Raw genomic sequence first — 57,671 nt, forward strand, 5'->3', positions numbered from 1 at the left:
CTGATATTGTTAACAAGTTTTGTTGAGGGAGAGATGACCAAGCCAGTTTTGGCGGTTTTGATTCAAGCGAGTCGGATTGCTTATTACAGGTAATTGTCAATATTGGCTAGATCGCTTGAATAACGCAATTCCCTACTTTTATCATGGCTCTAAAATTCGCTTCTTTTCGGAAATTTGTAAAGCATTATTTTAAATTTTTGTTGTTTTTTTGTTCTTTCTTGTAATGGATTGTTGTGAAATTGATTATAAAAATAGGATTTGGGCATAGTGTTGTGTATTGATTTTTTGTTCGTTCGATAGCATTATCTCCCGCGCTGAGTGAATGTGTTTGCTATTTATTCGGATATATATGCCAGGAACAGGGATTGTTACCAACAACTATAAAGCAGGGAAGTATCAGGTGATAGTGATAGAGCAAGGCTTTGCTCTGAACTCTTGAAGAGGTTCTCGTGACAGACTTAATCAACTTATTGAATGACCTGCTTTGGGGGTCAATCCTTGTTTATTTATTGGTGGGAGTCGGGATTTATTTTACCGTCCGGCTTGAGTTTATCCAGATTCGTCATTTCCGCCATATGTTCAGTGTGCTGAAAAATAGCCGTAAGGCCGATAATGCAGGTATTTCGTCTTTTCAGGCATTGTGTACCAGTCTCGCGGCCAGAGTCGGAACAGGAAATATGGCTGGCGTGGCTGTCGCACTGACTGCCGGTGGACCGGGAGCAATTTTCTGGATGTGGATGACAGCTATGGTCGGTATGGCGACTTCCTTTGCGGAAAGCTCGCTGGCTCAGCTGTATAAAACCAAAGACCGGGATGGTAATTATCGTGGCGGACCGGCCTATTACATGGAAAAAGGTCTGGGAATGCGCTGGATGGGCGTGTTGTTCTCGATTTTCCTGATGATTGCATTCGGCTTGGTTTTCAATGCCGTGCAAGCCAACTCGATTACCAATGCGCTGAATACCGCTTTTGGTTATGAGCCGGAGTATATTGGTTCCGGAATCGTGATTTTATCCGCGTTCGTTATTTTTGGTGGTATTCGGAAAATTGCCCGGACAGCCGAATTGATCGTTCCACTGATGGCCATTGCTTATCTGGCAATTGCGATTTTCATTCTGCTGACGAACATTGAAAAGCTTCCGGCAGTATTCAGCCTGATTTTCAAAAGTGCTTTTGGTTTTCAGGAAGCCGCCGCTGGAGGTCTGGGTTATATGGTTGCTCAGGGAATGATCAATGGCGTCAAACGGGGATTGTTCTCAAATGAAGCCGGTATGGGATCTGCGCCGAATGCAGCAGCAACAGCCACACCATATCCGCCACACCCTGCATCTCAGGGGTATGTGCAGATGTTGGGTGTCTTTATCGATACGATTGTGATCTGTTCTGCCACTGTAGCCATTATTCTGATGTCCGGTGAATATGTTCCTCATGGTGAAATTACCGGAATTGAATTAACGCAGCGTGCACTGGATTCTCAGGTCGGTGGGTGGGGCAGTATTTTTGTTGCCTTTGCAATCTTCTTTTTTGCTTTCACATCGATTATTGCCAACTATTCGTATGCAGAGACCAATCTGGTTTTCCTTGAGCATAATAACAAAAAAGGATTGGCTATCTTCCGCATTGTGTTCTTAGGGATGGTTATGTTCGGCTCTTTAGCAACACTGCCGACAGTCTGGGCAATGGCTGACGTCTCTATGGGATTAATGGCGATTGTGAACCTGATTGCGATTCTGTTGCTGTCGGGAATTGTGATTAAACTGGCCAAAGATTATAACCGTCAGCTGAAAGCCGGGAAAATACCGACATTTGATGTGAATGATTATCCCGAACTTCAGTCCCAACTGGAAGAAGGTATCTGGGAACAATCTAAAGACTAATTATTGGTTTTGCCGATAACATATATTGAGAGAGCCATGCAGACAATGCATGGCTTTTTTTGTAGGCTATGCGTATGTCATGTCAATGCTACAAATAAACTGATTATCCGCAGACCAAAATTAATGGCATTGGTATAACCTCAGGACGCAGGAGTTGGTGTATTTTATGAGTTACTGTTGTGTCAGAGAATGATAATAAATCCGAAAAAATCAGCCAAGAAAGGAACAGCGCATGTTAATTGTCGTTTCACCCGCCAAAACACTGGACTATGAATCCCCTTTAGTTACCGACAAACATACGATGCCTGAATTGCTGGAACATTCAGAAGATTTAATCAACGTTTGCCGTCAGTTGACGCCTGCCGATATCGCATCTCTGATGAAAGTGAGCGATAAGATTGCAGGTCTGAATGTAGCCCGCTTTGCTCAGTGGAGTAATACATTCTCTTTTGAGAATGCCCGTCAGGCCATTCTTGCGTTTAAAGGTGATGTCTATACAGGGCTTGATGCTGAAAGCTTATCTGATGATGATTTGGACTACGCACAGCAGCACCTGCGGATGTTATCCGGACTTTATGGTGTGTTGAAACCTCTGGATCTGATGCAGCCTTACCGGCTGGAAATGGGCACGAAGCTGGCAAATCCAAGAGGGAGCAACTTATATCAGTTCTGGGGCAATGTGATTACTGAGACTCTGAATCAGGCGATTGAGGCTCAGGGAGATAATATTCTGGTGAATCTGGCATCGAATGAATATTTCAAAGCTGTTCAGGTCAAAATGCTTGATGCTCAGGTGATTACTCCGGTATTTAAAGATTGTAAAAACGGGCAGTATAAGGTGATTAGTTTCTACGCCAAAAAAGCCAGAGGAATGATGGCTCGCTATATCATTGAGAACCGGATTGATTCTGTTGAAGGTCTGTTGGCTTTCGATGTCGCCGGTTATTATTATGAGGCCGGAGAATCGACACCGACTGAATTGGTTTTCAAACGGGAAGAACAGTAAATTTCTTCGGAGGAAGGGGGGGTATGTTACGCTGGTTGAAACGTTGTCTGGTCCGTTACGATAACTGGTGCCGGCGTATGGGATTAACGCCGGAGCAAAAAAGGAGTTGTGTGCCTTACCGGAGTGAGATGACAGATGCAAAGCAAAAGCATGGAAAAGATAGTTAAGCCGCGCTTGTTCGATACTCACTGCCATTTTGATTTTCAGCCGTTTCAGTCTGATACTGCGTTGTCCTGGCAGCAGACTTATGATGCCGGTGTAACCCGGCTCCTGATTCCTTCTGTTGGTATGAATAACTGGGATGCGGTGAAAAAACTGACCACCATGGCACCTCAGCAGCTATTTTATGCACTCGGTTTTCACCCTTATTTTTTAACGACTGATACTGGTTTTATGACTGGCACCGGTTCAATGACTGACGGCGGCGCTATGAATCTCCGGGAGCGGATTTCCTGTCTGGAAGCTTATCTGGCTGAGCACGACGAAAATTGTGTGGCGATTGGTGAATGCGGACTGGATGCGATTGTCGATGTGCCGCTCTCTTCTCAGGAAGAAATATTCATAGCGCAGTTGAGTGTAGCCAGAGATGCCGGGTTACCGGTTATTCTGCACAGCAGAAAGACTCAGGCACGTCTGTTACAACTTCTCAAACAGCATAAATTTACTCAGGGTGGAGTTCTTCATGCTTTCTCAGGAAGTGAGCAACAGGCTCAGGCATTTATTCAACTGGGATTTAAAATCGGGGTCGGTGGCGTGATTACTTACCCTCGGGCAGCAAAAACACGCCGGACTGTGGCCCGGTTACCTCTCGATGCTTTAGTGCTGGAAACTGATGCGCCGGATATGCCGCTGTATGGGTTGCAGGGGCAGGATAACCATCCGAAGTATTTGCCGCTGGTTCTGCAGGAACTGGCTCAGTTGAGAGCATGTAGTATCACAGATATTGCTGAAACGTTATGGTTTAACAGCCATCAGATCTTTGGCCTTCATTGTTCCTGAAAAAGCTCTTCCGGCAAGCCGGAAGAGCCTGGTCAGAAATAAAACGCTATTCGCGTTCTTTGGTATAAGGAACGCCAATGGCTTTTGGTGCAATCGCTTTGCCGATAAATCCGGCAAGCAGGAAGACTGTCAGCAGGTAAGGCAGGGCTTCGATGGCCTGAACCGGGATTGGGAAATCTCCGATGCTGACACCCTGAAGGCGAATTGCCAGTGCATCGAGGAAACCGAACAGCAGACAAGCGCTCATTGCCGTCATTGGACGCCATTTGCCGAAGATTAACGCAGCCAGCGCCATATAGCCCTTACCGGCACTCATATTCGGAATAAACTGGGCCGTTTGTCCGACAGAAAGGTAAACACCGCCCAGACCGACGAGGATGCCACACAGAACCATTGCACCATAACGCATCCCAACGACCGAGATTCCTGCTGTATCAACCGCAGCCGGTGCTTCTCCGACTGCTCTCAAACGTAAGCCGAATTTAGTTTTGAACAGAACATACCACGACAGTGGAACAATCACGAACGCCATATATTCAATGATGGAATGACCACTGAGCAGCTCTGAGTAAAGCAATCCGATGACCGGGGTGTTGGCAAGTGCATCGGCACCCGGCAGATGGATTGGTGCAAAACGGGCAGCACCGCTCAGAGCTGGTGTCTGGCCGCCTTGGTGGAACCAGTAACGTCCGAGGGTGATTGTCAGGCCGGTTGCTAAGATGTTGATTGCCATACCACTGACGACCTGATCGCCTTTATGTGTGATAGAAGCAAAACCATGTAGCAGGGCAAGCAGAACGGATATCGCCACACCGGCAAGAAGCCCCAGCCAGGCCGAACCGGTTACATGAGCAACGGCAGCTCCGGCAAACGCTGAGGACAGCAGTTTTCCTTCCAGAGCAATATTCACCACCCCTGAGCGTTCACTGAACATCCCTGCCAGTGAAGCCAGAATCAGGGGCGTCGCCACACGAATGGTGGCATCAAGCATCAGGATTATCGTTTCAAACATCATTACGCTCCCTGTTTTTGTGTGCTGAACAGACGCAGATAAGTTCGTTCAAGTGTGGGTCTGAACATGTGTTCTAATGCTCCGGAGAACAGAATCACCAGCCCTTGCAAAACAACGACAATATTGCGGTCTACGCCGTATTCAAAGCTCAGTTCCGCTCCACCCTGATACAGGAAACCGAACAGTAGACTGGCAAGCAGCACACCAACCGGATGGTTACGTCCCATCAGGGCAACTGCGATTCCGGTAAAGCCAAAGCCTTCGACAAAATTGAGCTTAATCTGGTGAAGTTCACCCTGTAGAACATTAATGCCAAAAAATCCGGCCAGCATGCCTGAAATCAGCATAGTGATGACAATCACTTTGACATAGCTGATACCAGCATAAGCTGCTGCCGAAGCATTAGATCCGATAGCACGAATTTCATATCCCCAGCGGGTGTGCCAGATAAACAGCCAGACCAGCACACAGCACAATAATGCAAAAATGAAACTGAGATTTAAGGGACTGGAAGCCATCTGAATACCGAATACAGCCAGAATGTCATGCATCTTCGGTAACCAGCTTCCGGCTGCGAAGACCCGGCTTTCTGTTGCCATGGTATTCTCCGGTTTGAGAATATCCACCAGCAAATAAGCCATCAGAGAGGCTGCGATAAAGTTGAACATGATTGTTGTAATAACAATATGTGAACCTCTTTTGGCCTGCAGATAGGCAGGAATAAATGCCCAGGCGGCACCAAATAGTCCTCCGGCCAGGACGGCACACGGAAATACAATATACCAGGGTGCATATTCTCCCAGAGTCAGGCAGATCAGTCCGACACCTAAACCACCGATATAAGCCTGACCTTCGACACCGATATTAAATAGTCCGGCATGATAGGCGACGGCGACGGCTAATCCGGTGAAGACAAAGCCCGTGGTGTAATAAAGTGTATAGCCGATACCTTCGGCATAGCCGAATGCTCCGGTCCACATGACTTTAATCGCATCAAGTGGATTGATTTCAATATAAATAAATAACAGGGCTGAGACTAAAAATGCGACCATGACATTGATCGCCGGGAGAAGTCCAATCGTCACCCAGGCAGGAACTTTGACCTGACTCATGCATTGTCTCCTTGATTTGCAGGGTTGCCGATATGATCAGGAACGATATTGGCCATCATCAGCCCCAGTGTTTTTTCATCGGCCTGATCTGCACTGATTTCTCCAACGATAGCGCCATCGAAGACCACAATGATTCTGTCAGCCAGAGTCAGAATTTCATCAAGTTCAACCGAGACCAGAAGAACCGCTTTTCCTGCATCCCGGCAGGCAATGATCTGCTGGTGAATATATTCGATTGCTCCAATATCAACCCCGCGAGTCGGCTGACCGATCAGCAACACATCCGGGTTTTCTTCCATTTCCCGGGCAATCACCAGTTTTTGCTGGTTTCCGCCGGAAAAGTTGGCCGTTTTCAGGTTGATATCATTCGGGCGAACATCCCACTTCTTCATGCTTTCCTGACAGATTTGAGCAATCGCCTGTTTATTCTGGAGTAACCCTTTGTTGTATTTAGGCAGGTGATGATAACCAAGGATATAGGCTTCCTGTGCCTCAAATTTATTGATCAAGCCCTGTTTATGGCGATCTTCGGGAATATGGCCGACACCCATAGCCCGAATTTGTTGAGGATCAGCTGGATTATCTGCGTCGATGGTATGACCGTTTAAGGATATCTGACCTTCGGTTGGGGTTAGCATACCGGAAAGAAGTCCCAGAATTTCTGACTGACCATTGCCTGAAACCCCGGCGATTCCGACCAATTCCCCTTCACGAACAGAAAAACTGATATCTTTTACTCGCTTCACACCGGAGCTGTCGATATAACTGAGTTTTTCTACGCGGATCAGCTCTTTTTTCGGTTGAGCTGCTTCTTTATCAACTTTTAATCTGACTTTTCGTCCGACCATAAGCTCGGCAAGCTCTTCTTTATTAGTTGCCGCTGTTGCGACATGGGCAACCATCTGTCCCTGACGCATAACGGAAACATTATCTGTAATTGCCAGAACTTCCCGGAGTTTGTGGGTAATGATGATAACGGTTGTTCCCTGACTACGCAGTTTATCCAGAATCGCGAATAAGTGATCGGCTTCCTGAGGCGTTAAAACACCGGTCGGCTCATCAAGAATCAGAATCCTGGCATCCCGGTAGAGAGCTTTGAGGATCTCGACCCGTTGCTGGAGACCGACCGGAAGCTCTCCCACGATCGCATCAAGAGGAACTTCCAGTCCGTAATCCTGTTCGATCCGGTGTAGTTTTTCTCTGGCTGACGACAGGCTTTCTTCAAGTTTCCAGCCTTGTTCCGCTCCGAGAATGATGTTTTCCAGTACGGTAAATGTATCCACCAGCATAAAATGTTGGTGAACCATTCCGATTCCCGCCCGAATTGCATCTTGTGAGTTGGTGGGGACGTATTCCTGATGGTTAACCTGCATGTGACCGGCATCAGGGTGATAGAAACCGTAGATAATGCTCATCAATGTTGATTTTCCCGCGCCGTTTTCACCAATGATTCCGTGAATGGTTCCTGCGGGGACTTGCAAATCAATGGCTCGGTTGGCATGCACCGCTCCGAATCGTTTATCGATCTTTTGGAGTTCGATGGCATAAGTTTGAGATCGAGTCACGTAAAATATTCCTGCAACTTAAATAACAATAACATCTGAATTGTGGCTGCTCATATCACGATACATTGTCTGATTAGAATTATTATTGATTAGAATAACAGGGCGTGTTGACCTTTCATGATGGTTTTTGCAGCAATTTGTCGTGCATTTAGCCAAGGCAGGTCATGTGAAGTGTAGCGATCTACATGAACTATGACCTAACGCTGGATAAATGGGCGACAAATGCTGCCCAAAGGGTTCATCTGAACGAGTCTTGCTCTTTGTTGCGGGTCATTTACTTAGAATGGCTAAGTAGCATGCCCCGCGCCGCGATCAATACCCGTTCAGATTGAACAAAATTCAATCATGAAAGGTCAACACGCCCTAGTACGCCGCTGATTTTGCAGCGGCGTGATTGATATGAAGCAGTAATCCTGAGTCCTAGTACTTACATGTGTTGTCTGACATATAGTCATGAACTTTGATTTTTCCTGAAATGATGTCGGCTTTCAGTGTGTCCATATATGACTTCATTTCTTCGGTGATCAGAGACTGGTTGTACTGATCCAAAGCCCAGTCGACAGAATTTTCTTTCAGGCCTAGGGATTTGATGCCTGGTTTCCAGTCTCCGGCCATTTCTTCCTGCCAGCTTTCTTTCGCTGCTTTTCCGACCAGTTTCACCATCGATGTCAGCATGGTTCCTGGCTGAAGGTGGTTTTGGTTCGAATCTACCCCAATGGCAAACTTTCCTGCATCTTTTGCTGCCTGATAGACACCAAGACCTGTTCCGCCAGCTGCCGCATAGATAACATCAGCACCCTGTGAAAACTGTGATTTTGCCAGTTCTGAACCTTTGGCCGGATCAGCAAAAGCAGCTGGTGTAGAGCCGGTCATATTTTGCAGAACTGTAATCTTAGGATTGGCGTACTTGGCACCTTGCTCGTAACCACATTCAAACTTGCGGATCAGTGGAATATCCATGCCTCCGACAAAACCAACCACGCCAGTCTTTGATGCTTTGGCTGCTAATGCACCGACAAGAAATGAACCTTCCTGTTCTTTAAAGACGATTGACTGGACATTGGGCTTATCGACAACCATATCTAAGATGGTGAAATGAATTTGGGGAAACTCGGTTGCGACTTTTTCTACTGCTGAAGCCATATTGAAACCCACGGCAACAATTGGGCTGAATCCCCGACTGGCAAGGCGACGTAATCCTTGTTCGCGCTGTGCTTCATTCTGAGGTTCAAATTCACGAACCTTTAGTCCTTCTGCTTCCATGGCTTTGACGCCATTTTGATAGACAGCTTCATTAAATGATTTATCGAATTTTCCGGCAGTATCGTAAATGACTGCTGGTTTGGCTTCTGCCAGAACATTGAATGAACACATTGCTAATGTTAGTGCAGACAGTTTAAGAATGGACTTTTTCACACTTAAATCCCTATATTGAAATGCCACTGTTTACCTGCCTTCAAAGTAAATGTATTCATTGAAGGCATTTATTTATAGATAGACAGTTAGTCAGTCTATCGGTTTGCTGAGAAAAAAAAATCGACTATCTCACATAGATCACATTTTTTTTAACTTTTAATGTGATGCAGGATTATTAATGTTTAATTTTTGTTAAATGTAACATTTTTTATGACAAATGTTGCTATTTTTTGTGATCTGCTCTGATTATTTATGTAATGCAATAGGTTTTGTTTCATGTTGGTGCAATAACCATGCAGTAAATGTCTCACTTCAAGTTTCTGATATTCTTATATAATGTAATTCTTGATATGCCACAAAAGTCTTATATGGTTTATCTGGTACGGTCGCTTTTGCTTCCTGATTCTATTTTTTTGGTGCAACGAATAAGCATCTGCAAATTGTAGTATGACTCAAATATTGCCGTATGAGTTTTGTATGTTTGATGTTTTATCTTTGTTAATTTGGGGTATCAGTCTGGTTGTTTTTGTGATTGGTATCAATAATTGTGGTGAATGAAATTTCTTTTGCGGATAAATGCGTGACATGTAATTGCTTTTGATAGGTTGCTCCGTATAATCCGCCCCGAAGACTCTTCCTCCACTCAAACGAATAATTCACAAATAAGGATTCATAAACTATGGGTTTGTTTATGAGCTTAGTAGGGATGGTTGTTCTGCTCGGAATCGCCTTCCTGCTTTCAGATAACCGTAAAGCAATCAATTTCAGAACGGTTGGCGGTGCTTTTGCTGTCCAATTTTTATTAGGTGGTTTTGTTCTCTATGTTCCATGGGGCCGGGATATTCTGGCCGGTTTGTCCGCTGGAGTTCAGAACGTAATTAACTATGGAAAGGATGGCATAGGATTCCTGTTCGGCAACTTAGTCAATTTCTCTGTTGATGGCCTTGGCTTTATCTTTGCCTTTCAGGTACTTCCTGCTGTTGTTTTCTTCTGTTCTCTGATCGCTGTCCTGTACTACATCGGTGTGATGCCGGTAGCGATTAAAATTATCGGTGGTGCTTTGCAAAAAGCTTTGGGAACATCCCGTGCCGAATCGATGTCTGCTGCTGCCAATATTTTTGTCGGTCAGACTGAAGCCCCGCTGGTTGTCCGGCCTTATGTCCCTAAAATGACGCAGTCTGAGTTGTTTGCCATCATGTGTGGTGGTCTGGCATCTATTGCAGGAAGTGTGCTGGCCGGATATGCGGCAATGGGAGTTCGTTTAGAGTTTCTGGTCGCCGCGTCATTTATGGCCGCTCCTGGTGGATTACTGTTTGCGAAAATTATGAAGCCGGAAACTGATACGCCGGATAGCCATGAAATGACCGATTTTGATGCGGGTGATGATAAGCCGTCTAACCTGATCGATGCTGCGGCAGGTGGTGCATCAACCGGGATGCAACTGGCTCTGAATATTGGTGCTATGTTACTGGCATTCATCGGCTTGATTGCATTAGTGAACGGAATGCTCGGTGGTATTGGCGGCTGGTTTGGGATGCCGGAGCTTTCGCTGGATCTTATCCTTGGCTGGGTGTTCTCACCATTGGCTTTTGTGATTGGTGTTCCCTGGGCTGAAGCAACAACAGCCGGTTCATTTATCGGTCAGAAGATCGTGTTGAATGAGTTTGTGGCTTATTCTAACCTTGTACCTTACATCGGTGATCAGGCCCAGGTCGTAGCGGCAACGGGTCAGGTGATGTCGGAGAAGACAACTGCAATTATCTCTTTTGCTCTATGTGGATTTGCTAACCTTTCTTCAATCGCAATTCTGTTGGGTGGTTTGGGCGGTATTGCTCCGAATCGTCGTCATGATATTGCCCGGATGGGGATTAAAGCGGTAATTGCCGGTACGTTATCGAATCTGATGGCTGCCACGATAGCTGGTTTCTTCCTGTCTTTTTAATACGACAGGTTAATTACAGCATATGAATATGCCTCAGGGTGAATACCTTGGGGCATTTTTATTCATAGCTGAACAAATGAATGGGAAAAGAATGAGATCCAAACCGATTGCGTGATCGGCAGAGTCTCTATTCTCCTGTATCCCTGACTTGATGGTGGGATAAAATTATCAGATTCCTGCCTGAAATGGCTGATTAAAAAACGGAGTGATATATGAATGAATTACAGTCTGCCGCTGTTCGGGCGTTAACCCTGATGGATTTAACGACCCTGAATGACGATGACACGGAAGAGAAAGTGATTTCACTGTGCCGGAATGCAAACACGCCTTTCGGGACAACGGCTGCCATTTGTATTTATCCTCGCTTTATTCCTATTGCAAGAAAAGCACTCCGGGAGCAGGGAACACCTGACATCAGGATTGCGACTGTGACTAATTTTCCTCATGGGCGGGATGATATTGACATTGCGCTGGCAGAAACCCGAGCGGCAGTTGCCTATGGTGCAGACGAGGTAGATGTAGTTTTCCCTTACCGGGCTTTAATCGATGGGAATGAGCAGGTTGGCTTTGAGCTGGTGAAACAGTGTAAGGTTGCCTGTGGAGATATCTTACTTAAAGTGATTATTGAAACCGGTGAATTGAAAACTGAAACTCTGATAAAGAAAGCTTCTGAAATTGCGATTCGTGCCGGGGCTGATTTTATTAAGACGTCGACCGGAAAAGTTGCAGAAAATGCGACTCCTGAATATGCCAGAATGATGCTGGAAGTGATCCGGGATCTGCATGTTGCGGACAAAGTGGGTTTTAAACCAGCCGGAGGGGTGAAAACTGCACAGGAAGCCGCACATTATCTGTCGATTGCCGATGAAATTCTGGGTGACCAGTGGGTTGATCGCAGACATTATCGCTTTGGTGCATCCAGTCTGCTGAATCATCTGCTGGCTACATTAGAAGGGACGGAAGTTTCTCAGAGTTCAGAATCATATTAATCAGAGCTGTCTGGTTGTTATAAAGGAGAAAGAAGATGGCTACGCCACACATTAATGCTGAAATGGGAGATTTTGCCGATGTCGTATTGATGCCGGGAGATCCGCTCAGAGCAAAATATATTGCCGAAACATTTTTAGACGATGTTGTTCAGGTCTGTGATGTCAGAAATATGTTCGGTTATACCGGAACGTATAAAGGACGGAAAATCTCGGTGATGGGGCATGGCATGGGGATTCCATCCTGTTCTATCTATGTAACAGAGTTGATTAAAGATTTCGGTGTCAAAAAAGTGATTCGGGTCGGAAGCTGTGGTGCGGTCAGTCAGAATGTTCATATCCGTGATGTTGTCATCGGTATGGGGGCTTGCACGGATTCAAAAGTTAATCGTATCCGTTTCAAAAACCATGACTTTGCTGCAATTGCTGATTATCAGATGGTGAAAGCGGCTGAAGAAGCAGCTAAAGCTCGTGGGATTGATGTGAAAGTTGGTAATCTTTTCTCTGCGGAACTGTTTTATACGCCGGATCCGGAAATGTTTGATGTGATGGATAAATACGGTATCGTCGGTGTGGAGATGGAAGCTGCTGGTATTTATGGTGTTGCCGCCGAATATGGTGCGAAGGCGTTGACGATTTGTACGGTATCGGATCATATCAAGACCGGTGAGCAGACGACATCCCAGGAGCGTCAGACCACATTTAACGAAATGATTGAGATTGCGCTGGAATCGGTTTTGATCGGTGATGCGCAGTAGGGTGACTTTTCATTGATTTTACAGGGTGATGGAATTCACCCTGTATTTTTCAGTAGCAGGTTTTCCCCTTTGCGGGAACGTCTTTTACGGCGTAACAACAGTGTCAGCAGAATGCCACTGGTAAAACTTGCCAGAATCATCAGATACATATAACGATCACTTTTCCGATAATGGTGATCGGATATGGCGGTAACTTTTCCTGTTTCGAAAGTTATCCGAATGAAGCCGATAACATTGTTGTCATGTAATACCGGCTCAACCAGTTGCTGTCTGCCAATACTTGCTGTTTTCAGCGGTGTATCCAGCCCCAGAACATCTCTGACACTGAGTGCCGAATCACTGGCGGCAATCTGCACGCCTTCCGCATCATAAATTGTGGCATCAAACACCAGCCGATCCCGGGCCAGCTGATTGGTCAGAGATTTCAGTTTTTCTTCATCCTGCTCAACCAGAAAGTCACTTGCAGTTAACGAAGCCTGAGAAATCAGCAACTTCGTCAGTGTTTCCAACTGGTTCGCCTGAATCCGTTCATTACCTTTACTGATCATGACACTGTTTTCCGCGGTAAAGAAAAACATCAGTGCAACACTAAGTACTGCAATGATGCGCAAAACCACGCGTAGCGAGAACAGAGAACCACCCATCGTATTTTAACCACAAGAAATTGTATCTGGAGCCATATTGATACTTGCGTTTTTAAATTGCAATAGGGTAACGTCGGGTTACTTTCATTACAGGTGAATTTCATGAACTCGCAAAAGACATTGTTAATTACAAAAAATACTGCAGTGGCTGAGCATTTGCACAAACGCATACAGCAAAATATTCAGACGGACTGGCTCTTATATGGCGTATCACTTTCGTCTGATTTTTTTACCCGTCTCGATGAGTTAACCGGCATGTTTAATCCGGTGAGCCGGATTTGGCGTGTTGGTGACTATGATGTCGCATTGATGGGAGGACATTTAACTGAATCTCATGAGAAAGCCCTTCAGCAGTTGAAAGTTGATTATGCCAGAATTGATGATCTGCCTGATTTGAGCCAACCCGGATTATTGTTGATGGATATGGATTCGACTGCTATTCAGATCGAATGCATTGATGAAATTGCCAAGCTCGCAGGTGTTGGTCAGGAAGTTTCAGAAGTGACTGAACGGGCGATGCAGGGAGAGCTCGATTTCGAGCAAAGTCTTCGTCAGCGTGTCTCAAAGTTAACCGGAGCTGATGAATCTATTCTGGAACAGGTCCGGGTGAACCTTCCTTTCATGCCTGAATTGCAGGAACTGATCAATGCGCTGAAAGAGCGGGGATGGCGGACTGCAGTTGCATCCGGTGGATTTACCTATTTTTCCGATTATCTGAAAGAGGCATTAGCGCTGGATTATACCCAGTCTAATACGTTGGAGATCATCGATGGTCGGTTGACCGGAAAGGTGCTGGGAGAGGTTGTTTCAGCACAGATAAAAGCAGATATTCTGCACAAACTGGCAACAGAATACGGTATTGCAAGAGCAAATACCGTGGCTGTCGGTGATGGTGCCAACGACTTGATCATGATGGATGCCGCGGGGCTGGGAATTGCTTTTCACGCGAAACCTAAAGTTGTGGCTCAGGCCCGGTCAGCAATTCGCTATGCGCAACTGGGTGGAATCCTCTGCATTTTGTCTGCAAGTCTGATGCTGGAGTCCTGAATAATTAGCAAGATATGGCCGGATTCCGTATCTTGCTGTTTTCTTCGGTTGTGAGCTAGGGACTATTGATTTCCAGTCGGATCAGAACTTCTTCGGTAATATCGAAGAATTCACCGTACCCCACAATCGATGCAATAGACTTTTCGATGCTTTTGGCATGGTGCAGACTGATGAGTGACAATTCGTCCAGATCCGAACGCAGCAGGGTAGCAAGCGGATGAAAAACAGGAATAGCACAATACCTGAGTACATAAATATCTCCCATGACCAGCGAATCCTGAATAAATGAAATCCTTTCTTTGACTGTTGTGAAGTCGGACAGTAAGCGAGTTTCGATTGACTGTATCCGGTTGCCGAATTTTCTGACGGAAAGATAGATATCAAAATATTGAGGCCCGGCACCATCCACATGTTTCATCGGTTGAGCAATCAGTGTGTTACTGTGACCTTTGAAAAAAGGATCAAGAGACATATAGCCTTCTTCATGTCCTAATTTTGCCAGCAAGATCAGATAGGGTTCCAGCGGCGTTTTGACACCGATCGCACTGGTTTTCAGGTAGGCGCCCTGGCGTTCGACAAAAATAGGTGCGCAGACGACTTTATCCAGCAGAATATGATGTAATCCTTCCAGAAGTTCCAGAGTTGGCAGCACTTCATTACTTTCGATCAGCTTATCCCGGTTGCTCTCTATTAATCTGCTGAAGAAACGAATGATTTTGACGGTATGACTGTCCTCCTGAATGGCCAGTTGAACCACCTGGCCATTTGGCGTGATTCGGGCAACCTGATAAGGCACGTGATCCAGAGGCAGCTTCTTGTTATAGAGCTTCAGTTCAAGATAGTCGATATTGACCAGATCTCCGACTTTCAGAACAACCGGCGTGTCGAGCGTAATACTGACGCCCCGTCTGGATAGATCCAGCGTTTTTCCACTAATAGGCACATCTTGCTGAGCCAGCTGGATTTTTATCGGAGAATTCAGCCGGTAACGAGGTTCTTTCCTCTGTGTCCGGGCATCAAAGAAAATAGAAATAGGGTAACCGCTTACTTTTCTGGGATGGCGGAAGATATTTAACTCACTGCTGGGCATCTTCGGTTTATCGACCAGAAGGTAATCGTGTGCTGTTTCCGGATTGCTGATTTCTTGCAGAATACCGCAGTGGGTCAGAGAAGAAAGATGCTTTGTCAGCTCTGGTGACTCTGTAGCAAGACTTTCACGCTCCTGATCGGAGAGCTCAAACATTGAAATCCGAAAAGCCCGCCATGAAGCCTTTTTCGCGCCGATGTGCCAGAATAATTTTCGTTGTTCCGGTGTTCCTTCGGACTTCATCATGGAAAAGAACAGGCTTTTGTCCTGATAATCGTGTTTAAAGGTATAAAGGGTATTGCTGCTTTCGCTTACTCCCGGTTTGGCAAGTATTTCCATTCGATGCGGATTAAACAGGTTGCCGAGTGACTGTTGATTTCTTTCATCATGCCAGTAGTGCCAGATGTCATGATTACTTTCGGTCAAAAGAACGACTTTCAGTTCATTCCCCTGAAAGAAAACCGGTAGCTGGCAGGCATGTTTCAGAAATGTATGCTCGTAGGCGCGGGTTCTGGCCCGCATGATTTTATCCTGATTATCGTGACGTATTTTCTGGGTTTCATTGAACAAGTGTTCCTGAATGACCTGATCGATAACCTGAGTCTCGGTCAGTTTTCTCAGGCGGAGGAATTTCACTGAATCATTGTCGAGGGATTCATCAACACCAAGGATTCGGTATTTGATCGGTTGCTGAAGATCTTCAAGATGTGTATGTTTCTGTTCCAGTTCAGTAAAACGGATATGAATGGTTTCTCCTAATTTATAGTCGAAAGCGGCAGGAACTTTAACTTTTGCACCGGAAGGTGAAATATCGAGAGTAATCGATGCAACCGGCTGGCCACCTGACAGGGTGATTTCAACCTGAGATGTAATCTTCAAACGGTTTTCACGACGTTTCAGGTCATAACCTAAATTGATCGTTTCGACTTCAAAAGGGCTGCCTGAATCCGTAATATTGGGCTGTTTGGTAATGTTTCTTTCTTTCATTACCCGGAAGTTGTTACGGGTGTTATAAAGCGCTTCCCATACACCTTCGGTATAGCCACCAAATTTTTTGACATGCTTGTAATAGTCATTAAATGCCACATCATCCAGCCAGTGATGCAGACCATCGAGTATATATTCCCGGCATTCGCCCTGAACCCGGCCTCTTAGGTCGACAGTTTTTGTACAGGGGCTCATCACCCGGTTCAATTCCATTTTGACGAGTAATTTTGCGGATGGCGGCTGACCTTCTGTCATCTGTGACAGAATTTTCTCAAAATCATCTGAGTTATAAGCTGGAATTAATTTTTCCGCGATAGATCTAATTTCTGTTTTTTGCATAATTATTTATGATGTCCACGCTCTGAAATAATTATCGGCTTTTTTCATCAATCTTTTAGTGAGTTGTTTGTTATATTTCGGAATAGGCCAAATTTAAACTGTATACTGAATCACATTCAATAGTCGAGTCGAGGGGATATGGCGAAGACAAAAAGAGCATATGTTTGTAACGATTGTGGGGCTGATTTCCCTCGCTGGCAAGGGCAATGTAACGCATGTGGCGCCTGGAACACCATTACGGAAGTTCGTTTGGCTGCTTCACCTCAGGTTTCCAGAAATGAGAGGTTGAGCGGTTATGCCGGAGCAATCTCTGAGGCTAAAGTACAGACACTGGCTGAAATTGATCTTCAGGAAGTTCCTCGTTTTACCAGCGGATTCAGAGAATTTGACCGGGTGCTGGGCGGCGGTGTTGTTCCCGGAGCTGCCATCCTGATCGGCGGTAATCCCGGTGCCGGCAAATCGACACTATTATTACAGGTGATGTGTTATCTCGCCAATGGTATGCCAACATTGTATGTGACCGGAGAAGAGTCGCTTCAGCAGGTTGCGATGCGCGCATCCCGGCTGGGGTTGCCGAAAGAACAGTTGAAGATGTTGTCTGAAACCAGTGTGGATAGAATATGTCAGATTGCTGAGCAGGAGCAGCCGAAGATTATGGTGATTGACTCCATTCAGGTGATGCATGTTGCTGATGTTCAGTCTTCCCCGGGAAGTGTTGCTCAGGTTCGGGAGTCTGCAACGGCTCTGACCCGATATGCAAAACAGAATAATGTCGCAGTGTTTATTGTTGGCCATGTAACCAAAGACGGCACATTAGCCGGACCGAAAGTGCTTGAACATATTATTGACTGTTCCGTATTACTGGATGGTGGTTCCGACAGTCGTTTCAGAACTCTGAGAAGTAACAAAAACCGTTTTGGTGCCGTGAATGAGCTGGGAGTTTTTGCCATGACGGGGCAAGGGATGAGAGAGGTCAGCAATCCGTCTGCTATATTCTTATCCAGAGGCGAAGAAGAGACTTCCGGCAGTTCGGTGATGGTTGTCTGGGAAGGCACCCGGCCACTGCTGGTAGAAATTCAGGCGCTGGTCGATTATTCACAACTGGCTAATCCGCGTCGGGTTGCTGTCGGGCTGGAACAGAATCGTCTTTCTTTACTACTGGCTGTTTTACACAAACACGGAGGACTGATGATGGCTGATCAGGACGTATTTGTGAATGTGGTTGGTGGCGTGAAAGTTACGGAGACCAGTGCTGATCTGGCATTGGTGATGGCTTTATTGTCGAGTTTCCGGGATCGGGTTTTACCGAAAGATGTTGTGGTATTCGGTGAAGTGGGTCTGGCCGGGGAAATCCGTCCGGTACCGAGTGGGCAGGAACGGTTGAACGAAGCGTTTAAGCATGGTTTCAGGAAAGCGATTATTCCAAGCGCCAATATGCCGAAAGGAGGCATTGAAGGTATGCAGATTCACGCCGTGAAAAAACTGGCCGATGCAATTCAGGCATTTGATGAGCTGTAAGAGAATATGTATTGTTCGCCCGGGCGAATGACCGGGAATTATGCTTGAAATTTCTCCCGGAAACCGGGCAGGAAAATATTTTTCACCAAACTGCGAGCGGGGCTATCAGTCTTGACAGATTATGATATACTCTGCGCGCAATTTATACCTTATTAACAGAGTAAGACAATGACTGATTTATCTAAATACAGAAACATTGGTATTTTTGCTCACGTAGACGCGGGTAAAACTACCTCTACAGAGCGTATCTTAAAGCTAACTGGTAAAATCCACCGTACTGGTGAAGTTCACGATGGCGCTGCAACAACTGACTTCATGGAGCAGGAAGCTGAACGTGGTATCACTATCCAGTCAGCAGCAACAACCTGTTTCTGGAACGACCACCGCCTGAACATCATCGATACTCCGGGACACGTTGACTTCACTGTTGAAGTATATCGTTCTCTGAAAGTTCTTGATGGTGGTGTTGGTGTATTCTGTGGTTCAGGTGGTGTTGAGCCTCAGTCAGAAACAAACTGGCGCTATGCGAACGATTCCGGTGTTGCCCGTTTGATCTTCGTGAACAAACTGGACCGTATGGGTGCAGACTTCTACCGTGTTGTTGAGCAGGTGAAAAACGTCCTGGCTGCAAACCCACTGGTTATGACACTGCCTATCGGTATCGAAGATGATTTCAAAGGTGTTATCGACCTGCTGAATCAAAAAGCACTGATCTGGGATGAGTCTGGTCAGCCAGAAAACTACACCGTTGAAGAAATTCCTGCTGAGTATGCAGAAAAAGCTGCTGAATACCGTGAAATGTTGATTGAAACTGCGGTTGAGCAAGACGATGACCTGATGATGGCTTACATGGAAGGTGAAGAACCTTCGATTGAAGACCTGAAACGTTGTATCCGTAAAGGGACTCGTGATCTGGTATTCTTCCCAACTTTCTGTGGTTCTGCATTCAAGAACAAAGGTATGCAGCCAATGTTGGATGGTGTTGTTGACTATCTGCCAGCACCAACAGAAGTTATTCCTCAGGATCTGACTGACGAAGCAACTGGCGAACCAACTGGTGAAGTCGCGAAGGTTGATCCAAGTGAGCCGCTACGTGCGCTTGCATTTAAGATCATGGACGACCGTTTCGGTGCTCTGACCTTTATCCGTATCTACTCTGGTGTGATGAATAAGGGTGATACTATTCTGAACTCTGCAACAGGTAAAACTGAGCGTATCGGCCGTATGGTTGAGATGCATGCAAACGAGCGGAATGAAATCACATCAGCACAGGCTGGTGATATCATCGCCGTTGTAGGGATGAAGAATGTACAGACTGGTCACACGCTTTGTGATCCGAAGAACCCTTGTACGCTTGAGCCAATGATCTTCCCGACTCCGGTTATCGAAATCGCAGTTAAGCCTAAAGATAAAGGTTCAACTGAGAAAATGGGTATTGCAATCGGTAAAATGGTTGCAGAAGATCCATCATTCCAGGTTGAAACTGATGAAGATTCAGGTGAAACAATCCTGAAAGGTATGGGTGAACTTCACCTGGATATCAAAGTTGATATCCTGAAGCGGACTTACGGTGTTGAACTTGAAGTTGGTAAACCTCAGGTAGCTTACCGTGAAACAATCACTCAGCCTGTTGAAGACAGCTATACGCACAAGAAACAGTCTGGTGGTTCTGGTCAGTTCGGTAAGATCGATTACCGTATCAAACCAGGTGAGCCAAACTCTGGCTTCAAGTTCTCTTCTACAGTTGTCGGCGGTAACGTACCTAAAGAATTCTGGCCTGCAATTGAAAAAGGTTTTGCGGGTATGATGGCTGAAGGTGTTCTGGCTGGATTCCCAACGCTTGACGTTGAAGTAGAACTGTTTGACGGTTCTTACCACGCAGTTGACTCATCTGCCATCGCATTTGAAATTGCTGCAAAAGGTGCATTCCGTCAGTCAATGCCAAAAGCTGGCCCTCAACTTCTTGAACCAATCATGAAAGTTGACGTCTTCTCTCCAGAAGATAACGTTGGTGATGTTATCGGTGACCTGAACCGTCGTCGCGGCATGATCAAGGATCAGGAAGCTGGTGCAACTGGTGTTCGCATTAAAGCAGACGTTCCTCTGTCAGAAATGTTCGGTTACATTGGCCATCTGCGTACAATTACTTCTGGTCGTGGTCAGTTCTCTATGGAATTTGCTCACTACTCAGCATGTCCTGCAAACGTTGCAGAACAGGTAATTGCTGAAGAGAAAGCGAAGAAAGCTGCGAAGTAATTCGTTTCGTTTTCTGAACCTTGAGATGAAGCTCCGTTGTATGACGGAGCTTTTTTTATACCCGCTCGATAATATCAAGCTCGTCTAAACCGGAGAGTGTGAATAAAGCGATCTGTTCTTGTATCCAGGCAATAAACACTTTGACTTTTTTTCTTTGCAGATAACTCTCAGGCGCACAGATGTAGTAGCTATAGCGGGAACGGATTGCCTGACTGCCAATCCGAATCAGTTTATTCTCCTGAATATAGCGATGAGCCAGCGAGTGTTTCATCAAAGCCACGCCCTGTACAGCTAATGCACCTTCAAGGACAAACAGTGAGCCTTCATACTGGAGTGTCGGGCGGCCGGTTGGGGCGTTTAATGATTTCAGCCACAGTTCCCAGCTCATATCAGGAATCATGTCTTCAATTAAATCAACCCGGTGTAAGTCATTGACTGACTCAATTCTGTGTTGCTTTTGATAAAGCGGATGACAAACCGGATAGAGCACTTCATCCATCAGCTTGATACTGGTGAGATTTTCATAACTCCCCTGACCATAGCGGATACAGAGATCAACCGAGTCATCCTGAAACGTCACCAGTGCATCTTTCGGATCGATAAGTAACATAATGTCAGGATGCTTTTCTCTGAATTCCTGAAGCTTAGGTACAAGCCAATGCTGGGCAAAAGCCGGGTGGGTAGAAATCGAGAGTTGATTGGGAGTTGGATCCTGAGTTAACTGCTGTATACCGGCATAGAGTTCTGAAAATCCTTTCTGGGCGTACTTATATAATATTTGGCCTTCAGCGGTGAGGTGAACTTTCCGGTGTTGACGGATAAATAACTCGCACTTTAACCACTCTTCCAACTGGCGTATCTGCTGACTGATTGCAGCTGCGCTGACAAAGAGTTGCTCGGATGCAATTTTGAAGCTTCCTGCTTTGGCTGCCATGTAAAAATAATAGACGGATTGTAAAGGAGGTAGGCGGCTTTTCACTTAAGTTTTCCTTAACTGATTGTCAGATTTTATCGTTTGTACCCTAGCTGATTTTCGACAATTATTAACCACGGAAAGACCACATATCAAGGATAAACTATGAACGAGATTGTCAACAAACTTCAGCCGCCTGTGATTGATACTTATCGTTTTTGGGTTAAGAATATCTACTCTTTGATAAAGCAATGGCGGCAGAATGCCAAAACACGTCGGCAACTGTCTGAGCTGCCGGAGCACCTGTTGGAAGATATCGGTGTGACACCTGAAGAGGCACATAAGGAATCCCAAAAATACTTCTGGGACTGAATTATTGCCGTACTGAGGTTTTTATACCGCATTTCCGAAAATCATCCGCTTGTTAACCATACGGATGATTTTCGGTGATTAACTCCTCCCAGACAACAAACTTATCTTTTGGCCAGTGCAACCCCAACTGATGGTACTTTTTCTCAAGCAAATGCCTTTTGATTTTAAGAGTCGGTGTCAGGATTCCGTTTTCAATATTCCATACCTCTTTCACCATCAACACGCCCTTAATCTGTTCATGGGACTGTAGTTCCTGATTCACTTCTTCAACGATTCGTCTGGCCGAACGTTCATAGCGGGCTTTATCGAAGTGTGGGATATTATGTGGAACCACTAAGAGAATCGGGCCGGGAAGTCCTAAACCGATCAGGCAAAGCATTTCTACCCGGCTGGCGTGATAGAGTTTTTTCTCGATTGGTACCGGAGAAACAAATTTGCCTTTTGCTGTTTTGAACGTGTCGTTTTTTCTGCCAAGTAAGGTCAGATAACCTTCAGGATCAAGCCTGCCGATATCTCCTGTTTTAAGCCAGCCGTCTTCGGTCAGAACTTCGCGGGTTGCCTGTTCATTCTTATAGTAACCACTAAATACTCCTTTACCGTGAACCCATACTTCTCCTTCATCAGCGATTTTGAGTGTGATTCCCGGACCTGCCTGACCGACGGTGCCTATTTTCGATTTCTTATAGGGGTAATTCAGGGTGGAATAAGCGAAGGATTCAGTCATTCCCCAGGCCTCGGTAATCTTCAGACCCAGATGATCATACCAGTCTAATAAGTCAGGAGAGACCGGAGCGGAGCCGCAACCGAGAACTCTGGCTTTATTCAGTCCCAATGCATGGGCAACTTTATTACGGACGATATTGCGAACCAGCGGGATCTTCAACAGTAGATCGAGTCGTTTCTGGGGAAGTGTATCCAGAATGCGCTGCTGGAACAGTGTCCACAGCCGGGGGACTGAAATGAAAAGAGTCGGACGGTGCATTCTGACGTCTTCGATGAAAGTATCCAATGACTCAGGAAAGGCCGTTTGTGCACCGGATACAATGGATGAACCAAAAATGTAGACCCGTTCAGTAATATGAGAAAGCGGCAGGTATGAGAATAGCCGGTCATGGCTATTGATACCGATAAAATGACTTAGTTGATTGACTGACCAGCTAAAGCCACCATAACTGAGCATGGCTCCTTTTGGGGTGCCGGATGTTCCGGATGTGTAGACTATCGACATCAGTGATTCATCATTATGCTCGGGTTTTTGGTCTGTCGGCTGATGATCATGGATGAGTTGGTTATACTGATACTGGCAGTGAGGCGCACTATCATAGGGAAGTGAAATACTGATCAACTGAGATTTCTGCGCCAGTATTTCCAGTACGGATGTTGCATCATCCAGCTTACCGATAAATGCCGCTTTACACTCGCTATGCGTGATGCAGTAGTCAATCGTATCGGCATTGGCTGTCGGAAAAACAGGAACACTGACAAATCCTCCCAACATGATCGCCAGATCACAGATAAACCATTCGGCACAATTTTTCGAAACAATGGCAATGCGATCTTCGGGCTTCAGTCCGAGATCATTCAAAGCACTGACCAGCCTCAGGGCGTGATCTGCAACCTGAGCAAATGTGTATGTTTCAAAACGTCGGTGCCTGATCTGTTTCAGATAGACGGCATTGGGACGTGACTCTGCCCACTTGAGTAAATATTCATAAGGCGGCTTCAGTGTACAGCCATCAGTATGAGTTTGACTTTGTTGGTTGAGCATAAGATATATCCATATCAGACTTTGTCATTTGGCTGCTCTTATATCCGGAGAGAATCATCGGACACAGGGCTTTCATTATTGGTATATGTCTTATCTTTATTTATAGCCAGCCACAGAGCTACTGCTTTAATGAATTTCAAAGTTTTGATTGAGTTAGCTTTACTTTAAGATAATTTTAATAAATCTGTTTGTTATATAAATTATTTTTGTGATGTGTAACATGTCTCTGCGGGATGAATCGAACCTTTTTTTCCCCCTGCATCAGGTAACGGAGAATGAACGGAATGCTGTATCCGCTTTTATTGGGGAATATCACTGGGATCAGGTTCCGGATATTTCTCTATGACTTCTTTTAAGAATTCCTGATGGTTTCTCAGGGCATTGACACAATGTTTATCCAGTTTCCTTTCTGCAACCATTTTTTCCAGTTCAAGCAGAGCGAGAGGAACAGATCGAGCCTGTTTGTAAGGGCGATGGCTGGTCAGAGCGTCGAAAATATTGGCTACAGTGATAATCCGTGCCGGAACGGGAATATCATTATCTTTCAGACCGAAGGGGTAACCGCTGCCGTCCATCAGCTCATGATGGTAGGCAATGATCTCTTTCAGTGTTTGGATACAGGCATTATGCAGACATTTGGTTTGTGTTAAGACCGATTCCATAATCTCGATGCCTTTCTCGATATGTCCAACGACCTGTTTTCTTTCCATCACTGCTAATCCATCGGGTTTTAGCAGTAAGTGATGTGGCAGTGACAGCTTACCGATATCATGCAGACGGGAGAATAGAGTGATGTGGTCGATCTGTTCGTCATCAAGCTGATATGTCTGAGCCACTCCCCGGGCAATGACTTTGGTGAAGTGATACATTCTTTCCTGATGATCCCGGGTCTGAGCCAGATGTTTAGGGCTTTGTCTGAGAATGAAACTGGTCATATCAAGAATTTTATGGATGGTTTCATATTCAGTTGAAATCGCCCGCCGTATTGTTTCTATATGTTTAGAAAGTTGCTGGCAAAGTTGTTCGTTGAAGACATATCCTTCCTCTGTATTGATAAAAATAAAACCAATAAATTCATCATCGTAATACACAGGTGAGGCGAGTGATGCGCCAAAACGCTGCTCTCTCAGCCATTGACTGTGAGGGTTATGGGTTTCGAGTGAAGAAGAGAGATCATTAATATAACGGTCACACTGTTGTTCGGCGCAGTCTTTCAGTCTTGGAAGTTTACCAAGTGGATATTCATAGTGAAGCAGGACTTCACCATGTGGTGTGCTATCAGCATAGGTTTTCAGGTTATCCGATAATGGCTCATAAAGAGCAAATGAAATTCGGGCGATTTGGGGAAATTGTTCACGAATACGCTCATGGATTTCAACAAACTGTTCACTCAGGCTTCTTTGATGTGAAGTCTGTTGAACATCGTTGTGGCGGAGGTTATTCATGTGTGTACCCTTACTGCTATTTTGTACCTACTTCTTTATTTAAGTTTAGAAGATCAACTCATAAAAATAGCAGTAATCGGAAGAAAAAATTTAATTTTTCCTTCCGCAAGTCTCGTTTTTTCAGCTTAGGACGTTGTCAGCTTTTGTACCGAGTCACGCCGAACCAGAGTGGGAGAAAAACGTAGAGGTTCTGATTCTGGCTGTTCTCCTTTTGCCAGACTCAGAGCCAGCTGAGCCGCCTTTTCACCCATGAGCTGAATCGGATAAAGAACAGTGGTTAGTTTGGGTCTGACATACCTAGAGATAAAAGCATCGTCAAAGCCAACAATCGAGACCTGATCCGGTGACATCAGTCCATTTTCTTCCAGTACAGAAATTGCCCCTGCTGCCATGTTATCGTTATAGGCGACGAGAGCTGTAATATCCAGTGATTTCAGCAGCAGGTTTGTCGTTGCGATTTCTCCACCATCAGTATTCGGTTCTGCCTGCTCAATATAACTGGCTGGCAGAACGATACCGTGATCATTGAGTGCCGCTTTATATCCGGCAATTCGTTGTTCGGTATCTTCAATCAGATGTGAGGAACTGATACAGGCGATATTTCTGTGACCGTTTTTGATCAGATATTCTGTCGCCATATAAGCACCTTTAAAATTGTCCAGAGAGATGCAGCGGTCTGCTATTTCCGGTATATAGCGATTAATCAGAACCATTGATTTTACTTCGCGGGCATAGCCGATGAGTTCTTCATCCGAAAGTGCTTTGGCATGAATGACCAGTGCATCACATCGGCTGTTTATCAGGAGCTCCATCGCTTTTCGTTCGTGTTCGGCATGATGATATCCGTGACCGATAAGAACCTGTTTACCATTTTTGTGGGCAACTTTATCAACGGCTTTGACCAGCGTCCCAAAGAATGGGTCGGATACGTCATTAACCAAGACGCCGATGATGTTAGTACTTTGACTGACCAGTGCTCGTGCCGCTGCATTCGGGCGATAACCTAATTTTTGCATTGCGGCTTTGACCGCTGCAATGGATGACTGACTGGCTTTAGGAGACTGATTAACCACGCGTGAAACTGTTGCGACGGATACTCCGGCTTCACGTGCAACATCTTTTATGGTTGCCATTGAATTCCTCTACATCATTCAGCTAAAAATGGAGCGGTGAAGTCATGACATCACTCACGATTCGTTGAGATGGCCCATTTGTCTTCAGATCTTGTAAATGTGGCCATGTTCCTGCAAACGTCTGAATTCTAGCATGAACATGCAGGCATAAACATGTCACGGGATACAAAACTTTAGTTATAGAGGTGTCAAATCTAAATGAAACAGGCCTCAGAGAAAGAGGCCTGCGAGGGTCAGGTGAATACTTGCCCGAGTATCTGATCGACTTTATCCCGGTGTTCCGGGAGGATTCCGGCATAGTTAACATATCTTGGTTGATGGCGGTCATTCTCTCTGGGGTGTTCCCATCCGATTGTATGCTGAACAAAGAGATGGGCAAATGCTTCCGAGATTTCAAGACATCCGGTCAGAACCGTATCAACATAGGTTTGCAGAATCGGACTCTTATGAGTGGGAGGCATCGGAGCATCTTTCACATAGACCCAGATTTCATCGTTTGCCGAGAAAGACAGTTCAGTCTGAATTGCTGTTGATTCCAGTTGAATCCGATGATATCCACGCTCACGTTGATCAAACTGAGAGAGTTCATCAGCAGAGACATTAAGCAGAACACCATTGACAAGGCCGTCTCCTCGCTGGGCAACGAGTGGAGATGCCTGATAGCTGTCATCCACGGTTCCCCAGGAACGGATTAACCCTTCAACAACCGCAGGGCAGGCATTTCCTGTTTGTCCGGTGAGCTGCCTTGAAGATGAATTCATCAGGCTGCCATAACCAAAAATATAAATTGTCACAAATCCTCCGGGATAAAGGGCGGTTTATGCCGCCCTGAAGTTACTGAGATACGCCGTTACTTCAGATGTCATCCGGGATTTTTCTTCCGCAGATATAAAGCTGGCCTCAATTGCATTAAGCGTAAATTGTGCCAGCTCAGAGTGACTCATTGGATGTGCATTGGCAACGGCCATGAAGTTGTCCGTCATGTAACCACCAAAATAGGCCGGATCATCTGAATTGATAGTGACGCAGAGTCCTTTTCTCAAGAGCTCGACAATGTTGTGCTGCTGCATATTGTCAAACACACAGAGTTTGATATTCGACAGCGGACAGACCGTAAGCGGCATTCGTGTTTCGGCGAGTTGCTGCACCAGTTTTTCATCTTCGACGCAGCGAACGCCATGATCAACCCGCTGTACTCCGAGCAGGTTCAGAGCGTCATCAATATTGCTTGCCGGGCCTTCTTCACCTGCATGAGCTACCGGGATAAAGCCTGCATCGCGGGCCATTTGAAAGACCCGGGTAAATTTTTCCGGCGGATGGCCTTTCTCTGAAGAATCGAGACCGACGCCAATAATTTTATCCTTGTAAGGCAATGCCTGTTGCAGAGTTTCGATCGCATCGGCTTCACTCAAATGGCGCAGGAAACACATGATCAGATGGCTGGAAATACCCAGTTCCTGTTTTGCTTTGGTCAGTGCCCCGGATATTCCATTGATGATCGTTTCGAATGCAATCCCACGTGCTGTATGAGTTTGTGGATCAAAAAATATCTCGGTGTGAATCACATGATCGGCCTGACAACGGAGCAGATACGCCCAGGTCAAATCAAAGAAATCCTGTTCGTGGATCAGAACATCGGCGCCCTGATAATAGATATCAAGGAAGGATTGCAGATTCGTGAACTGATAGGCAGCCCGGACTTCTTCCGGTGTATTGAATGGGATATTGACCTGATTTCGTTTCGCCAGTTCAAACATCAGTTCTGGTTCAAGTGTGCCTTCAATATGTAGATGTAACTCTACCTTGGGTAACTTCTGGATAAAGTCTTGCATATTTGCCTCTGTGACAATCAGGTAAATTCAATTGTTATACCAATCTTAGTAATTATCTGCTCATTTAATTACTTTGATTGGTATTGATTTTTTTGTGTCATGCTATTGAGTATGCATGATCTCGTATTGAGTGTGTATTTTCTGGGGCGCTATGATATCAGTGAATGACCGGATACTGAAAACAGATGTTATGGAAAATCAGTGGGATTGAGAAAACAGAGGGATGTTATCTTCTCTCTAATGATTGCTGACTATCTGATTTCTATAGAAAAGGCTGGCGTTATTCCATGCCAGCCCTGCGAGGTAGAATTCAGAAGAGATTAGTTGTTGCTGTGCAGTTCATCATTCAGTTCAACTGCTGATTTGTTTGCCAGACATTCAACCTGACCGGTCAGCGAGTTCCGTCTGAACAGAAGATCGGATACGCCAGCCAGATCCCGGCCTTTCACGATTTCAACTTCATTTCCGTCTTTATCCAGCATCCGGACTTTGGTTCCGGCAGTGATGTACAGACCGGACTCGACAGTACAGCGATCGCCCAGCGGGAAGCCCAGACCAGCGTTCGCGCCCAGCAATGAATTCTCACCAATAGAGACAATGACTTTTCCGCCACCAGATAAGGTTCCCATGATGGAAGCACCACCGCCGATATCTGAACCGTTTCCGACCACGACACCAGCTGAAATCCGGCCTTCAACCATGCTGACGCCGGTTGTTCCGGCATTGAAGTTAATGAATCCTTCATGCATTACGGTTGTTCCTTCGCCGACATGAGCTCCGAGACGAACACGGGAAGTATCGGCAATACGCACACCTGCGGGTACAACGTAATCAACCATCTTCGGAAATTTGTCAACGCAGTCAACGCTGAGCGTGCGCCCAGCCAGACGAGCTTCCATCTGACGTTCTGCCAGTTCTGGTAAATCGATTGGACCTTCGTTGGTCCAGGCAATATTGTGAAGCAGGCCAAAGATGCCATCCAGAACTGTGCCGTGTGGTTGCACCAGACGATGGGAGATCAACTGAAGTTTCAGAAAACCTTCAGCAACTGTCTGTGGCTTGTCATCATTTGCCAGAATGACGCAAACCAGTGGCTGAGCAGATGACGCGGCTTTTGCTGCGAAGTCTGCACTGGCTGTTTCACTTCCGGCCTGAAAAGCCTGAACCAGTTCACCGGCCTGTGCTGCGGTTACTTCAAGCGTTTCATTACCGCCCTGATAGCCGATAGTCGCTGCCAATTGTGCAACCAGGTCATCGTTTGGGTTAAGGATTGGTGTCGGGAAATACGCTTCAATAATCTTTCCGTCACGGTTTTTGGTTGCAGTGCCTAGGGCCAGTGCAAAATAAGCCATTATTTATCTCCATCGGTAAATTGCGTTTCTGTTGCCGGGCTAAAATACGGCATCGAAATCAGATGTGATTCATCATAAAGAGCCGCTAAACAGGATGAAAGTTCTCAGTGGCAGAAAGTCTGCCAACCGATATGTGTTGTCTTTTTAGCGATATATCATCCCATAAAGAAGGGCTTTGTTATGCGGCCTGATCATCAGATTCTACAGTGGTTTCTTTGGCCGATGGTTTTTTCTCTGCTTTCGGTTTGGCGGGTGTCGGTCTGCGTTTCGCGCCTAAAGCGTACAACACTTCTTCTTTGTTCTGTGCCAGATACATAGCCAGTTCTTCCTGCTTCTCTTCATCTTCCAGCAGCTCACTTTTTCCCAGTAAGGTAAATAGTTCATCTGCCATATCGAGCATTTTGTCATAAGCATCTGCCTCGGCTTTAGAGGTAAAAGTCATTTTTTCTTCTCCATTCCGCTCGACCACGTACTTGACGATTACAGCCATGGTAATTCCTCTGTCTTTTGGGTGAATGATTTAAATAAAGTACTGTTGTTTTATACAGTAAAAGGATGGGTAAGTCCATCACTGAGACGGCCATTCAAAGCAAAACTGAATAAAGCATTTCAACAGCGGATTCTGATATTTTTCTTTATGGACCAGTAACCAGAACCGGCGTCGCATATCTAAGGGTACAGGCAACTGAACTACTCTGCCATCCTGTAAAGCAGCTTTTGCTGCCAGTTGGGAAAGACAGCCAAACCCTAATCCGGCTGACACACTGTTAATCAGTGATTCAGTGGTATTGAGCTCGAAAGATTCATGCCATCGTTCCAGACGCGGTGCTACCGTTCTGAGAAAAAACTCTCTGGAACCCGAACCGGCTTCGCGTAGCAGCCAGTTACTGTTTTCAAACTCAGATAACTGAACTTTGGATTTTTTTGTCAGCGGATGTCCGGGAGAACAGATAATACACATTTCGTCCTGACTGAACTGTTTGGATACCAGAGCCGGATGCAATGTTTTTCCTTCTATCAGGGCAATGTCCAGTTCGTAATCTACCAGCTTCTGACAGATCTGAGCTGAATTAGAAATAAACAGTGTCTGTGTGCTGTGTTGATAGCGTTGGCGGAACTGGCTGAGGAGGTAAGGTGCAACCTGGTTGCCGATGGTATCACTGGCTCCGATGCGTAACTGGCCGTGGAGTCGGTTTTCATGATCAAACAACTGATCGATGTTATTGGCCCGGTTTAGCAGTTCATCGGCTAATGGCAGGAGTTTCCGTCCTTCCTGATTGAGTACCAGACGATGATTTACCCGGTCAAACAAAGCATGGCCCAGTTGTTTCTCCAGTTCGGAGAGTGCCATGCTGACGGCTGCTTTTGACAGGCACAATTCTTCCGATGCCTCCGTAAGCGTACTGTTGCGAGTGACCATGGTGAAAATGTGGAGTTGTCTGAGAGTGATGTGAGTGAGCATGTTGTATTCAGTCATCTGCGTACGGGAGAGTACATCTTTCGATATTTTATGTTTTTATTCAAGTCGGTGGCGTGGGAAAGGCAACGGGCAATATGCTAATCTAGTAGGCAATGATGGTTTTTCAGTCCGGATAACGCTTGTTTACTGTTTATCACTCAAATCAACTTGATACACTCAAGATCCTTCTGATTCATTTGATCAAAAGTGAACCGCTGGCTCATCCTTTCGAAGCCGAGCAGATTCTGGTTCAGAGTCCGGGGATGTCTCAGTGGCTGAAAATGGCACTGGCGCAGGAACTGGGAATTACGGCCAATATTGACTTTCCCCTTCCGGCGACTTTTATCTGGGAAATGTTTGCCCGGGTTCTGCCTGATGTTCCCAAACGGAGCGCTTTCAATAAAGAAGCGATGACCTGGAAACTGATGCGGTTATTGCCGGAGATGCTGGAACTGGCAGATTTTATGCCGTTGAAACAGTATCTGGCCGATGAGGATTCACAGCTGAAGCGATTCCAGCTGGCTGAAAAAATTGCAGATATCTTCGATGGTTATCTGGTTTACCGTCCTGACTGGATAGAATGCTGGGAAGATGGGGAAACGGTTGAAGCATTAGCCGGACGACATCCGTGGCAAGCGGTTCTGTGGAAGCGCCTGTTTGACGAAACCCAGTCTCTGGGGCAGTCCCATTATCACCGGGGAAATTTGTATCAGCAGTTTATTGAAAAGTTACAGCATTCCCGGATTCAAGAAGGTGTACTTCCCAAACGACTGTTTATTTTTGGTATTACGGCATTACCTCCCCGTTATATTGATGCTCTGAAGGCTTTAGGTGAACAGACGGATGTACACCTGATGCTGACCAACCCGTGCCAGCATTACTGGGGCGAAATCCGGGATCGGAAATATCTTGCCCGGATGGCGAGTCTGAAACGTAAGCAGATCGTCTTACAGGGAGAACAATTAGTAACCGGTGCTGAGCGCTCTCCACTTAAAGGAAGTATCGAAGAAAATCTTACCGATGAATTACATCTGCGTCAGGCGGTCGGAAACAGTTTGCTCGCCTCGATGGGAAAACTGGGGCGGGATAACCTTTATCTGCTGTCACAGACCGAAAGCGAAGAACATGAGTTTTTCATCGACACGCCGAGAGATACGCTGTTGCATCAGATTCAGGCTGATATCTTACATCTGGAAGAACATCAGAATGATCAGATCCTGACGTCCAGTACGCATAAGCAGGCGGTTCGTCCGGATGATAACTCCCTGTCAATTCATCAGTGTCATAGCCCATTGAGAGAAGTGGAAGTTCTGCATGATGAACTGCTGGCATTATTTGATGATATCCCGGATCTCAAACCCCGGGATGTGATCGTTATGGTTGCGGACATCAATACCTATAGTCCGGCAATTGAAGCAGTATTCGGCAATGCATCCACAGAGCGCTATATTCCTTTTTCGATCTCGGATCGAACCGCTGATCAGGAAACCCCGGTTTTACAGGCATTCATGCGCCTGCTGCAATTGCCCCGTTCCCGTTGTCTGGCTTCGGAACTGTTAGAACTGCTGGAAACGCCGACGATGCTGGCCCGTTTTGAAATGAACGATGCTGATTTTTTACAGGCAAAAAGTTGGGTTGAAGCGTCCGGTATTCGCTGGGGGCTGAATGAGCAGACGGCCGGGGAGTTTGGTTTGCCGAAGACCCGGCAAAATACCTGGGAGTTTGGTATCGAACGGATGCTGGCAGGCTATGCCATGTCTGATACGGCGATGCTGCTGGAACTGGATAACCGCAGTGTTGCACCTTATAACGAAATTCAGGGGCTGGATGCAGAGCTGGCCGGAAAGCTGGCGGCCTTTATCAGCAGAATTCGTGATTATCGTGAGAAACTGAATCAGACCTTACCGGTAGCTGAATGGCGGGTATTACTGAATGACCTGTTAGATGATTTTTTCGCGGTTTCGGTGGAAGAAGAAGTCAGTTTTCAACAGATTCGCGATACGCTGACCCACTTACAGGAGCAGTTACAGGATGCCCGTTATGACGCGCCGATCGCTCCGGATATTTTATATCATTATCTTTCCGGACAGCTGTCGAATGCCCGGGTCAGCCAGCGTTTTCTGGCCGGGCAGGTTAACTTCTGTACCCTGATGCCGATGCGTTCGATTCCCTTCCGGATTGTCTGTCTGCTGGGGATGAATGATGGGGTTTATCCCCGCAGTGTCCCGGCGGAAGGATTTGATTTAATGACGGAACAATCCCGTCCCGGCGATCGGTCACGCAGAGATGATGACCGTTATCTGTTTCTGGAAGCTCTGTTATCTGCCAGAGAACGGCTTTATATCAGTTATGTCGGGCGCTCGGTTCAGGATAATAGCATCAGTTTACCTTCCGTTCTGGTAAGTGAGCTGGTGGAATATTGTCATCAGAATTATTGTCTGGATGGGGATGCGGAGCTGGCCTGTGATGACTCCGGTGATCGTCTGATCCGGCAACTTACCTTTTCCCATCCGATGGTGCCGTACAGTCCTGATGCATTCTCTTCCGGGCACGGCAGTTATGCCCGGGAGTGGTTACCAGTTGCTTCCGGTGCAGCTCCTGAGCCCCAGCCTCAGATAACAGAATCTTCCCGGCTACCGGATTTTCTCGATGATGTGACATTTCCTCTGGAACTGGATTTTGTCGAATTACAGCGTTTCTGGCGTTTGCCTGTTCAGTATTTTTTCAACCGGCGCTTGCGGGTCTGGTTTGAAAATGAGTTGGTCTCTGTCCATGATGAAGAACCTTTTTCACTGAGTGGACTGGAGCGTTATCAATTGCTGGATGAACTGGTTGAAACCCTGCTCGAAGTGCGTGGACAGAATAGTCCTGCTCTGGATCAGAACGCAGAAGAACAGCAGATTGAGCACTTTGTCAGAGCGAAGCGGGCGCAGGGATTGTTGCCAGTCGGCGCTTTCGGTGAACTGGAGTTCCGGCAGAATTATGAACAGGCCATTGCGCTGGTTGATGTGATTGCCGGGCTTTGCTGCCAGCCACAGCCTGATCGGGAGATTAATATCCGGACTGAAGTTTTGGGTGCCGGACAGCCGATTCAGTTGCTCGGATGGGTGACAAACTGTTTTGCTGCGGGTCTGGTTCGTTACCGGGTTGGCAGAATCCGGGCGCAGGATTATCTGTCTGCCTGGCTGGACCATCTGGTGATGGCTGTAGCTGGTGAATCGTGCCCGACTCATGTGATTGGTTATGAGCAGAAAGCCGGAGTCCGCCATCTGTTTTATCCGCCGATAGAGCAAGCGCAGGCTCAGTCCTGTCTGGATGAGTTAGTACGCTTATACATTCAGGGAATGAATTATCCTTTAGCTTATTTCCCACGAACTGCACTGGCAGGTATTGAAGCGGGCTTCAATCGTCAGGGAGAATGGCATGAAGATCAGGATAAAGCGGATAAGAAAATGAGAGAAGCTTTTGTCGGCAGCGATTTCAGTGCGGTTGGCGGAGAAGGGCAGAATGCTTATATCGGCAGAATCTGGCCTCTGTGGTCAGACAAACTGAGTCAGGATGTTCGCCTTCATACAGCACTGATACTGCAAGCTCCCAGACTCTGGATCAAAGAATATACTGATGTATAACCTGGCTGCAGAGATGTAATGAAATTGCTCAGGAAAGTGGGTGGCCGCCAGGAAATCGTTATTTTGTGTAGGGTGTTTTCTGTACGGCCACAGGTCAGAGGGACCATTATTCGGTCATTGGGCATTTTACTTGGATAAACATTTGTGCTGATAAGTATCTTGCCCGAATATGGTGCGGATATTAATGATGAAAGAGTTAGTTAACCGTGAGTCAGATCTCACTCTCTTGTCTGGTATAAGGGACATGAATGGATTTCTTTCAATTCTATTGTTTAGATCACATTCTATGTTCAGGTAATCTCAAATATGCAGAATTCTGAGTATCTTAGCTCACGGCGTAGAAGTCTGATATTTGGAATCGGCTGCATTTGCGATGAACTGTAATTCTTTGAAAGGACGGGTATGAGTCACACAACCTCTGATGCCATGATTCCGTTGGAACCGATGTCTTTCCCTCTGCATGGGGCGCGTTTGATTGAAGCATCTGCCGGAACCGGGAAAACATTTACCATTGCCGGCCTGTATTTACGTTTGTTGCTGGGACATGGTGATGAACAGAGCCGCCACAGCAGTGCGTTGCGGGTTGATCAGATTCTTGTGGTGACATTTACCGAAGCGGCGACTGCTGAGCTGAAAGGACGGATCCGGGAACGGATTCATGAAGCCCGGCTGGCATTTGCCCGCAGTCATAGTGATGATTCGCTTCTACAGTTGTTTCTGGATGAAATCCCGGATCATGCAGCGGCGGCCGATGTTTTGCTGCAGGCTGAAAGAGAGATGGACACTGCGGCAATTTATACCATTCACGGTTTTTGTCAGCGAATGCTGGTGCAGAATGCTTTTGAGTCGGGCAGCCGTTTTCATCATGAATTCATCACCGATGAAAGTCGTCTGAAAGCGCAGGTTGTTGCTGACTACTGGCGTCGTCAGTTCTATCCGTTACCGGTTGAGTTAGCGGCCGAAGTCCGGCGTTTATGGCCGACGCCGGCAGATTTGCTGGCGCAGATTGCGACTTATCTGAGTGGCCATGCACCCTATCTTTCCGTCAGAGCGATGGACGCCAGCCTTGAACAGCTTCATCAGGATAACCTGCAACGTATTGTGCAGTTGAAAACACAGTGGTTAAAATTTAAGCCTGACATTGCCGGATGTATTACCGGTTCGGATGTGAATAAGCGCAGTTACACCAAAAAATCTTTGCCGCAATGGATAGAACAGGTCTCTTTGTGGGCTGAAACGGCGACAGAAAGTTACGAAATACCAGAACAACTGCTCCGTTTCTCTCAGCAAGCTTTGTATGAGAAAACGCCGCAAGGAACGCCACCGGAACATCCGTTGTTTCAGGAAATAGATGAGTTTCTGGCTATGCCGGTTTCTATTGAGGCACCTTTGAAAGCACATGCGATCGAGACATGTCGCAGTCTGTTGGTGAAGTCAAAACAGGAACAGCACTGGCTGTCGTTCGATGACTTACTTTCTCACCTTTCATCAGCATTAGATGTGGATACAACCGGTCAGTTGGCTCTGCGGATCCGGACATTGTACCCGGTGGCAATGATCGATGAATTTCAGGATACTGATCCGCTGCAATACCATATTTTCAGCAACATTTATGCACAACACCCTGAGTGTGGTCTGCTGATGATCGGCGATCCAAAACAGGCGATTTATGCTTTCCGGGGGGCAGATATATTTACCTATATCAAGGCCCGGCATCAGGTTCGTTCTCATTTCACTCTGGCGACGAACTGGCGTTCCGGCCAATCGATGATCGAAGCGGTTAACCGGCTGTTTTCATCCTCTGAGAGCCCTTTTCTTTACGATCAGGATATTCCCTTTTTCCCGGTGTCATCACCACCTCATGCCAAAGAGCGGCGCTGGCAGTTGTATCAGAAAGATCAACCGGCCATGACTTACTGGTGGCCGGACGATGATGAACCGGATGCCATCATGACAAAAGCTGATTATTACCAGATGATGGCTGATGCAACGGCAGCCCGGATTCAGACAATCTTACAGGCTGCCGATCAGGGAGAAGGAATACTTTGCTCCGGAGATGAAGAAAGAGTAATTCAGGCCGGACATATTGCAGTATTGGTCAGAACGGGTAATGAAGGACGTCTGGTGAAAGAAGCGCTGGCCCGTCAGGGAATCGCCAGTGTCTATCTTTCTAACCGGGATAGTGTGTTCGGCAGTGACATTGCTGTCGATATCCAACGGTTATTACAGGCCGTTCTGATGCCCGATCAGGAGCGTCCTTTGCGGGCAGCGCTGGCTTCTCCATTGTTCGGTCTGGATATTCACTATCTTGATGCTCTCAATATCAATGAATCCTTATGGGAAAGTGTGGTTCAGGAATTCAGGGAATACCGGAAAATCTGGTTTGAACGGGGTATTCTCCCTATGTTGCGGGCCGTTCTCTATCAGCGGCACCTTGCCGAACGCTGGCTGATGAGTAAAGGCGGAGAACGGCTTCTGACGGATTATCTGCATCTGGGGGAACTGTTGCAGCAGGCCGGTGCTGAGATCGACAGTGATCACGGGCTATTGCGCTGGCTGACCCAGTCGATCATGGATGTGAATCTGGGTAGCAGCCCGGAGGCATCGATCCAGCGTCTGGAATCGGAGAAAAATCTGGTCCAGATTGTGACGATTCATAAGTCGAAAGGGCTGGAATATGATCTGGTTTTCCTCCCTTTTGTGATGAGTTTCCGTGAGACAAAAGAAGCCCGTTATTACGATGAGACGCATGATCGTATTGTTCTGGACATGGCTCGTCGGGAAGAAGCGCTTTCTATGGCAGAAAAAGAGCGTCTGGCCGAAGATCTGCGCCTGCTGTATGTGGCTCTGACCCGTTCCGTTTTCGGGTGTTATGTTGGAATTGCTCCGTTGAAGGGCCGTTCGGTGAAAGGATCGACTGGTGCTCATTTATGTGCGATGGGATATTTATTACAGCAGGGTGAACCAGGAGATGCGGCTTTGCTGCGTCAGGGGATAGAATCTCTGCTGGATGAACATGGACAAACGGTAATGGAGGCGCCGCCACCGATTCCTGATTCGCCGCTGTCACTTTCTGATGTGCCATCGCCTGAATTATCAGCCAGACAGAAAATTCATCCGATCGAACGATTGTGGAGGATGACCAGCTACTCCAACCTGGTGAAGCAGTCGGGCCATCATGAGTTTCTGGATGCGACACGGGAAGTTCCGGGATTTGATCTGGACTCGGCTGGTGAAGCGGATGAATATGCTTTTGACCCGGAAGAGCAGACGATTTTCACTTTTCCGAAAGGGGCAACAGCCGGTACATTTTTACATAGTCTGTTTGAACAGATTGAATTCACTGAATCTCCGGAAAGCGACGCCAATACCCAGATTATACAAGTGTTGATGGAAACTGCCGCTGTCTCTGACTCCTGGCTGCCGGTCTTGCAACAGATGCTGAACCATGTTTTGCAGACACCGCTGGATGGGAAAAAATTGCGGCTTGGTCAGATCCCTGAGCGCCAGCGTTTAGTGGAAATGGAGTTTCTGTTGCCGGTTGATAAACTGCGTGCACCGATGTTGAACCGTATTCTGAAGCGGTATGATTCCTTATCCGCTCAGGCCGGAGATCTGAACTTTGCGCAGGTCAAAGGGATGCTGAAAGGTTTTATCGATCTCGTGTTTGAATATCAGGGCCAGTATTATGTGCTGGACTGGAAATCGAATCATCTGGGACATCAGTGTGAAGATTATACACCAGCCCGTCTGAAAGCCGCGATGGTCGAGCACCGTTATGACTTCCAGTATCAGATTTATTCGCTGGCACTGCACCGTTTTCTTGCCAGCCGGATTACAGATTATTCCTATGAGCAGCACTTCGGTGGCGTGTATTATATTTTTCTCCGTGGTGTGGATGGACAGACGCCGTCGGGTATTTTTTCCCATCGCCCTGACTTTGAACTGATCACGGCTCTGGACCGATTTTTTACCGGAGAGGAAGACGCGATGCGATCAACCCATGAGGGACAGATGGAGTTAGATCTATGACTGTGCTGGCTCAATCCCTTAGCTCTTTATCTGAAAAACGGGTAATTCGTCCGCTGGATCAGCAGTTTGCCCGTTTTATTTCCCGGCAATGCCCACAGGATCAGGATGCTGTAGCCTGGTTAGCAGCTCTGGTCAGCTATGAGCTTGGCCGTGGACATATCTGTGTTCCATTGGTTGGTCAGGACGGTCATGTTCAGCATTCGCTTCTGCTGTTCGGACATGCTGTCGCTGATATTCATCCGGTCAGAAGCAGCATAGAAAATCTCGATTGGTTAACGGTTATCCGGCATTGTCCATTGATCGGAGAACCGGGAAGTTACCTGCCGCTCATCTTTGACGGAGAACGTCTTTATCTGCAACGTTACTGGCACTATGAAAGTCAGTTGGCTTTTCGGTTACAGGCGCTTTCATCTCCGGTGCCGATTGATACGGAGCAAACAGAGCACTTGTTTCAAACACTGAATCAGCTGTTTCCCCGGCCATATGATGCATTATTTCAGGCATTGCAACAGGTTTCTTCGCTGGGGGAAAAACAGCGTCTGGTTTGTGAGCATCTTGATATTGTCCGGGAATCTGAGCTGGACTGGCCTGCAATTGATGAATTGTTACATCAGGTATCGGCTGACTCTGATTTATCTGCTCTGGATGTTCTTGTACCTGAATCGGTCTGTCTGAACTGGCAGAAAGTGGCTGCTGCAATTGCATTGAGCCGACGTTTTGCGGTGATCTCCGGTGGTCCGGGAACCGGAAAAACAACCACAGTGGCGAAACTACTGGCAGCCCTGATGAAGCAAAGTTCTGCAACTGCACAGCAACCGGTAATCAAGCTGGTTGCGCCAACCGGAAAAGCCGCAGCCCGTCTGACAGAGTCTATTGGTCAGGCTGTTGAGCGACTGTCTGTTTCGCCAGAGATGAAAGCACAGATACCGACTCAGGCAAGTACGTTACACCGTTTACTGGGGGCGATTCCGAATAGTGCAGAGTTCCGCCACCATCAGGGAAATCCGCTGCATGTTGATTTATTGGTTGTCGATGAGGCTTCAATGATCGATTTACCGATGATGTATAAACTGCTGACGGCTTTACCCGAACATGCCCGTTTGGTTCTACTGGGAGACAAAGATCAGCTTGCATCTGTTGAGGCCGGTGCGGTTTTAGGTGATATCTGTTCTTTTCAGTCGGCAGGGTATAGCCGGGCTCAGATAATACAACTGGAACGGTTGACCGGATACCGCTTTGATGTACTGCCGTCTCATGCTGAGGTTCCGTCACTGGCTGACAGTTTATGTCTGCTTCAGAAAAGTTATCGCTTTCACAGCCGATCCGGTATTGGTCAACTGGCAAAAGCAGTGAATTCTGGTGATATCTCCCAACTACTTCAGGTATGCCAGCAGACTCATCATGATGTACAGATCCATGCGCTTGACAGTGATAGTTATCACCAGATGCTACAGACACTGGTCAGTGAGTATGCCGGTTATCTGGACGCCATTGCCCGTTATACCTCAGAACCTGATGAGATGAGCCCTGAGAAAAAAGCGGAATATGTCCTGCACTTATTTCATCGTTGCCGGTTGCTGTGTGCGGTCAGAGAGGGTGATTTTGGTGTTACGGGTGTGAACCAGAGAATTGAACGTGCTTTAAGCCGTCATCAGTTAATTCGTAAAGATGATGAACAATGGTACGAAGGGCGGCCAGTCATGATTAGCCGTAATGATCACCATCTTGGCTTATATAATGGAGATATCGGGATCTGTATGCGGGATCCACAGGATGAGCGGCTGAAGGTTTATTTTGAGCAGTTTGACGGTAAAGTCCGGGGCTTTCTGCCCAGTCGGATTCCCGAGCATGAAACCGCTTATGCGATGACCATTCACAAATCGCAGGGAAGTGAGTTTGATTTCACGTTACTGCTTTTGCCTCCGGATCACACGCCGATTCTGACTCGTGAGTTGGTTTATACCGGCATTACCCGGGCCAGAAAACGACTGGCGCTGTTTACATCTCAGAAAATTCTGCAGGCGGCTGTCCGGGTGAAAACACAACGGGTGAGTGGTTTAAGGCAAAAAATGGAAGTTTAATTTTTTGACCAATTCCGGAGGTTACCGGAATTGGTGTTTTCTGATAGGTCAGTGATTATTGGCTCAGAGATGCCTGAGTGAAGGTGATACTACGAATTTTATAACGTGACTGACATTCCAGAATAAACGTCTTCACTTGTTCATTCACCGGGAAAACACAGTGGACATTGTGACCTTCTAAAAACTGGTGATCTCCCATATCCCAGAAACTCTGGAGTGAATTACAAATTACAGTTTTCATATTTTTCGTGCTCTTAATAACTATATTAGTGACTAAAAGCATCCTTGCGTCTATCTCAATTCAGAGATAAATACCTTGATCCGTGTTGCAAAATTTATAACCAGTATTTGAGTGCGGGGATTTTACACAATCTGCGTGTGGAGTAAAGCTGTTTGTTTTTTATCCGGTATGGATAGCGTGCGAGGAAGTGGTTTAACTGGATAGCGAAAGGCGGAATCCAGCTTAGTGACTCTGCCTCGTCGGAAGCAGAGTCACTGACCCGGACCACAGTCTTATAGTTCAAGACTCAGGATCTTGGAACGACGTTGATAGTTATACAAATTTTGTTTGGTTGCCGGTAGTGATTCGACATCCATTTCTACAAATCCCTGTTCTCTGAACCAGTGCAGACTGTGTGTTGTCAGCACAAACATCTGGTTGATTCCCATATTTTTCGCCTGATGCTTCATATGATTGAGTAACAGGAGTCCGCGATTGCTGTCCCGGTATTCATTGTGGATTGCGACACAGGCCATTTCCGCCATACTCTCTTCAATATAAGGATAGAGTGCGGCACATCCGATAATCAGACCATCGCGATCAATGATGGTGAAGCGGTGAATTTCCTGTTCAAGTTGTTCTCTGGAGCGACGGACCAGAATACCAGCCTCTTCCAATGGCTGAATTAAGTCAAAAATTCCGCCGATATCATCGATGGTCGCCTGACGAATTTGTTCTGAACTGGCCATGACAACCTGAGTTCCGATACCATCAAAGGAGAACAGTTCCTGAATCAGCGCCCCATCTTCTTTGTAGCTGACTAAGTGGCTGCGGGGAACACCGGCACGACAGGCGGAAATCGCCGCTCTGAGGAAACGGATTCTGCCGGTACTGCTGTCCTGTTGTTCTCCGGTTTCGGTTTCCATCCGGTGGAGCAGTTTTTCCACATCAGCCGGAAAGAGTTCGGCAATTGCATTACCGTTTTCATCAATGATGCCCTGTTCGGAACAGAACCCGATCAGTTTGTCAGCCTTAAGGCGAATGGCTACCTGAGTGGCAACCTCCTCAGAAAGCAGGTTAAAGCATTCTCCGGTGACTGAGCTGGCAATCGGCCCGAGCAGGACGATTGAACCTTGCTCCAAGGCCCGGTTGATGCCGTCGATATTGATTCGGCGTACGCGGCCGCTGTGACAGTAGTCAATGCCATCGTCAATCCCTAAAGGTTGGGCAATGACAAAGTTACCGCTGACGATATTCAGCTGATTTCCGGCCATCGGAGTATTATTCAGACTCAGAGATAGTTTTCCGGTAATCGAGAGCTGAAGTTGCCCGGCGGCCTGCATGACCAGCGGTAAGGCTTTCTCGTGTGTGATCCGAATGCCTTTATGGTAAGGCGTTGTACATGCCTGTTCCTGTAAAATCTGGTTAATCTGGGGACGGGCACCATGGACAACGACCAGTTTCACTCCCAGGCTGTGGAGCAATGCAATATCACTGATGATATTGGTGAAATTTTTATCGGCTACCGCTTCTCCGCCGAGCATGATAACCATTGTTTTACCACGGTGAGCGTTCACATATGGGGTAGACTGACGAAAGCCTTTAACAAGCGCAGTACTTCTGATCTTCACAGTAATCAATGTCCATGTTTATTTATGTTGAAATAATGACTTTTTATTCATTTTTGAGCAAGTGTTTTTTATGGCTTTTTCATACTTCGTTTTCTGGCGGTCAGAAGTTGATAAATTCAGTCAAAATATCGGTTCTGCCGATTGCAGATGATGGACCAATTTGTCATGCTTTGCCAACCGTAAATGATGGAAAACGAAACGTGAAAAAAATATTGGGATTGATGCTGGCTTCTGTGGTGCTCAACGGGTGTGTTCACCCAACTGATCGTGCTCAGCAATATCTCGACGGAACGCTGTCGAATGCCCTGAACCGGACTGAACAGATTCAGTCTGATGTTCCCCGGGATTTCACTGAATTTAGCCGTCAGAGTGAACTGGTTGTCGAAAATTCACCATCACTGGCTGCACTTTATCAGCCGCTCTACCAGCATTTGCAGGAATGGGTACAACAGAGTGGTGATCCGGCTGAACTGCAACAGTACGGGATTCAGGCTGCTCAACTCAGAGGCGGTGACCAGCGGGGAAATGTGTTATTTACCGGTTATTTTTCTCCGGTTATTGAACTACGCCATACTCCGGATGCCGTTTTCCGTTACCCGTTATACGGGCAGCCGGCTCCGACATGTGATGAAACGTGCCCGACCCGGGCGCAGATTTATGCTGGTGCACTTCATGGACTTGGACTGGAACTGGGTTACGCGGCAAACCTGATCGATCCGTTTATTATGGAAGTTCAGGGCAGTGGTTTCGTTCATTTCGGTGATGACGATTCTCTGGAGTATTTTGCTTACGCCGGTAAAAATAACAAAGCCTACGTCAGCATCGGTAAAGTGTTGATTGAGCAGGGCGAGATTCCGCGCAAGAAAATGTCTCTGAAAGCGATCAAGCACTGGGTGATGACACATCAGGAAGAGGAAGTGAAAGCTTTACTGGAACAGAATCCTTCCTATGTATTTTTTGAACCGAGGGCAGCGGCTCCGGTGACCGGTTCGGCAGGGATTCAACTGTTGCCGATGGCTTCCGTTGCCGGTGACCGGCGACTTTTCCCGATGGGAACACCGATTCTGGCCGAAGTTCCGTTGCTGAATGCCGATGGAAGCTGGAGTGGCACACATGAATTACGACTTCTGATTGTTCTGGATACCGGCGGGGCCGTCAAAGATAATCACCTCGATCTTTATCACGGCATGGGAGAACGGGCTGGTATTGAGGCGGGACATTACCGGCATTTCGGCCGGGTGTGGAAACTGGGGCTGGAAAACTCTTCGACTCAGGCTCCCTGGGCTTTACCTCCGGAAAAGTTAGAATAGTTTTCCCGTGGTGTTCTAGACTTTTTGAGCAAGAGTGCGTATAAAACGCACTCTTTCTTTTTCAAGAGAGTTTTTCAAAATAGTTTTTTCAAGATAGCTTCTACTTTGGATAATGTGATGCGTGAATTAGATACTCCGGCTTCTGAAGATTACAACCAGCGTTTTGGCGGAACCCGTCGTCTTTATGGTTATGATGAAGTCGAGATACTCCGTGCTGCTCATGTCTGTGTGATTGGTCTCGGTGGTGTGGGTTCATGGGGAGCTGAAGCCCTGGTGAGAACGGGAATCGGCGAGCTGACTCTGATCGATATGGATGATGTTTGTGTCACCAATGTCAATCGTCAGATTCATGCAATGCACGGTACGGTTGGTCAGAGCAAAATTGAAGTCATGGCTGAACGAATCCGGTTGATCAATCCTGAGTGCCGGGTCAATCTTATCGATGATTTTATTTCTCCGGAGAATCAGCATTTGTATCTGAAGCCTGAATTTGATTATGTGCTGGATGCAATTGACAGTCTGAAAGCAAAAGCGTCCTTACTGGCTTATTGCCGTCGTAATAAAATAAAAGTGATCACGACCGGTGGTGCCGGCGGTCAGACAGATCCGACCCAGATACAGGTCGCGGATCTGACCAAGACGATTCAGGATCCGTTAGCGAAGAAACTGAAAGATCGTCTGCGCCGGGAGCACAATTTCCCGAAAAATCCGGCTCGTAAGTTTGGCATTGAATGTGTGTTTTCGACGGAGCAACTGAAATATCCGCAAGCGGATGGTTCGGTCTGTGCGGCAAAATCGACCGCAGAGGGGCCGAAACGGATGGATTGTGCAACGGGCTTCGGGGCTGCCACTATGGTCACTGCCAGCTTTGGTTTTGTGGCTGCGGCTAAAATTGTGGAAAAACTGATCCGGAAATATAAATAAAGGGTACAGTGATGTCAGATTTACCGCCTTCACCTTTTGGCAGCCAGATTACTGCCGATGAAATTCAGCAGGTTATGGAAAATTTTCATAGCTGGGAAGATAAATACCGTCAGGTTATTCAGTGGGGAAAACAACTGCCGGCGATGCCGGAGAGTCTGAAGTCCGGACAGGTTCAGATTTCAGGATGTGAGAGTCAGGTCTGGCTGGTGGCTGAATCAGAACAGGATAAGTGGTTTTTTTGTGCTGACTCTGATGCGAGGATTGTCCGGGGACTGATTGCGATTGTGATGGCTGCTTATCAGGGAAAAACGAGTGAAGAGATTGCCGCTTTCCCGATTGAAGACTACTTTTCCCGGCTGGGCCTGATGAGTCATCTGAGTCCGTCCCGGGGGAACGGACTTCGGGCGATTGTCAGACAGATTCAGACGTTGAGCCAGCGTTAATTAGGAAGTCTTCCTAGAAAAAACTCAGCGCTTTTTCCAGTGCTGAGATGAATTTTCTGACATCTTCGGTTGTGTTGTAAATGCCGAAAGAAAGACGAATGGTTCCCTGAATGCCAAAAGCATCCATACAAGGATGTGCGCAGTGATGACCGGCTCTGACGATGATTCCCTGTTGATCCAGAAGTGTAGCAACATCCTGATGATGAACACCTTCAACGACAAAACTCAGGATACTGGCATTCGGCTGGTATCCGATCACCCGAATCTCTTCATGCTGGCTTAAGGCTTGATAGGTCATGTGCTGTAACTGGTGCAGGTGTTGTTCTATCTGAGTAAAATCAAAAGACTGATACCAGCGAATAGCTTCAGCCAGCGTAATTGCCCCGGCAATATTTGGTGTTCCTGCTTCGAACTTTCCGGGCAATCCGGCGAATGTAGTCTTCTCAAAAGAGACTTTTTCTACCATTTTCCCGCCACCGTGCCACGGTGGCATTGCATTCAGCAGGCTTTTCTTGCCGTACAGCACACCGATTCCTGTCGGCGCGTATAGTTTATGTCCGGAGAACACATAAAAGTCTGCATCCATATCAATCATATTAACCGGCTCATGGACGATCCCCTGTGCACCATCAACCACGACCAGCGCGCCATACTTATGGGCCAGTGGAATAATGGATTCAAGCGGATTCCGGGTGCCGGTAACATTCGTCATCTGTGCGACAGCGACCAGTCTGGTTCTGGCATTGAGCAGTTGAGTATATTCATCCCAGCCGAACTCTCCCCGCGGGCTCATCGGGATTTTTACCACTCGGGCGCCGGTCTGTTCCGCAACCAATTGCCATGGCACGATATTGGCGTGATGTTCGCTTTCACTGACCAGAATTTCATCTCCCGGATTCAGGTTTGTTCTTCCCCAGCTCTGGGCGATCAGATTTAAGGCTTCCGTGGCACCTCGCGTCCAGATAATTTCCTGTTCTGAGGCAGCACCGATAAAATGGGAAACCAGTAATCGGGCTTCTTCGAATGCCTGTGTCGCCCCTGCTGTCAGGTGATGGCTGCCCCGGTGAACATTTGCGTTCTGATTCTGGTAATAGTGAGACAGACGATCAATCACGCATTGTGGTTTTTGCGTGGTCGCTGCGCTATCCAGATAGACATAGGACGCATGGTTTAATGCAGGAAACTGTTGCTGTATTGACGAAATATCAAGTGCCATTTCTGTTACGACTCGTGTTTCGGTTGATAAGGTGTGATTTCTGAGGAAGGCACCATTGGTTCGGCAACCTGCCACATGTGCTGTGCTCCGGAGAGCAGACGAACAATTTCCAGAGAAAATTCCAGTGCAGTTCCTGGCCCCTGACTGGTGAGCAGGTTGGCCGGTTCATCATAAACAACCCGTAGAGTACTTTTCTGGGATTCCGGAATCTGATGATGAAATCCCGGATGGCAGGTGAGCAGGGCATCCGGAAAAAGCTGATGATGCTGTAATACGACTGCCGGAGCTGCACAAATGGCTGCGACCAGTCTCCTTGCCTGTTTCTGCTGTCTGAGCAGCTCGATGAGTTGTGGGTTATCTCTGAAGTTTTCTGCTCCGCCAAGACCGCCGGGAAGAATAATTGCGTCAAACGGTTCCCTGATAACCTCGCTCAGGCGTGTCTCTGCTGTCAGAATTACGCCACGGGAGGCTTTCAGCACCAGTTGTTCTGTCGGATCTGCACTGGCGATCACAACATCATAGCCGGCCCGTACCATCACATCGATAATGGTAATGGCTTCCATTTCTTCACTGCCGGTTGCAACAGGAACTAAGACTTTATGACTCATATTCATGACTCCCACTGTTTTTCCAGGGCTTTGATTTGTTGATATAAAGCTTCATTTTCAGGAACCGGAATCCCGTGTCGTCCGGCAGTTCTGATCAGATGTCCGGTAATAAAGTCTATTTCAGTTTTTCTCTGATGGAAAACATCCTGATGCATTGATGAGTGATTTTTGGCCGTTGCTGTAATGACCTGGTGAATATGATCGGTTAATTCCTCCAGGCTGACCGGAATATTTTCAGCGATCATCACTGCGGTAATTTCGGTGATAAGCGCAGAAATAATGCCTTGGAATTCTGGTGTTGCCAGATCTCCATTCGCACATTGATGAAGGGCTGTTAACGGATTAATGACACAATTAACGGCTAGTTTTCGCCATAGCGCGTGTTCAATCTGATGATGCCAGTACACCTCTGGCAGAGCATGATGTAAAACGTCGGTCAGGAACTGGCACTGGCAGCCTTTCTCATTGGCTGCACCAATGAACGTTTCCCCTTGGCCGGTATGGATGAGCCGGGATGGAGATGGTTTGAATGCACCGTGAGTTGTGGTTGCCAGTATGACAGGATGAGTCTGCAATAACGTACCAATTGAAGTAAGGCTTCCCATGCCGTTATGCATGAGTACCAGCATTGTATCCGGATGAATCAGATGTATCAGTGGTGAAAGAGCAGAGGAAATCTGCCAGGCCTTGACGGTTATCAAAATCAGATCGGCGTTCCTGATGTCTTCTATCTGGTGATTACGGAAAGAGCAGGGTTGCTCACCAAACTGTACTTGATATGGCGATTTTGTTTGTCTGGCAATGACGGAGACTCTATGTCCGTCCTGCTGTAATTTTACGGCCCAGAGAGAGCCGATAGCTCCCGGACCGATCACCAGAATGTTCATGCTTTGCTATGGCTCATCTATTTGTCTTGATCGTTTAGCGGCAGTCTAATCAAGCGTGATTTAAATGCAATCCTGATTTCTGGATGTTTTGGCTTTTTCCAACAGACGAGTGAAATAATGCCGGAGTGAATAGAGCATAATCAGGCTAGGGATGACCATGACGGCCGTCAGCACAAAAAACAGCGACCAGTTATCAAGATAATCGACCAAAGCACCACTGAATGAAGAAAGTACCGTGCGTCCGGCATTTCCCAAAGAAGCCAATAGTGCGTATTGGGTTGCAGAAAAGGCTTGTCCGGTCATCAGTGTCAGGAATGAGACAAAGGCCACCGTGGAGAAAGCGGTGGTAAAGTTATCGACGATCACGGTCGCGAGAAAGAGGTGTTCATTGGGGCCGGCCTGAGCAATCCATGAAAACATCAGATTGCTGGCTGACATGGCAACACCGCCGATCATCAGCCCTTTGACAATACCGAAGCGGACGGTAACCATGCTGCCAAGCAGGGTAAAGAACATAGTGGCCCACCAACCGAGCATTTTCGAGTAGTAGCCAATCTGCTCATTGCTGAAACCTACCTCTCGGTAGAATGAAATTGACATCTTCCCGAGGAAGGCTTCCCCGATTTTGAACAGAAATACGAATAACAGAATGGTCAGTGCAACCCGGGTTCCATTCCGTTTAAAGAAATCGATAAATGGTTCCACAACAGTTACTGAAATCCACAGCAGGATCGGAGACTCGATATATTTGTGATGGCGAGCTTCTGCCTGTTGCTGTAAACGATCCCGGTGAGTGACCGGCTCTCGGGTCATCAGCGTAAACGCCATCAGTATCACCATGACAGCGGCCATACCAAAGTAAACAGCATTCCAGCCATACTGATCCGCATTGGTAAATGCTAGATATCCCGGCAGGGAATAGCCCGTCCACCAACCGATAACAGCCATCGCCGAAGCCTGAGGAAGTTTAGATTCTTCCGCTTTACTGAAACTATCGATCCGGAAGGCATCAATGGCAATATCCTGAGTTGCCGAGAAAAAGGCAATCACCAGTGCAACCAGATAAGTCATCATAAAATGGGTAGAAGGATTAGAAAATGAGGCAATTAGCAAAGTGCACAAAAGAATAATGCTCTGGCACACGATAATCCAGCTGCGGCGCTGTCCCAGACGTCGGCCCAGCAAGGGAAGATGGATACGGTCAACGAGTGGTGACCAGAGAAAGTTCACCGAGTAAACGACGAAAATACTACTGAAATAACCGATATCCGTGTTGGTGAATCCGGCGTCCTTCAGCCAGCCGGACATGTTGGAACCAATCAATACCCAGGGAAAGCCACTAGAGCATCCGAGCATTAAAACCCATGCCAGACGTTTATCCAGATAGCTCTGAATAGTGGCTTTCCATGTATTGGATGTTTTTTGCAACGAAAAAACCTCTATTGTTCCGATGGCATCGTTGCAGCGTCTTTTTCAGAGACAACAGAAACACGCGTGATAATGATGGGTTTGACCGGGACGTCCTTCATATATTTCTGACTACCGGTTTTCTGTTTGCCAATATCCTGAATAACTTCAAAACCAGAGGTGACCTGACCAAAAACAGCATAGCCCGGAGGTCGCTCTCCGTAATTGAGAAAATCATTATCAACCAGGTTAATGAAAAATTGCCGGGTTGCAGAATTCGGATCCTGAGTTCTGGCCATTGCAATCGTGCCGGTCTGATTTAACAGACCATTACTGGCTTCATTGGCTATCGGCGGATAAGTACTCAGACGCTCCATTTGCGTACTGAAACCACCACCCTGAACCATGAAACCGGGAATGACCCGGTGGAAAATACTTCCGACATAACTGCCGTCTTCTACATAGCGCAGAAAGTTTTCGACAGTGACTGGCGCTTTTTCTGAATTGAGTTCGACAGTAAAGGAACCAAGCGTGGTTTCAAATTCCACGCTTGGTGTTGCAAAAACGCCGATACTGAACAGAGAAAAAACTGAGCAGGCCAGTAAGGCTGAGAAGCGATGCTTACGCATTAAAAGTGCTCCTGCATGTAGTTTTTCAGTTCGTCATCCTGAGCAACCTTTTTCAGAACCAGATTGACGACATCGTTAAAGACCATCTCGATGTCTTCATTCGATGCACTGAATGCCGATGTTTTCTTCGCTGTGCCATGGTAAGTTTTTACCAGCTTTCCGGTTGGCGTTTCGGCAGTGATTTCAAGTACAACACTCGCATTCATTTCGCTTTCCATGATGGAATGTTTGACTGAAACCAGTGCTTCCTGAATCTCAACTGTCACTGAATTTTCACTGTTGACGCTGGTTGTGAAACCTTGTGAGGAGAACTGCTGTGATAAAGCATTTTCAATTGCAATACGAACATTCTGACGGGCATGAACCGGTTCGATATGTGCACGTCCGCTATCAACTAACGCAACATATTGAGAGGTTCTGATATCTTTACTCATCAGAGTAAAAGATTTCCCTTTAACAATATCACTCTGGCTGAGGGCCGGCTGAGGGGCAAAGTTGATTTGTTGCTGCTGCGGGCCTGAACAGGCGGCAAGCAATGCGACAGTCGCTGCAATAACCAGTTTTTTCATGAGCGGTTCCTTGTTCAAAATCGAGTAATCACATTAACAGATATGTGTGGAAAACCAAGTCTGTGTGGAAAACCAAGTACGTGTAGAAAACCAAGTACGTGTAGAAAACCAAAGTTGTGCGGTCCATTGGGAACCACACAGATAGCTAATGTTGAAACGGAAGAGATAAGGCATCGGTTTTTCATCGTGCGTTCTTCGGGTTTCATTCATCTGACCGAAAAAATCAGAAGCTTTAGCAAGTTACTGTTTAGTTGCCTGTAAGATAACAAATTTTCTGTTGGCCGCGACAGTTTTTACGTTAGATTTTCCAAATATTCTTGTGAGCTTTCCATCGTAGCCGAGGTGACGGTTACCGATCACTAATAATTCACCTCTCTTTTCCAGAACATGCTTTGCATCACAGAACATCTGCCAGGCAATATGATCGGTGATAGCATTTTGCTGGTGAAATGGTGGATTACATAAAACCAGATCAGCCGATGCTGATGCAAAACCATCCAGACAATTATTAGCGATACATTGCATATTTTCCCGTTTACCGAAGTGATATTGCAGATTTCGTCGGGCAGACTCGACCGCCATAAAACTTTCATCAATGCAGGCGAGGGCGGCTTGTGGATTTAATTGTCCGGCTTTTACTGTGAGTACGCCATTCCCACACCCTAAATCAATGATATGTCGGTAACCAGGGTTCTCCGGAATATGAGAAAGAAAAAAGCGGGCGCCTAAATCAAGGCTTTCTCCGGAAAATACATTGGGCAGGTTGACTAAACGGATCGATTCATTTTCTATATCGACATTCCATATTTGCTCCGGATCTGTCGGGTTGGGCGCTGGGGTGTCTGGTCTGGAGAAAATCAGGCGATGTTTTTTCCAGGCAAGCGATGTTTTGGTTGTCCCCAGGTATTTTTCAAATAGTTGCAGGGTTGAAGTGTGAATTTCTTTGGCTTTGTTCACGGCAATCACTTGGCATGTCTCCGGCAGACTTGCGCGGAGCTGACTCAGTTGCCAGATAAGGTGGCGGTTACTCTTGGGGAGCTGGAACAATACCAGCTCCGTATTGACAGGAATATCAGCCATCGTCGTCAGACAGGTGATTGGTGGGTTAGCATTTCGCTCAAGATTTCTTCGGGTTCCCTGATGTGCCAGAAATGAATCGCTCATCATGGTGACTTGATGTTCTCGGGCAAACCAACATGAAAGGGCACCAAAGTGATCATTGAGAATCAACAGATGCCTTCCGGGAGATAATGCCATCTCTTCAACATGACGGATCAGATATTCGTCTCCGGCATCCCACGCTTGTAGATTTTCATAAGATTGTTCCGGATAGCGAAGGAGTGTCAGGGTTTGTTCGTTTAATGACAGTTCTGTCTTCATCGTTTTTAAAATGGTTCTGGTCAGTTAAATTATCGATTATTGTCGCAAATGCAGCACAAACAGGAAACTGAAACCTTTTGCGAAACGTCAGAGAGTAGTAGTATATGGCGCCACAGGTCTACCGGAACGTTTTCTTCTATGTGCTCAACACGATTTTTCCGGTCACCTCGGAGAGAGAAAGTACATGATACAAGAAACTATTGAAGCCAAGTTACATCAGGCATTTCAGCCAGAACATCTGCAAGTGCTTAATGAAAGCTACATGCATAATGTACCAGCTGGATCAGAAAGTCATTTCAAGGTTGTGATTGTCAGCCCTTCCTTTGATGGTCGGCGCTTAATCGAACGTCACCGTGCGGTAAATCAGGTTTTAGCTGATGAACTGGCCGGTCAGGTTCACGCATTATCGATTCATACCTATACTCCAGAACAGTGGCAACAGGATTTTCAGGCTCCTGAAAGCCCGATGTGCCATGGCGGTAGTCATGAGAATAATTAGTCAATGGTGAATCGAATCTATTCGCAACAATAAAATATGAATGTGTCCGGTTACGGTTGTTTGTACTCTGAATCTGTTTATCTATTCGATTGAGCTGGTGAATCATTGAACATTTGTGTCTTTGAAACCGCTTAAAATGAAGTGTGCTATTCATCAAATTTATGATGATTTATTGCATTAAATTGCATCATTATGAAGAAAGAAAAGCAGGTTTGGTCATGGCATCAAATGCCTAAAAGATGGTACACTCCCGTGTCTGGTAAATATGCCTCACTTCATGTGAGAGACGTGTTGTTTAATAGGGTGTTACGACCTTGTTACTAATAAAAAAATCAAGGCCGGACACCAATGTCGTGTCTAAGGCTAATTTAGTTTGTGCCCGGAGTTTACATCCGGTATCGATGACTAAACAAAGCTAATTATTTACAGAATTTTAAAGAATCTTTTTCCCGATAAAAGTGCAAGTGCGTATGATTACAATAAAGAAGGGATTGGATCTTCCTATTGCTGGAGCTCCTTCCCAGGTGATAAGTGATGGTAAAACCATCAGCAAAGTCGCCTTGCTTGGCGAAGAGTACGTCGGCATGCGTCCTACAATGCATGTCCGCGTAGGTGATGAAGTAAAGAAAGCTCAGGTCCTTTTTGAAGATAAGAAGAACCCAGGAGTGAAATTTACTTCACCGGTCTGCGGTAAAGTTATCGAAGTGAACCGTGGTGCAAAACGGGTTCTTCAGTCCGTCGTGATTGAAGTTGCCGGTGATGCACAGGAGACATTCGATAAGTTTGACGCTAGTCAACTTGCGAGCCTGGAGCGCGAGCAAGTTAAAACACAGTTGGTTGATTCCGGCATGTGGACTGCGTTCCGTACTCGTCCCTTCAGCAAGGTTCCTGCTATCGATTCTGCAACTAAGGCTATTTTTGTAACTGCAACAGATACAAATCCTTTGGCTGCTGATCCGCAACTGATTATTAATGAACAACCAGATGCTTTCGTTGCAGGTTTAGACGTTTTATCTGTTTTGACAGAAGGTAAAGTCTACGTTTGTAAACAAGGAAAGAGCTTACCTCGATCCTCTCAATCCAATGTGGAAGAACATGTATTCGAAGGGCCGCATCCAGCCGGATTGCCCGGAACACACATGCATTTCCTCTATCCTGTTGATATCAACCATGTCGCCTGGAGCATCAACTATCAGGACGTTATTGCCATCGGTCAGTTATTCCTGACGGGTGAGTTGTACGTTGATCGTGTTGTTTCTCTGGCTGGTCCGGTTGTCAATCAACCTCGTCTGGTTCGTACCATGATTGGTGCCAGCCTGGATGAACTGACCAACAATGAAATTATGCCCGGAGAAGTCCGTGTGATTTCTGGTTCTGTCCTTTCCGGAGTGAAAGCGAATGGCCCTCATGCTTATCTTGGACGTTACCACCTTCAGGTTTCGGTTCTCAGAGAAGGCCGTGATAAGGAATTTTTGGGTTGGGCTATGCCTGGCAAACATAAATTCTCAGTGACACGTTCGTTCCTTGGACACCTTTTCCAGGGCCAGCTTTTCAATATGACAACCACCACAAATGGTAGTGAGCGAGCCATGGTTCCGATCGGTAATTATGAAAAAATAATGCCGCTTGATATGGAGCCGACACTGCTGCTTCGCGATCTCTGTGCCGGTGACTCTGACAGTGCTCAGCGTCTTGGTGCTCTGGAGCTCGATGAAGAAGATCTCTCACTGTGTACCTTTGTGTGTCCTGGTAAGTACGAGTACGGTCTGTTACTTCGTGAATGCCTCGACAAGATTGAGAAGGAAGGGTAATTTCCATGGGTCTTAAAAAGTTTCTTGAAGACATCGAGCATCATTTTGAGCCGGGTGCCAAGTTCGAGAAATTGTATGCGCTGTATGAAGCAGCTGCGACAATTCTCTATACACCTGGTACAGTGACCAGAAAAAGCTCACATGTTCGTGATAGCGTGGATCTGAAGCGTATTATGATCATGGTGTGGCTGGCTGTTTTTCCTGCAATGTTCTGGGGAATGTATAATGCCGGCGGTCAGGCTATTACTGCATTAAATCACCTTTATCAAGGTGAGCAACTGGCAGGAGTCATTGACGGCAACTGGCATTACTGGTTTACCGATTTATTGGGTGGAACCCTGATGGCAGATGCTGCCGGATGGGGCAGCAAGATGTTGCTCGGTGCAACATATTTTCTTCCGATTTACCTGACTGTATTTATTGTCGGTGGATTGTGGGAAGTCTTGTTCTGTATTGTGCGTAAACATGAAGTGAATGAAGGTTTCTTCGTTACATCAATTCTGTTCGCACTTATCGTACCGCCGACACTGCCTTTGTGGCAGGCCGCTTTAGGTATTTCCTTTGGTGTTGTCGTGGGTAAAGAAGTCTTCGGTGGTACAGGCCGTAACTTCCTCAACCCTGCTTTGGCTGGACGTGCATTTCTGTTCTTTGCCTATCCGGCACAAATTTCCGGTGATGTTGTCTGGACTGCTGCTGACGGTTTCTCTGGTGCAACTGCACTGAGTCAGTGGGCTCAGGGTGGGCACAGTGCATTAGTAAATAATGTCACTGGTGAGGCTATCTCCTGGATGGATGCATTCGTCGGGAATATTCCTGGTGCGATTGGTGAAGTTTCTACATTAGCGCTTGCTATCGGTGCTGCTTTTATCGTGTACATGGGGATTGCCTCATGGCGGATCATTGGCGGTGTGATGATTGGTATGATCGCGCTTTCAACCCTGTTCAATGTGATTGGTTCAGATACCAACGCGATGTTTAACATGCCTTGGCATTGGCACTTAGTTCTAGGTGGATTTGCTTTTGGTATGTTCTTTATGGCGACCGATCCAGTTTCTGCATCGTTTACCGATAAAGGTAAATGGGCTTATGGGATTCTGATTGGGGTAATGTGTGTTTTGATTCGTGTTGTCAACCCGGCTTATCCGGAAGGTATGATGCTGGCGATTTTGTTTGCGAATCTTTTTGCACCATTATTCGACCACATTGTTGTTGAGAAGAATGTCAAACGGAGATTAGCGCGCTATGGCAAGCAATAACGATAGCATTAAGAAAACGCTGTTTGTTGTTATCGCATTGAGCTTAGTGTGCTCAATCATCGTTTCAACGGCAGCTGTCGGGCTGCGTAGTAAGCAACAAGCAAATGCAGTTTTGGATAAACAGTCAAAGATTCTGGAAGTTTCCGGTGTTGATATGTCATCCGGTAGCGTAACAGAACTGTATGCTCAGTATATTGAACCGAAACTGGTTAATTTTGAGACAGGTGAGTTTGTTGAGAAGACACCGGAAGATCTGACTGCTGTTCAGTATGATCAGCGTGCTGCGGCAAAAAATAAGTCAGAGTCCGTGAAACTGACTGCGGAAGAAGACCCTGCGAAAATCGGTTCCAGAGCGAATTATGGTCTGGTTTATCTTGTGAAGCAGGATAACAAAATCCAGCGCTTGATTCTGCCAATCCATGGTAATGGTCTATGGTCAATGATGTATGCTTTTGTCGCTGTAGAGACAGATGGTGATACGGTTGACGGCATCATTTACTATGAGCAGGGAGAAACTCCCGGACTTGGCGGTGAAGTGGAAAACCCGAACTGGCGTGCTCAGTTTGTTGGTAAGAAACTCTATGATGAAAATCATAAGCCTGCGATTAAGATTGTCAAAGGTGGTGCACCTGTGGGATCTGTACATGGCGTTGACGCACTTTCTGGCGCAACTCTAACCAGTACGGGTGTCCAGCACCAGTTTGACTTCTGGCTGGGAGATATGGGCTTTGGTCCATTCCTGGCAAAAGTCCGTGACGGAGGTCTGAACTAATGTCTACTGTGAAAGATCTGAAGAAGAGTCTGCTGGCTCCGGTGTTGGATAACAACCCGATTGCGTTGCAGGTTCTTGGTGTCTGTTCCGCTCTGGCGGTAACAACTAAGCTCGAAACGGCATTTGTTATGACGTTGGCAGTAACGTTTGTAACTGCACTTTCTAACTTTTTCGTTTCATTGATTCGTAATCATATCCCTAACAGTGTGCGGATTATTGTCCAGATGGCAATTATCGCTTCACTGGTTATTGTGGTTGACCAGATTCTGAAAGCATATCTTTACGATATTTCAAAACAGCTTTCTGTTTTCGTTGGTTTGATCATCACTAACTGTATCGTTATGGGACGAGCCGAAGCATTCGCAATGAAAGAAGCGCCAATTCCTTCGTTTATCGATGGGATTGCAAATGGTCTGGGATATGGTTTTGTCCTGATCAGTATTGGTTTCGTTCGTGAACTGTTTGGTTCGGGTAAGATTTTTGGGATGGAAGTTCTGCCACTGGTCAATAATGGTGGTTGGTATCAGCCAAACGGTCTGATGCTACTTGCTCCGTCTGCATTCTTCCTGATCGGCTTCCTGATTTGGATCATTCGTGTGTTCAAACCAGAACAAGTGGAAGCGAAGGAGTAAGGAACAATGGAACATTATATTAGTTTACTTGTAAGATCCATTTTCCTGGAAAACATGGCTCTGGCTTTCTTCCTGGGAATGTGTACTTTTCTGGCTGTTTCAAAGAAAGTAAAAACAGCTTTTGGTCTGGGGATTGCCGTTACCGTCGTTTTGACGATTTCCGTACCGGTAAACAATCTGGTTTACAACCTGGTCCTGAAAGAAAACGCGCTGGTTGATGGAATCGATCTGACCTTCCTGAGCTTTATCACTTTTATCGGTGTTATCGCTGCGTTAGTTCAGATTCTGGAAATGGTTCTTGACCGTTTCTTCCCACCTTTATACAACGCACTGGGTATTTTCTTACCGCTCATTACGGTGAACTGTGCGATTTTTGGTGGTGTATCATTTATGGTTCAGCGCGATTACAACTTTGCCGAGTCTGTTGTTTATGGCTTTGGCTCTGGTGCCGGGTGGATGCTTGCGATCGTTGCGCTTGCAGGTATCCGTGAGAAAATGAAATATTCTGACGTACCTCCAGGTCTGCGTGGTCTTGGTATTACCTTTATCACGGTCGGTCTGATGGCGTTAGGCTTTATGTCATTCTCTGGTGTTCAACTGTAAGTCGGGTAAACCGCAGCAATAAGGAATAGTCAATGGACATTATTCTTGGTGTAGTGATGTTTACTCTGATTGTACTTGTTTTGGTTTTGGTGATTCTGTTTGCCAAATCTAAGCTTGTACCAACAGGTGACATTACGATTCTAATTAATAACGATCCAGATAAAGCGATCGTTTCCAGCCCCGGCGGTAAACTGTTGGGTGCACTGGCGGGCTCTGGTATTTTCGTATCATCCGCTTGTGGTGGTGGTGGCTCTTGTGGTCAGTGCCGGGTAAAAGTTAAAGCGGGTGGTGGTGATATTCTTCCAAC

The 57,671-nt window shown here is 46.6% G+C and carries 48 protein-coding genes (1 of these 48 only partly in view); 24 read left to right on the forward strand and 24 right to left on the reverse strand.

Features of this window, described 5'->3' with window-relative positions:
* Nucleotides 1-449 precede the first annotated feature (449 nt).
* The 4 genes from OCU74_RS03850 to OCU74_RS03865 all read left to right on the forward strand — a co-directional run bounded on the left by OCU74_RS03850 (nucleotide 450) and on the right by OCU74_RS03865 (nucleotide 3,882).
* Nucleotides 450-1,877, forward strand: coding sequence for an alanine/glycine:cation symporter family protein (locus OCU74_RS03850; protein WP_087480330.1), 1,428 nt, complete (start codon nucleotides 450-452; stop codon nucleotides 1,875-1,877).
* A 232-nt stretch (nucleotides 1,878-2,109) separates the two neighbouring features.
* Nucleotides 2,110-2,883, forward strand: a complete 774-nt coding sequence (gene yaaA / locus OCU74_RS03855) for a peroxide stress protein YaaA (protein WP_087480331.1) — start codon at nucleotides 2,110-2,112, stop codon at nucleotides 2,881-2,883.
* Nucleotides 2,884-2,906: 23 nt separating this feature from the next.
* Nucleotides 2,907-3,050: a DUF5363 family protein gene (locus OCU74_RS03860; RefSeq protein ID WP_200807689.1), complete on the forward strand. Its 144-nt coding sequence runs from the start codon at nucleotides 2,907-2,909 to the stop codon at nucleotides 3,048-3,050.
* Complete coding sequence (locus tag OCU74_RS03865; protein ID WP_087480332.1) at nucleotides 3,034-3,882, forward strand: TatD family hydrolase; 849 nt, start codon at nucleotides 3,034-3,036, stop codon at nucleotides 3,880-3,882. Before OCU74_RS03860 ends, OCU74_RS03865 begins: the two co-directional genes overlap by 17 nt.
* A 46-nt stretch (nucleotides 3,883-3,928) precedes the next feature.
* Here OCU74_RS03865 and OCU74_RS03870 read toward each other — a convergent pair whose 3' ends face one another.
* The 4 genes from OCU74_RS03870 to OCU74_RS03885 form a co-directional block, all read right to left on the reverse strand.
* Nucleotides 3,929-4,894, reverse strand: coding sequence for an ABC transporter permease (locus OCU74_RS03870; protein ID WP_087480333.1), 966 nt, complete (start codon nucleotides 4,892-4,894; stop codon nucleotides 3,929-3,931).
* Nucleotides 4,895-4,896: 2 nt separating this feature from the next.
* A complete protein-coding gene (locus OCU74_RS03875; protein WP_087480334.1) occupies nucleotides 4,897-6,006 on the reverse strand; it encodes an ABC transporter permease in 1,110 nt (369 codons plus the stop codon).
* Nucleotides 6,003-7,571: an ABC transporter ATP-binding protein gene (locus OCU74_RS03880; RefSeq protein WP_087480335.1), complete on the reverse strand. Its 1,569-nt coding sequence runs from the start codon at nucleotides 7,569-7,571 to the stop codon at nucleotides 6,003-6,005. The genes OCU74_RS03875 and OCU74_RS03880 overlap by 4 nt, the downstream gene beginning before the upstream one ends.
* A gap of 420 nt (nucleotides 7,572-7,991) precedes the next feature.
* Nucleotides 7,992-8,987: a BMP family lipoprotein gene (locus OCU74_RS03885; RefSeq protein ID WP_234993563.1), complete on the reverse strand. Its 996-nt coding sequence runs from the start codon at nucleotides 8,985-8,987 to the stop codon at nucleotides 7,992-7,994.
* A gap of 679 nt (nucleotides 8,988-9,666) precedes the next feature.
* Here OCU74_RS03885 and OCU74_RS03890 point away from each other — a divergent pair.
* From OCU74_RS03890 to deoD, 3 genes are all read left to right on the forward strand, one after another.
* The gene (locus tag OCU74_RS03890; RefSeq protein WP_087480336.1) at nucleotides 9,667-10,929 is read left to right on the forward strand and encodes a NupC/NupG family nucleoside CNT transporter; all 1,263 of its coding nucleotides are present in this window, start codon (nucleotides 9,667-9,669) and stop codon (nucleotides 10,927-10,929) included.
* A 212-nt stretch (nucleotides 10,930-11,141) separates the two neighbouring features.
* Nucleotides 11,142-11,918: a deoxyribose-phosphate aldolase gene (deoC, locus tag OCU74_RS03895; RefSeq protein ID WP_087480337.1), complete on the forward strand. Its 777-nt coding sequence runs from the start codon at nucleotides 11,142-11,144 to the stop codon at nucleotides 11,916-11,918.
* A 35-nt stretch (nucleotides 11,919-11,953) separates the two neighbouring features.
* Complete coding sequence (gene deoD, locus OCU74_RS03900; RefSeq protein WP_087480338.1) at nucleotides 11,954-12,673, forward strand: purine-nucleoside phosphorylase; 720 nt, start codon at nucleotides 11,954-11,956, stop codon at nucleotides 12,671-12,673.
* A gap of 35 nt (nucleotides 12,674-12,708) precedes the next feature.
* On the opposite strand, the gene OCU74_RS03905 is transcribed toward deoD, so the two are convergent.
* Nucleotides 12,709-13,317, reverse strand: a complete 609-nt coding sequence (locus tag OCU74_RS03905) for a YtjB family periplasmic protein (RefSeq protein WP_087480339.1) — start codon at nucleotides 13,315-13,317, stop codon at nucleotides 12,709-12,711.
* A gap of 102 nt (nucleotides 13,318-13,419) precedes the next feature.
* Here OCU74_RS03905 and serB point away from each other — a divergent pair, with 102 nt between their 5' ends.
* Nucleotides 13,420-14,364, forward strand: coding sequence for a phosphoserine phosphatase (serB, locus tag OCU74_RS03910; protein ID WP_087480340.1), 945 nt, complete (start codon nucleotides 13,420-13,422; stop codon nucleotides 14,362-14,364).
* A gap of 55 nt (nucleotides 14,365-14,419) precedes the next feature.
* Here serB and OCU74_RS03915 read toward each other — a convergent pair whose 3' ends face one another.
* Nucleotides 14,420-16,777: a PilZ domain-containing protein gene (locus tag OCU74_RS03915; protein ID WP_087480341.1), complete on the reverse strand. Its 2,358-nt coding sequence runs from the start codon at nucleotides 16,775-16,777 to the stop codon at nucleotides 14,420-14,422.
* Nucleotides 16,778-16,915: 138 nt separating this feature from the next.
* Between OCU74_RS03915 and radA the strand changes: the two genes are divergently transcribed.
* Nucleotides 16,916-18,295 carry a DNA repair protein RadA gene (gene radA / locus OCU74_RS03920; RefSeq protein ID WP_087480342.1) on the forward strand — a complete coding sequence of 460 codons (1,380 nt, stop codon included), beginning with the start codon at nucleotides 16,916-16,918 and terminating at the stop codon, nucleotides 18,293-18,295.
* Nucleotides 18,296-18,463: 168 nt separating this feature from the next.
* Entirely contained in the window at nucleotides 18,464-20,551 is a 2,088-nt protein-coding gene (gene fusA / locus OCU74_RS03925; protein ID WP_087480343.1) for an elongation factor G, read from the forward strand.
* A gap of 55 nt (nucleotides 20,552-20,606) precedes the next feature.
* Here fusA and OCU74_RS03930 read toward each other — a convergent pair whose 3' ends face one another.
* Entirely contained in the window at nucleotides 20,607-21,530 is a 924-nt protein-coding gene (locus OCU74_RS03930; protein WP_087480344.1) for a LysR substrate-binding domain-containing protein, read from the reverse strand.
* Between the two features lie 99 nt (nucleotides 21,531-21,629).
* Here OCU74_RS03930 and OCU74_RS03935 point away from each other — a divergent pair, with 99 nt between their 5' ends.
* Nucleotides 21,630-21,836, forward strand: a complete 207-nt coding sequence (locus OCU74_RS03935) for a DUF1127 domain-containing protein (protein ID WP_087480345.1) — start codon at nucleotides 21,630-21,632, stop codon at nucleotides 21,834-21,836.
* A 52-nt stretch (nucleotides 21,837-21,888) separates the two neighbouring features.
* On the opposite strand, the gene OCU74_RS03940 is transcribed toward OCU74_RS03935, so the two are convergent.
* The 8 genes from OCU74_RS03940 to OCU74_RS03975 form a co-directional block, all read right to left on the reverse strand.
* Entirely contained in the window at nucleotides 21,889-23,604 is a 1,716-nt protein-coding gene (locus tag OCU74_RS03940) for an AMP-binding protein (RefSeq protein ID WP_087480346.1), read from the reverse strand.
* 299 nt (nucleotides 23,605-23,903) lie between these two features.
* The gene (locus tag OCU74_RS03945) at nucleotides 23,904-25,049 is read right to left on the reverse strand and encodes an HD-GYP domain-containing protein (protein ID WP_087480347.1); all 1,146 of its coding nucleotides are present in this window, start codon (nucleotides 25,047-25,049) and stop codon (nucleotides 23,904-23,906) included.
* A gap of 125 nt (nucleotides 25,050-25,174) precedes the next feature.
* The gene (locus OCU74_RS03950; RefSeq protein WP_087480348.1) at nucleotides 25,175-26,182 is read right to left on the reverse strand and encodes a substrate-binding domain-containing protein; all 1,008 of its coding nucleotides are present in this window, start codon (nucleotides 26,180-26,182) and stop codon (nucleotides 25,175-25,177) included.
* Nucleotides 26,183-26,415: 233 nt separating this feature from the next.
* A complete protein-coding gene (locus OCU74_RS03955; RefSeq protein WP_087480731.1) occupies nucleotides 26,416-26,970 on the reverse strand; it encodes a gamma-glutamylcyclotransferase family protein in 555 nt (184 codons plus the stop codon).
* 30 nt (nucleotides 26,971-27,000) lie between these two features.
* On the reverse strand, nucleotides 27,001-28,014 hold the full coding sequence (locus OCU74_RS03960; protein ID WP_087480349.1) for an adenosine deaminase: 1,014 nt from the start codon (nucleotides 28,012-28,014) through the stop codon (nucleotides 27,001-27,003).
* A 320-nt stretch (nucleotides 28,015-28,334) separates the two neighbouring features.
* Nucleotides 28,335-29,366, reverse strand: a complete 1,032-nt coding sequence (gene dapD, locus OCU74_RS03965) for a 2,3,4,5-tetrahydropyridine-2,6-dicarboxylate N-succinyltransferase (RefSeq protein WP_087480350.1) — start codon at nucleotides 29,364-29,366, stop codon at nucleotides 28,335-28,337.
* A gap of 178 nt (nucleotides 29,367-29,544) precedes the next feature.
* Nucleotides 29,545-29,856 carry a YebG family protein gene (locus OCU74_RS03970; RefSeq protein WP_087480351.1) on the reverse strand — a complete coding sequence of 104 codons (312 nt, stop codon included), beginning with the start codon at nucleotides 29,854-29,856 and terminating at the stop codon, nucleotides 29,545-29,547.
* 78 nt (nucleotides 29,857-29,934) lie between these two features.
* Nucleotides 29,935-30,828 (reverse strand): LysR substrate-binding domain-containing protein, encoded by an 894-nt coding sequence (locus tag OCU74_RS03975; RefSeq protein ID WP_087480352.1) that lies wholly within the window; start codon nucleotides 30,826-30,828, stop codon nucleotides 29,935-29,937.
* A 137-nt stretch (nucleotides 30,829-30,965) separates the two neighbouring features.
* On the opposite strand from OCU74_RS03975, the gene recC reads away from it, so the two are divergent.
* The 3 genes from recC (at nucleotide 30,966) to recD (ending at nucleotide 40,567) form a co-directional block, all read left to right on the forward strand.
* Nucleotides 30,966-34,454 (forward strand): exodeoxyribonuclease V subunit gamma, encoded by a 3,489-nt coding sequence (recC, locus tag OCU74_RS03980; RefSeq protein WP_087480353.1) that lies wholly within the window; start codon nucleotides 30,966-30,968, stop codon nucleotides 34,452-34,454.
* 402 nt (nucleotides 34,455-34,856) lie between these two features.
* A complete protein-coding gene (gene recB, locus OCU74_RS03985) occupies nucleotides 34,857-38,486 on the forward strand; it encodes an exodeoxyribonuclease V subunit beta (RefSeq protein WP_087480354.1) in 3,630 nt (1,209 codons plus the stop codon).
* Complete coding sequence (gene recD / locus OCU74_RS03990) at nucleotides 38,483-40,567, forward strand: exodeoxyribonuclease V subunit alpha (RefSeq protein ID WP_087480355.1); 2,085 nt, start codon at nucleotides 38,483-38,485, stop codon at nucleotides 40,565-40,567. Before recB ends, recD begins: the two co-directional genes overlap by 4 nt.
* Nucleotides 40,568-40,622: 55 nt before the next feature.
* Here recD and OCU74_RS03995 read toward each other — a convergent pair whose 3' ends face one another.
* The gene (locus tag OCU74_RS03995; protein ID WP_087480356.1) at nucleotides 40,623-40,808 is read right to left on the reverse strand and encodes a hypothetical protein; all 186 of its coding nucleotides are present in this window, start codon (nucleotides 40,806-40,808) and stop codon (nucleotides 40,623-40,625) included.
* Nucleotides 40,809-41,080: 272 nt separating this feature from the next.
* The gene (gene argA / locus OCU74_RS04000) at nucleotides 41,081-42,418 is read right to left on the reverse strand and encodes an amino-acid N-acetyltransferase (RefSeq protein WP_087480357.1); all 1,338 of its coding nucleotides are present in this window, start codon (nucleotides 42,416-42,418) and stop codon (nucleotides 41,081-41,083) included.
* Between the two features lie 200 nt (nucleotides 42,419-42,618).
* On the opposite strand from argA, the gene mltA reads away from it, so the two are divergent.
* From mltA to csdE, 3 genes are all read left to right on the forward strand, one after another.
* Complete coding sequence (gene mltA / locus OCU74_RS04005) at nucleotides 42,619-43,728, forward strand: murein transglycosylase A (RefSeq protein ID WP_261856158.1); 1,110 nt, start codon at nucleotides 42,619-42,621, stop codon at nucleotides 43,726-43,728.
* A 117-nt stretch (nucleotides 43,729-43,845) separates the two neighbouring features.
* Nucleotides 43,846-44,652, forward strand: coding sequence for a tRNA cyclic N6-threonylcarbamoyladenosine(37) synthase TcdA (gene tcdA / locus OCU74_RS04010; RefSeq protein ID WP_087480358.1), 807 nt, complete (start codon nucleotides 43,846-43,848; stop codon nucleotides 44,650-44,652).
* An 11-nt stretch (nucleotides 44,653-44,663) separates the two neighbouring features.
* Nucleotides 44,664-45,095: a cysteine desulfurase sulfur acceptor subunit CsdE gene (gene csdE / locus OCU74_RS04015; RefSeq protein ID WP_087480359.1), complete on the forward strand. Its 432-nt coding sequence runs from the start codon at nucleotides 44,664-44,666 to the stop codon at nucleotides 45,093-45,095.
* Nucleotides 45,096-45,108: 13 nt separating this feature from the next.
* On the opposite strand, the gene csdA is transcribed toward csdE, so the two are convergent.
* From csdA to OCU74_RS04050, 7 genes are all read right to left on the reverse strand, one after another.
* On the reverse strand, nucleotides 45,109-46,311 hold the full coding sequence (csdA, locus tag OCU74_RS04020; protein WP_087480360.1) for a cysteine desulfurase CsdA: 1,203 nt from the start codon (nucleotides 46,309-46,311) through the stop codon (nucleotides 45,109-45,111).
* Between the two features lie 5 nt (nucleotides 46,312-46,316).
* Complete coding sequence (locus tag OCU74_RS04025; protein WP_087480361.1) at nucleotides 46,317-46,919, reverse strand: DJ-1 family glyoxalase III; 603 nt, start codon at nucleotides 46,917-46,919, stop codon at nucleotides 46,317-46,319.
* 2 nt (nucleotides 46,920-46,921) lie between these two features.
* Nucleotides 46,922-47,806, reverse strand: a complete 885-nt coding sequence (gene panE / locus OCU74_RS04030) for a 2-dehydropantoate 2-reductase (RefSeq protein ID WP_087480362.1) — start codon at nucleotides 47,804-47,806, stop codon at nucleotides 46,922-46,924.
* Between the two features lie 60 nt (nucleotides 47,807-47,866).
* A complete protein-coding gene (locus tag OCU74_RS04035) occupies nucleotides 47,867-49,234 on the reverse strand; it encodes an AmpG family muropeptide MFS transporter (protein WP_234993564.1) in 1,368 nt (455 codons plus the stop codon).
* A gap of 11 nt (nucleotides 49,235-49,245) precedes the next feature.
* Nucleotides 49,246-49,842, reverse strand: coding sequence for a peptidylprolyl isomerase (locus OCU74_RS04040; RefSeq protein ID WP_087480363.1), 597 nt, complete (start codon nucleotides 49,840-49,842; stop codon nucleotides 49,246-49,248).
* Nucleotides 49,842-50,411 carry a YajG family lipoprotein gene (locus tag OCU74_RS04045; protein WP_087480364.1) on the reverse strand — a complete coding sequence of 190 codons (570 nt, stop codon included), beginning with the start codon at nucleotides 50,409-50,411 and terminating at the stop codon, nucleotides 49,842-49,844. Before OCU74_RS04045 ends, OCU74_RS04040 begins: the two co-directional genes overlap by 1 nt.
* Before the next feature lie 240 nt (nucleotides 50,412-50,651).
* On the reverse strand, nucleotides 50,652-51,791 hold the full coding sequence (locus OCU74_RS04050) for a methyltransferase (protein WP_087480365.1): 1,140 nt from the start codon (nucleotides 51,789-51,791) through the stop codon (nucleotides 50,652-50,654).
* A gap of 184 nt (nucleotides 51,792-51,975) precedes the next feature.
* Here OCU74_RS04050 and OCU74_RS04055 point away from each other — a divergent pair, with 184 nt between their 5' ends.
* The 7 genes from OCU74_RS04055 to nqrF all read left to right on the forward strand — a co-directional run.
* The gene (locus OCU74_RS04055) at nucleotides 51,976-52,290 is read left to right on the forward strand and encodes a BolA family protein (protein ID WP_087480366.1); all 315 of its coding nucleotides are present in this window, start codon (nucleotides 51,976-51,978) and stop codon (nucleotides 52,288-52,290) included.
* Nucleotides 52,291-52,760: 470 nt separating this feature from the next.
* Nucleotides 52,761-54,101 carry a Na(+)-translocating NADH-quinone reductase subunit A gene (locus OCU74_RS04060; RefSeq protein WP_087480367.1) on the forward strand — a complete coding sequence of 447 codons (1,341 nt, stop codon included), beginning with the start codon at nucleotides 52,761-52,763 and terminating at the stop codon, nucleotides 54,099-54,101.
* A gap of 5 nt (nucleotides 54,102-54,106) precedes the next feature.
* Nucleotides 54,107-55,357, forward strand: coding sequence for an NADH:ubiquinone reductase (Na(+)-transporting) subunit B (locus tag OCU74_RS04065; protein WP_087480368.1), 1,251 nt, complete (start codon nucleotides 54,107-54,109; stop codon nucleotides 55,355-55,357).
* The gene (locus OCU74_RS04070) at nucleotides 55,344-56,129 is read left to right on the forward strand and encodes a Na(+)-translocating NADH-quinone reductase subunit C (protein WP_087480369.1); all 786 of its coding nucleotides are present in this window, start codon (nucleotides 55,344-55,346) and stop codon (nucleotides 56,127-56,129) included. Before OCU74_RS04065 ends, OCU74_RS04070 begins: the two co-directional genes overlap by 14 nt.
* Nucleotides 56,129-56,761 (forward strand): NADH:ubiquinone reductase (Na(+)-transporting) subunit D, encoded by a 633-nt coding sequence (locus OCU74_RS04075; RefSeq protein ID WP_087480370.1) that lies wholly within the window; start codon nucleotides 56,129-56,131, stop codon nucleotides 56,759-56,761. The genes OCU74_RS04070 and OCU74_RS04075 overlap by 1 nt, the downstream gene beginning before the upstream one ends.
* 6 nt (nucleotides 56,762-56,767) lie before the next feature.
* Nucleotides 56,768-57,364, forward strand: a complete 597-nt coding sequence (gene nqrE / locus OCU74_RS04080) for an NADH:ubiquinone reductase (Na(+)-transporting) subunit E (protein ID WP_087480371.1) — start codon at nucleotides 56,768-56,770, stop codon at nucleotides 57,362-57,364.
* Nucleotides 57,365-57,396: 32 nt separating this feature from the next.
* Nucleotides 57,397-57,671, forward strand: partial view of an NADH:ubiquinone reductase (Na(+)-transporting) subunit F gene (gene nqrF, locus OCU74_RS04085; protein ID WP_087480372.1) — the start only. Its footprint extends 949 nt past the window's final position; 275 of the gene's 1,224 nt are visible here — the first part of the coding sequence; it begins with the start codon at nucleotides 57,397-57,399; the stop codon falls past the right edge of the window.

This window comes from Vibrio mangrovi (genome assembly GCF_024346955.1).
Lineage (GTDB): Bacteria > Pseudomonadota > Gammaproteobacteria > Enterobacterales > Vibrionaceae > Vibrio > Vibrio mangrovi.

What these genes read in the sequence shown, in the direction of transcription:
- yaaA (WP_087480331.1), top strand. Translation starts at nt 2,110, where the DNA reads ATGTTAATTGTCGTTTCACCCGCCAAAACACTGGACTATGAATCCCCT.
- OCU74_RS03860 (WP_200807689.1), top strand. Translation starts at nt 2,907, where the DNA reads ATGTTACGCTGGTTGAAACGTTGTCTGGTCCGTTACGATAACTGGTGC.
- OCU74_RS03865 (WP_087480332.1), top strand. Translation starts at nt 3,034, where the DNA reads ATGGAAAAGATAGTTAAGCCGCGCTTGTTCGATACTCACTGCCATTTT.
- OCU74_RS03870 (WP_087480333.1), bottom strand. Translation starts at nt 4,894, where the DNA reads ATGTTTGAAACGATAATCCTGATGCTTGATGCCACCATTCGTGTGGCG.
- OCU74_RS03875 (WP_087480334.1), bottom strand. Translation starts at nt 6,006, where the DNA reads ATGAGTCAGGTCAAAGTTCCTGCCTGGGTGACGATTGGACTTCTCCCG.
- OCU74_RS03890 (WP_087480336.1), top strand. Translation starts at nt 9,667, where the DNA reads ATGGGTTTGTTTATGAGCTTAGTAGGGATGGTTGTTCTGCTCGGAATC.
- deoC (WP_087480337.1), top strand. Translation starts at nt 11,142, where the DNA reads ATGAATGAATTACAGTCTGCCGCTGTTCGGGCGTTAACCCTGATGGAT.
- deoD (WP_087480338.1), top strand. Translation starts at nt 11,954, where the DNA reads ATGGCTACGCCACACATTAATGCTGAAATGGGAGATTTTGCCGATGTC.
- OCU74_RS03905 (WP_087480339.1), bottom strand. Translation starts at nt 13,317, where the DNA reads ATGGGTGGTTCTCTGTTCTCGCTACGCGTGGTTTTGCGCATCATTGCA.
- serB (WP_087480340.1), top strand. Translation starts at nt 13,420, where the DNA reads ATGAACTCGCAAAAGACATTGTTAATTACAAAAAATACTGCAGTGGCT.
- OCU74_RS03915 (WP_087480341.1), bottom strand. Translation starts at nt 16,777, where the DNA reads ATGCAAAAAACAGAAATTAGATCTATCGCGGAAAAATTAATTCCAGCT.
- radA (WP_087480342.1), top strand. Translation starts at nt 16,916, where the DNA reads ATGGCGAAGACAAAAAGAGCATATGTTTGTAACGATTGTGGGGCTGAT.
- fusA (WP_087480343.1), top strand. Translation starts at nt 18,464, where the DNA reads ATGACTGATTTATCTAAATACAGAAACATTGGTATTTTTGCTCACGTA.
- OCU74_RS03935 (WP_087480345.1), top strand. Translation starts at nt 21,630, where the DNA reads ATGAACGAGATTGTCAACAAACTTCAGCCGCCTGTGATTGATACTTAT.
- OCU74_RS03940 (WP_087480346.1), bottom strand. Translation starts at nt 23,604, where the DNA reads ATGCTCAACCAACAAAGTCAAACTCATACTGATGGCTGTACACTGAAG.
- OCU74_RS03945 (WP_087480347.1), bottom strand. Translation starts at nt 25,049, where the DNA reads ATGAATAACCTCCGCCACAACGATGTTCAACAGACTTCACATCAAAGA.
- OCU74_RS03950 (WP_087480348.1), bottom strand. Translation starts at nt 26,182, where the DNA reads ATGGCAACCATAAAAGATGTTGCACGTGAAGCCGGAGTATCCGTCGCA.
- OCU74_RS03960 (WP_087480349.1), bottom strand. Translation starts at nt 28,014, where the DNA reads ATGCAAGACTTTATCCAGAAGTTACCCAAGGTAGAGTTACATCTACAT.
- dapD (WP_087480350.1), bottom strand. Translation starts at nt 29,366, where the DNA reads ATGGCTTATTTTGCACTGGCCCTAGGCACTGCAACCAAAAACCGTGAC.
- OCU74_RS03970 (WP_087480351.1), bottom strand. Translation starts at nt 29,856, where the DNA reads ATGGCTGTAATCGTCAAGTACGTGGTCGAGCGGAATGGAGAAGAAAAA.
- OCU74_RS03975 (WP_087480352.1), bottom strand. Translation starts at nt 30,828, where the DNA reads ATGCTCACTCACATCACTCTCAGACAACTCCACATTTTCACCATGGTC.
- recB (WP_087480354.1), top strand. Translation starts at nt 34,857, where the DNA reads ATGAGTCACACAACCTCTGATGCCATGATTCCGTTGGAACCGATGTCT.
- recD (WP_087480355.1), top strand. Translation starts at nt 38,483, where the DNA reads ATGACTGTGCTGGCTCAATCCCTTAGCTCTTTATCTGAAAAACGGGTA.
- OCU74_RS03995 (WP_087480356.1), bottom strand. Translation starts at nt 40,808, where the DNA reads ATGAAAACTGTAATTTGTAATTCACTCCAGAGTTTCTGGGATATGGGA.
- tcdA (WP_087480358.1), top strand. Translation starts at nt 43,846, where the DNA reads ATGCGTGAATTAGATACTCCGGCTTCTGAAGATTACAACCAGCGTTTT.
- csdE (WP_087480359.1), top strand. Translation starts at nt 44,664, where the DNA reads ATGTCAGATTTACCGCCTTCACCTTTTGGCAGCCAGATTACTGCCGAT.
- csdA (WP_087480360.1), bottom strand. Translation starts at nt 46,311, where the DNA reads ATGGCACTTGATATTTCGTCAATACAGCAACAGTTTCCTGCATTAAAC.
- OCU74_RS04025 (WP_087480361.1), bottom strand. Translation starts at nt 46,919, where the DNA reads ATGAGTCATAAAGTCTTAGTTCCTGTTGCAACCGGCAGTGAAGAAATG.
- panE (WP_087480362.1), bottom strand. Translation starts at nt 47,806, where the DNA reads ATGAACATTCTGGTGATCGGTCCGGGAGCTATCGGCTCTCTCTGGGCC.
- OCU74_RS04040 (WP_087480363.1), bottom strand. Translation starts at nt 49,842, where the DNA reads ATGCGTAAGCATCGCTTCTCAGCCTTACTGGCCTGCTCAGTTTTTTCT.
- OCU74_RS04045 (WP_087480364.1), bottom strand. Translation starts at nt 50,411, where the DNA reads ATGAAAAAACTGGTTATTGCAGCGACTGTCGCATTGCTTGCCGCCTGT.
- OCU74_RS04050 (WP_087480365.1), bottom strand. Translation starts at nt 51,791, where the DNA reads ATGAAGACAGAACTGTCATTAAACGAACAAACCCTGACACTCCTTCGC.
- OCU74_RS04055 (WP_087480366.1), top strand. Translation starts at nt 51,976, where the DNA reads ATGATACAAGAAACTATTGAAGCCAAGTTACATCAGGCATTTCAGCCA.
- OCU74_RS04060 (WP_087480367.1), top strand. Translation starts at nt 52,761, where the DNA reads ATGATTACAATAAAGAAGGGATTGGATCTTCCTATTGCTGGAGCTCCT.
- OCU74_RS04065 (WP_087480368.1), top strand. Translation starts at nt 54,107, where the DNA reads ATGGGTCTTAAAAAGTTTCTTGAAGACATCGAGCATCATTTTGAGCCG.
- OCU74_RS04070 (WP_087480369.1), top strand. Translation starts at nt 55,344, where the DNA reads ATGGCAAGCAATAACGATAGCATTAAGAAAACGCTGTTTGTTGTTATC.
- OCU74_RS04075 (WP_087480370.1), top strand. Translation starts at nt 56,129, where the DNA reads ATGTCTACTGTGAAAGATCTGAAGAAGAGTCTGCTGGCTCCGGTGTTG.
- nqrE (WP_087480371.1), top strand. Translation starts at nt 56,768, where the DNA reads ATGGAACATTATATTAGTTTACTTGTAAGATCCATTTTCCTGGAAAAC.